The organism is Chitinophagales bacterium (genome assembly GCA_040877935.1).
Lineage (GTDB): Bacteria > Bacteroidota > Bacteroidia > Chitinophagales > CAIOSU01 > JBBDNB01.
The window spans coordinates 1-42,075 of record JBBDNB010000007.1 but is presented as its reverse complement, the minus strand read 5'-3'; the positions used below and the strand labels follow the sequence as shown (position 1 = coordinate 42,075).

General features: G+C 38.6%; 42 protein-coding genes. 18 read left to right on the top strand and 24 right to left on the bottom strand.

From position 1 onward, the window contains the following. Window positions 1–151: 151 nt before the first annotated feature. Entirely contained in the window at window positions 152–1,768 is a 1,617-nt protein-coding gene (locus WD048_01655) for a hypothetical protein (GenBank protein ID MEX0810890.1), read from the bottom strand. Window positions 1,769–1,960: 192 nt separating this feature from the next. Between WD048_01655 and WD048_01650 the strand changes: the two genes are divergently transcribed. Then, complete coding sequence (locus WD048_01650; GenBank protein MEX0810889.1) at window positions 1,961–2,086, top strand: hypothetical protein; 126 nt, start codon at window positions 1,961–1,963, stop codon at window positions 2,084–2,086. Window positions 2,087–2,218: 132 nt separating this feature from the next. Here WD048_01650 and WD048_01645 read toward each other — a convergent pair whose 3' ends face one another. Further along, window positions 2,219–3,397 carry a Rieske 2Fe-2S domain-containing protein gene (locus WD048_01645; protein MEX0810888.1) on the bottom strand — a complete coding sequence of 393 codons (1,179 nt, stop codon included), beginning with the start codon at window positions 3,395–3,397 and terminating at the stop codon, window positions 2,219–2,221. A 4-nt stretch (window positions 3,398–3,401) separates the two neighbouring features. Further along, window positions 3,402–4,382, bottom strand: a complete 981-nt coding sequence (locus WD048_01640; protein MEX0810887.1) for a class I SAM-dependent methyltransferase — start codon at window positions 4,380–4,382, stop codon at window positions 3,402–3,404. Window positions 4,383–4,635: 253 nt separating this feature from the next. On the opposite strand from WD048_01640, the gene WD048_01635 reads away from it, so the two are divergent. From WD048_01635 to WD048_01570, 14 genes are all read left to right on the top strand, one after another. Beyond that, window positions 4,636–5,502 (top strand): SDR family NAD(P)-dependent oxidoreductase, encoded by an 867-nt coding sequence (locus WD048_01635; protein MEX0810886.1) that lies wholly within the window; start codon window positions 4,636–4,638, stop codon window positions 5,500–5,502. 60 nt (window positions 5,503–5,562) lie between these two features. Next, on the top strand, window positions 5,563–6,075 hold the full coding sequence (locus WD048_01630) for a T9SS type A sorting domain-containing protein (protein ID MEX0810885.1): 513 nt from the start codon (window positions 5,563–5,565) through the stop codon (window positions 6,073–6,075). A 12-nt stretch (window positions 6,076–6,087) separates the two neighbouring features. Then, a complete protein-coding gene (locus tag WD048_01625) occupies window positions 6,088–6,738 on the top strand; it encodes a DUF1566 domain-containing protein (protein MEX0810884.1) in 651 nt (216 codons plus the stop codon). Between the two features lie 102 nt (window positions 6,739–6,840). Next, window positions 6,841–7,086, top strand: a complete 246-nt coding sequence (locus WD048_01620) for a DUF2188 domain-containing protein (GenBank protein ID MEX0810883.1) — start codon at window positions 6,841–6,843, stop codon at window positions 7,084–7,086. Between the two features lie 236 nt (window positions 7,087–7,322). Then, entirely contained in the window at window positions 7,323–7,556 is a 234-nt protein-coding gene (locus tag WD048_01615; protein ID MEX0810882.1) for a hypothetical protein, read from the top strand. Continuing rightward, the gene (locus WD048_01610) at window positions 7,541–7,855 is read left to right on the top strand and encodes a type II toxin-antitoxin system RelE/ParE family toxin (GenBank protein MEX0810881.1); all 315 of its coding nucleotides are present in this window, start codon (window positions 7,541–7,543) and stop codon (window positions 7,853–7,855) included. Before WD048_01615 ends, WD048_01610 begins: the two co-directional genes overlap by 16 nt. A 182-nt stretch (window positions 7,856–8,037) precedes the next feature. Further along, window positions 8,038–9,489 carry a Fe-S cluster assembly protein SufB gene (gene sufB / locus WD048_01605; GenBank protein MEX0810880.1) on the top strand — a complete coding sequence of 484 codons (1,452 nt, stop codon included), beginning with the start codon at window positions 8,038–8,040 and terminating at the stop codon, window positions 9,487–9,489. A 102-nt stretch (window positions 9,490–9,591) separates the two neighbouring features. Beyond that, window positions 9,592–10,344 carry a Fe-S cluster assembly ATPase SufC gene (gene sufC / locus WD048_01600; GenBank protein MEX0810879.1) on the top strand — a complete coding sequence of 251 codons (753 nt, stop codon included), beginning with the start codon at window positions 9,592–9,594 and terminating at the stop codon, window positions 10,342–10,344. Window positions 10,345–10,352: 8 nt separating this feature from the next. Then, window positions 10,353–11,660, top strand: a complete 1,308-nt coding sequence (gene sufD / locus WD048_01595; GenBank protein MEX0810878.1) for a Fe-S cluster assembly protein SufD — start codon at window positions 10,353–10,355, stop codon at window positions 11,658–11,660. 9 nt (window positions 11,661–11,669) lie between these two features. Beyond that, a complete protein-coding gene (locus WD048_01590) occupies window positions 11,670–12,917 on the top strand; it encodes a cysteine desulfurase (protein MEX0810877.1) in 1,248 nt (415 codons plus the stop codon). Next, entirely contained in the window at window positions 12,917–13,357 is a 441-nt protein-coding gene (locus WD048_01585; GenBank protein MEX0810876.1) for a SufE family protein, read from the top strand. The genes WD048_01590 and WD048_01585 overlap by 1 nt, the downstream gene beginning before the upstream one ends. Continuing rightward, window positions 13,350–13,673, top strand: coding sequence for an SUF system Fe-S cluster assembly protein (locus tag WD048_01580; protein MEX0810875.1), 324 nt, complete (start codon window positions 13,350–13,352; stop codon window positions 13,671–13,673). Before WD048_01585 ends, WD048_01580 begins: the two co-directional genes overlap by 8 nt. Window positions 13,674–13,774: 101 nt before the next feature. Next, complete coding sequence (locus WD048_01575) at window positions 13,775–14,185, top strand: BrxA/BrxB family bacilliredoxin (protein ID MEX0810874.1); 411 nt, start codon at window positions 13,775–13,777, stop codon at window positions 14,183–14,185. Window positions 14,186–14,432: 247 nt separating this feature from the next. Continuing rightward, entirely contained in the window at window positions 14,433–16,253 is a 1,821-nt protein-coding gene (locus tag WD048_01570) for a T9SS type A sorting domain-containing protein (protein ID MEX0810873.1), read from the top strand. Between the two features lie 382 nt (window positions 16,254–16,635). On the opposite strand, the gene WD048_01565 is transcribed toward WD048_01570, so the two are convergent. The 4 genes from WD048_01565 to WD048_01550 form a co-directional block, all read right to left on the bottom strand. Then, the gene (locus tag WD048_01565) at window positions 16,636–17,472 is read right to left on the bottom strand and encodes an inositol oxygenase family protein (protein ID MEX0810872.1); all 837 of its coding nucleotides are present in this window, start codon (window positions 17,470–17,472) and stop codon (window positions 16,636–16,638) included. A gap of 6 nt (window positions 17,473–17,478) precedes the next feature. Next, window positions 17,479–19,026: a solute:sodium symporter family transporter gene (locus tag WD048_01560; protein ID MEX0810871.1), complete on the bottom strand. Its 1,548-nt coding sequence runs from the start codon at window positions 19,024–19,026 to the stop codon at window positions 17,479–17,481. Window positions 19,027–19,109: 83 nt separating this feature from the next. Then, window positions 19,110–19,745: a carboxypeptidase-like regulatory domain-containing protein gene (locus WD048_01555; protein ID MEX0810870.1), complete on the bottom strand. Its 636-nt coding sequence runs from the start codon at window positions 19,743–19,745 to the stop codon at window positions 19,110–19,112. A gap of 7 nt (window positions 19,746–19,752) precedes the next feature. After that, window positions 19,753–20,517, bottom strand: a complete 765-nt coding sequence (locus tag WD048_01550) for a CAP domain-containing protein (protein ID MEX0810869.1) — start codon at window positions 20,515–20,517, stop codon at window positions 19,753–19,755. A 257-nt stretch (window positions 20,518–20,774) separates the two neighbouring features. On the opposite strand from WD048_01550, the gene gcvP reads away from it, so the two are divergent. Further along, window positions 20,775–23,672 carry an aminomethyl-transferring glycine dehydrogenase gene (gcvP, locus tag WD048_01545; GenBank protein MEX0810868.1) on the top strand — a complete coding sequence of 966 codons (2,898 nt, stop codon included), beginning with the start codon at window positions 20,775–20,777 and terminating at the stop codon, window positions 23,670–23,672. A 62-nt stretch (window positions 23,673–23,734) separates the two neighbouring features. Further along, on the top strand, window positions 23,735–25,432 hold the full coding sequence (locus WD048_01540; protein ID MEX0810867.1) for a metallophosphoesterase: 1,698 nt from the start codon (window positions 23,735–23,737) through the stop codon (window positions 25,430–25,432). Window positions 25,433–25,464: 32 nt separating this feature from the next. Here WD048_01540 and WD048_01535 read toward each other — a convergent pair whose 3' ends face one another. From WD048_01535 to WD048_01475, 13 genes are all read right to left on the bottom strand, one after another. Then, window positions 25,465–25,623: a hypothetical protein gene (locus tag WD048_01535; protein ID MEX0810866.1), complete on the bottom strand. Its 159-nt coding sequence runs from the start codon at window positions 25,621–25,623 to the stop codon at window positions 25,465–25,467. A 79-nt stretch (window positions 25,624–25,702) separates the two neighbouring features. Beyond that, window positions 25,703–26,416: a pyridoxine 5'-phosphate synthase gene (locus WD048_01530; GenBank protein MEX0810865.1), complete on the bottom strand. Its 714-nt coding sequence runs from the start codon at window positions 26,414–26,416 to the stop codon at window positions 25,703–25,705. Between the two features lie 22 nt (window positions 26,417–26,438). Beyond that, complete coding sequence (bshC, locus tag WD048_01525) at window positions 26,439–28,040, bottom strand: bacillithiol biosynthesis cysteine-adding enzyme BshC (GenBank protein ID MEX0810864.1); 1,602 nt, start codon at window positions 28,038–28,040, stop codon at window positions 26,439–26,441. Continuing rightward, a complete protein-coding gene (gene rimO / locus WD048_01520; GenBank protein ID MEX0810863.1) occupies window positions 28,040–29,359 on the bottom strand; it encodes a 30S ribosomal protein S12 methylthiotransferase RimO in 1,320 nt (439 codons plus the stop codon). The genes bshC and rimO overlap by 1 nt, the downstream gene beginning before the upstream one ends. Window positions 29,360–29,371: 12 nt before the next feature. Further along, window positions 29,372–30,337: a signal recognition particle-docking protein FtsY gene (ftsY, locus tag WD048_01515; GenBank protein MEX0810862.1), complete on the bottom strand. Its 966-nt coding sequence runs from the start codon at window positions 30,335–30,337 to the stop codon at window positions 29,372–29,374. Between the two features lie 89 nt (window positions 30,338–30,426). Continuing rightward, window positions 30,427–30,591: a DUF4295 family protein gene (locus WD048_01510; GenBank protein MEX0810861.1), complete on the bottom strand. Its 165-nt coding sequence runs from the start codon at window positions 30,589–30,591 to the stop codon at window positions 30,427–30,429. Between the two features lie 2 nt (window positions 30,592–30,593). Then, complete coding sequence (gene rpmG, locus WD048_01505; GenBank protein MEX0810860.1) at window positions 30,594–30,782, bottom strand: 50S ribosomal protein L33; 189 nt, start codon at window positions 30,780–30,782, stop codon at window positions 30,594–30,596. Window positions 30,783–30,796: 14 nt separating this feature from the next. After that, the gene (rpmB, locus tag WD048_01500; protein ID MEX0810859.1) at window positions 30,797–31,039 is read right to left on the bottom strand and encodes a 50S ribosomal protein L28; all 243 of its coding nucleotides are present in this window, start codon (window positions 31,037–31,039) and stop codon (window positions 30,797–30,799) included. A 151-nt stretch (window positions 31,040–31,190) separates the two neighbouring features. After that, window positions 31,191–31,532, bottom strand: coding sequence for a hypothetical protein (locus WD048_01495; protein ID MEX0810858.1), 342 nt, complete (start codon window positions 31,530–31,532; stop codon window positions 31,191–31,193). Window positions 31,533–31,566: 34 nt separating this feature from the next. Then, on the bottom strand, window positions 31,567–32,772 hold the full coding sequence (locus tag WD048_01490; protein ID MEX0810857.1) for a hypothetical protein: 1,206 nt from the start codon (window positions 32,770–32,772) through the stop codon (window positions 31,567–31,569). After that, a complete protein-coding gene (locus tag WD048_01485; GenBank protein ID MEX0810856.1) occupies window positions 32,769–33,449 on the bottom strand; it encodes a transglutaminase family protein in 681 nt (226 codons plus the stop codon). Before WD048_01485 ends, WD048_01490 begins: the two co-directional genes overlap by 4 nt. A 10-nt stretch (window positions 33,450–33,459) precedes the next feature. Further along, window positions 33,460–33,960 (bottom strand): asparaginase domain-containing protein, encoded by a 501-nt coding sequence (locus tag WD048_01480; GenBank protein ID MEX0810855.1) that lies wholly within the window; start codon window positions 33,958–33,960, stop codon window positions 33,460–33,462. 17 nt (window positions 33,961–33,977) lie between these two features. Then, entirely contained in the window at window positions 33,978–34,913 is a 936-nt protein-coding gene (locus tag WD048_01475; GenBank protein MEX0810854.1) for a hypothetical protein, read from the bottom strand. Window positions 34,914–35,579: 666 nt separating this feature from the next. Between WD048_01475 and WD048_01470 the strand changes: the two genes are divergently transcribed. After that, window positions 35,580–36,914 carry an HTTM domain-containing protein gene (locus WD048_01470; GenBank protein MEX0810853.1) on the top strand — a complete coding sequence of 445 codons (1,335 nt, stop codon included), beginning with the start codon at window positions 35,580–35,582 and terminating at the stop codon, window positions 36,912–36,914. Here the strand turns inward: WD048_01470 and WD048_01465 are convergent. The 4 genes from WD048_01465 to aceB all read right to left on the bottom strand — a co-directional run bounded on the left by WD048_01465 (window position 36,911) and on the right by aceB (window position 41,848). Then, on the bottom strand, window positions 36,911–37,882 hold the full coding sequence (locus tag WD048_01465; GenBank protein MEX0810852.1) for a calcium/sodium antiporter: 972 nt from the start codon (window positions 37,880–37,882) through the stop codon (window positions 36,911–36,913). The two genes, WD048_01470 and WD048_01465, sit on opposite strands and share 4 nt — an antisense overlap. Window positions 37,883–37,886: 4 nt before the next feature. Further along, window positions 37,887–38,330, bottom strand: a complete 444-nt coding sequence (locus WD048_01460; protein ID MEX0810851.1) for a DUF1499 domain-containing protein — start codon at window positions 38,328–38,330, stop codon at window positions 37,887–37,889. Between the two features lie 151 nt (window positions 38,331–38,481). Then, the gene (locus tag WD048_01455) at window positions 38,482–40,071 is read right to left on the bottom strand and encodes an isocitrate lyase (GenBank protein MEX0810850.1); all 1,590 of its coding nucleotides are present in this window, start codon (window positions 40,069–40,071) and stop codon (window positions 38,482–38,484) included. Between the two features lie 166 nt (window positions 40,072–40,237). Beyond that, complete coding sequence (gene aceB / locus WD048_01450) at window positions 40,238–41,848, bottom strand: malate synthase A (GenBank protein MEX0810849.1); 1,611 nt, start codon at window positions 41,846–41,848, stop codon at window positions 40,238–40,240. Window positions 41,849–42,075: the final 227 nt, after the last annotated feature.

The window sequence follows — 42,075 nt, the reverse complement described above, 5'->3', positions numbered from 1 at the left end:
AACAACTTTTGATGAAAATTATTCAAAAAATATTTGCTTTTAAGCACAGTTCATTGCGAAGGAGGTAAGGCTGTGGCAATCTCCTTGGATTTAAGGTGCCCTTTTTCTTGGTCACAAAGCCACAAAGTTTCAAAGAAATTTTAGATAATTCTTACAGCTTTTTGCCAAATTTCCTAAATGCAGCAACAAATTGATAGATTAACCAAGCATTGATAATTCTGACTAGAAATGAAATGACATACGAAACACTACTCAAAGTATAACTATCATTGAGTATAGTCTCAATAGTACTAACTCTATGCACAGGATTAAGCATAATAGTTAAAACCTTGATATTCTCTTCAGAGAAGAAATAGTTGAATACGCTTAATGAAGTATTTTTAATAGCAATTAAAAATGAAGTGAAATCTACCCAACCAAAATGATAAGGAGCATTTGAAAAAGTAATAGGTAGAAGAAGGGGAATGATTATAATATTTAGGATTAAAATTAATCTTAGAGCTCTCCAAATAGAAATGCCATGATTGTTCGAAACTTTATTAGCATAAGTAACTAGCCTATCTTCCCAGTTTAGGTCTTCTCTACTATCATAAGCTGCAAACATTTTTTGATGCATTTCCAAAGCTCCAACTTGGTCAGCTTGGTTGGCTAAAGCGTACTTTAGTTGACGATAATTTTCATACTCATCTTTTGGTAGTTTTTTTGGTTTATTAATGTTTGGACAAGCATAAATTTCCTTTGGAAAAGTAACATTTGTAAACATAGATTTTGACAAAGTACTTCTGTAAAAATTAACTTTTTCAAAGGATGAAAAATCGACTCTATCAAACCAGACATTATTTAGAATTGATTTTGAAGAATTAAAATAGCTTCCCGGAAGTTTTCTTGATTTTAAATTATAGATTTTAAAATCAGAAATTTCAATATGATAAAGACTTAATTTATTTATTCTAGAGTCTTCAATATCAATTTTGGAAGTTGATTTACCTATTATTTTTAGGCTAGAAAGAATAGAATTCTTAATTCTAATGAATTCAGTCTTGTTTTTATTTTCGTGTATGAGGATATTTACATTTAAATCTATTTTATTTAAGTCTTTATTGTTTGAGAAATATTTATAGGTGTTCCCTTTTTTAACCCAGCCTTTCTCCTCCTCCTTGTCAAATTGAAAATATAAAGATTTCAAATAGTTAAAATTCAGTTCAGTTTTGCGACTAATCAGGCCTAGCAGCTTGGATTTTACAAATTTTGATTTGGTATTTGATTTTGTTTTTAAGTGTTTACTTGAATAACGGACATTGACTTTAGTATTTTCTCCACCATCTATAGTTAATTTGCCTATAGTATTATATAAAAATATATTTTCTATGTTTTTCGTGTTGCTAAGCTCAACATTCTCTTGAATGACTACATTTGAAAATGTTAAAGATTTGATATTGCTTTCGTCAAACCATAAACTTCTAATTCTGCAGTTGGAATATTCAATTGAGATATTCATTTTTTCATCATCCAACCAATTATTCCCTAAACAACTTTCAAATTCAGAATAAAAAATACAGTTGTAGAAATTAATAAATATAATTTCAGGAAGTGAATTAAATTTGTAGAAATTTACCTTTCCATAAAAAACACAGTTAGCAAATGAAATCCTGCCAGTTTTTATTGGTTCCCCTTCTTTTGGTTGAGCTATATTGATAGTAACGTCATCAAATAACCTATCCTTTATTTTCTCCAGTTTATGTATTTCAAAAGTTGCCGTTTCTTTCATTTAAATAGTTAAGTATTAATAAAATCGTATAATTTTATTAGTATAAATAGTGCTTGCTTCAAAAAACTCCTTTCCTCATCCTTCAATTCACTTTCAAAGGCATTGAAACATCGACCATGATTTCATGAACCATATTCAGAGAAGAAAGCTGCATTACAAATATAACGCTTTCTTAATTCAATCGAAAACATTATGCTCATTTCCATAGATGGAGATTCCCCTCTACCTGCCCAGCCACCCACCAGAACTTATACTTCGGTACAGGCTGGGTCAGGCGGGCAGGGGAATGACGGGAGTATTTTTGCTGTGTTCCTTTGAATTAATTCTTTGAGCCCTTAGAATCAGACCATTTTTTGATAGTTGACTTTGTGCTCTTTGTGGCTTTGTGGCTTTGTGGCGAAATTATAGCCTTAGCGGCAAAAATACACTTGGCACTTTAGTAGCAATCCCTCAATTCGATTGCACTTCCTGATACAGGGGTTCTTTTTCGTCATCAGCTTCAGAAAAAGCATTTTCTTCTGAGTAAAACTGACTGTACCATTTCCTCATTTTCATGATTGGCCCATCGCCTTTTACCAGCATTGGCTTGCGGGCAAATGTTTTGCGCTCCCAGATATTGATGTCATCGTGAAACTGCACTGCTGCTTCTCCCACAATGTATTTTACGGCCAAGCTGAAATTATTGCGCGGTGCATAAATATGGTCTTCCATACGGACCTTGAGTGTTCCAATTGGGGTGAAAGTTTTCACGATCATCGGGCAGCCAAAACGGGTATCAAAAGCAAATACCAAAAAACCAGGCCCAAAATAGGTCACCTTGGCTTTGCCACCGGCATTCTCTATAAGGGAATTGTCTTTGTTGCGGGCTATTTGCGCATGATCGTAAAAATAGGCCATGTGCTTTTCTTCGCCTTCGCCAAACTCGATGTGCGTCTTGTGGGTTACATGCACAAATTTATTGGCAAAAGGGATGGTCAGTAAATCGTGCACTACATTAAAGTGCGCATAATCGGCTCCATTTTCAGAAAAATCCTGCAAATGGATGCGCAAGGTTTCCTTCGTGCTGCCGTAGTATTTATAAGATTTCAATTCTTCCAGATACCCTTCCGTATCCCAAGTGGGGGCTTTGCCTTCGCTGTGGTACCAAACCAAGATCAGTCCCCAGTTTTCCTTCACTGTCCAGCAATTGGCATTGGTATGTTCTTGATTGTGCCCATTATCCGAATAGGGAATGTGCACGCATTTTCCTTTGGTATTAAAATTCCAGGCATGAAATGGGCAGACCAATGTGTTGTCCTCTACTTTTCCATCGGATAAATTGGCACCCAAATGCGGGCAATATGCATCTACCACGCCCACTTCACCATTTTCAGCGCGAAATACCGCTAATTTTTGCCCAAATGCAGTGATCTCCTTTACTTCTCCTTTTTTTATACTATCGGAGCTGCAAAGGTTGAACCATCCATTGGGAAATGGCGGGGGAAAGGTTTCTGCGCGTTTTGCTTCAAAATCAGGATCGAATTCGTGCTTTTGGCGTTTTTTGGATTTGTCCTTGAAAAGCACCAGGTAAATGAGTGCTGCCAAAGCAAGAAGAATTGCCAGTACTACAATCAAAACTTTTAAAATCATAATATCAATTCGCTTTTTTACGCACAACAAACATATGCATGGGAGTGAAAATATCGAGTTTGCCACCGGCCACCAATCCATCGGCCGCTACCAGCAGTATTTTTTGGGCACGACTTACGCCTTTTTTGGCAATGCCAAATGCTTCCAGTGTTCGGAGCAGATAGTGGGTGAATGTGCGGCTCACTTTGGTATGCTTTATTTGCGACAAAGACCAACCACTCTGAAGGGTTGCGTACCAGGGCATATTGTTTTCAGCATCGTGTTTTGCCAGGTCGATACTCAATTCTTTTTCAAATCCGGCATCATCTATGGCCTGATTGATTTCCTGAATAGTGCTTAGCCTTGTGATGCCATTGCCGTATTCTATCATTTCCTTGGCTTTTACATGTTCGGCATTACTGGGATCGTACTTATCGGTGAGTGCCCATTGATAGAAACAAGCGGTTCCGGCCGGCTTTAGTTTTTGTGAAATCTGCTGGTAAACGCCCAAAATACTGGGGGCATGGCACAAAGCTTCTATCGCATACATTTTATCAAAGCTGTTGTCAGGAAATGGAATATCCATAAAATCTCCTTGCTGTACCTGTAGCAAATCCTTAGCTTCTGATGCCGCATTCAATTCCTTGCAGCGATTTACCTGGTGTTGATTGATGGTAAGTCCGGTGATGTTTGCGCCCGAATATTTGGCAATGTTCCGAGCGGGGCCCATAATACCGCAGCCCACATCCAATACTTTGTCCTTTGGGCCGAGCTTGAGCTGATCGGAAAGGTGATGCTCGTGGCGCAGGATGCTGGCCTGAAAATCCTCTCCTTTTTGGCGGGGTGCAAAATGAAAGGATTGGCCCCAACCGCGCTCGTAAAATTTGGTAATGAGTGTGTAGAAATTATCGGTGACTTTCTGTGCTGCTTTGCTGCGCTTATCGTAGTCCTTTTCCTTAAAAACCTTGTTGTAATCCGAGACTTTCTCGTGCTGGGCAGTTGACATTTTTTGTTGTTGAATTATTTATTGAGCATAATTATAAAAATATTTTAGGGAGTAATCAAATTGACATATTGAAAACCATAAAAATCATGGGGATGTATAGAAAACAAAAAATAGTAAAATTAGCCCTATTTCCTGCCCACTTGCTATTGAAATTCCATTGAAAAGCGATTTTCAAATAGGGTATTAATCTTTCAATTGTTATTACAGGTTAAAAAATTCACTACTTTCATATTTCCAAAACCCATTCTAAATCATGGAATACTTTAAAAAATCAGCGCCCAATAAAACCGCTTTTATTACCGGAGCTGCTTCTGGCCTGGGCAGGGCATTGACCTTGGAATTAGCTGCCCAGAATTGGACCATCGGAATTTGCGATCTCAACACAAATGGACTAAAAGAAACACAGGAACTTGCCGAGCAATCGGGAGGGAAAATACAGTCCTATTCCTTAAACATTACCGACTCTACCAGATTTCAAGAAATTTGCTCCGATTTTCTTGCAAAAACAAACAGTATAGATGTATTGATAAACAATGCGGGCATTGGTGCCTCTGGAAAGACAGATGAACTGAGTATTGAGTATTGGAACAAAGTCATAGGCATCAACCAAATGGCTGTGGTTTTTGGCTGTAAATTTTTTATTCCGCAAATGAAAAAACAAGGTTCGGGCACCATTATCAATATTGCAAGTGCGGCCGCATTTTCAAGTGCTGCAGGAATGGGTCCCTACAATGTGAGCAAAGCAGCGGTGCTTTCACTTTCAGAAACCTTACATGCTGAACTAAAAGATGAAAACATCAGTGTATCAGTGGTAATGCCTACGTTTTTCAAAACCAATATCATGCAAGATGTAAGTACCGATAGCGAAGGAAGAAGATTAGGGGAGCTGATGATTGCTACTTCGGGGCTGGAACCAGATGCAGTGGCGCGTACTATCCTGAAAGCAGCCAGCAAAAAACAGTTTTATATTATCCTGCCCTGGAAATCCAAAATGCTATACATAGCCAAAAGATGGATGCCCGGCTTAATGCTGAAAATCAATGCGATGCTCTACCGAAAAAGGGAAAAGCTGGAAAAAATGCTGGAAAAGAAATATCAAAAGCAGCAAGCTGAAAAATAGTGAATATTTTAGAACCTTCTAATAAAAAACTTTAATTTAGAGTAATTAAATTCAAATATCATGCTTAGAAAACTCGTTGTAATTTTTTTATTTTCTTTCTTGAGTATTGTTTCTCAATCTCAAAATATCTACTTGAATTTCACGGATGGAACCACTGCTCAATTTGCTTTGAGCAATGTTAAGAATATCACTTTCTCAGGTAACGATATGAACCTGAACTTAAATGATGGAAGTACCGAGAGTTGGAATGTTTTGCAAATAGAAAGATACAGTTATAAGCAATTTACTTCTGTGAATGAATTCAATTCTGCTTTTAAGGATTTTGAGGTGTTTCCAAACCCAGTCCAAAGTCAGTTGAACCTCAGTTATTCCACTGATGAAGTGGGTAAGATGAACATTGAATTACTGGATGTTACAGGTAAAATCATTTACCAAAAAGAGCATTTTAACCATAGTTCTGGAAACCACCAATTATCAATAGATGTATCAGGTGAGGTATTCAGCTCTGGTATTTATTTCTGCAAAATCTCTACACAAAATTCTTCATTAACGAAAAAGATCATTAAGCAATAAATCATTAATATTATGAAAAAATTATTCTTTTTAACAGCCCTTTTATTTTCTATTTCCGCAATTGCCCAAACCAATATGACCATTCATTTGAGCAACGGTACTACTGAAACTTTTTCGCTTAGCAATATTGACAGTATTACCTACAGCAATACTGCACCACCCTCCTATACAGTTGGAGATACAGGACAAGCGGGCATTATTTTTTACGACAAAGGATCTTACAGCAATGGCTGGCGCTATTTAGAGGTTTATCCCGACTATATGAATCAGTCTTTATGGGGATGTTCTGGTCAGTCGATTAGCGGTACATCTGATGCAATCGGTACTGGACAGGCAAACACAACTGCTATATTAAATGGCTGTGCAACACCTGGAATTGCAGCTAGAGTTGTTGATAATTTTTTCACAAATATAAATGGCGTGAATTACGATGATTGGTTTTTGCCTTCTGTAGAAGAGTTAAACATGTTATATTTATCATACAATTCTAGTCAGTTAAACTATTCATTTTTAATGAATGGCAACCAGAGTATATGGAGCTCAACTCAAAGTTCCACTTCACCTTCTAATAGTGCTTGGTTGATCTCAATGACCGGTGGTAATTACTTTGAAGATTTTAAATCTACTAACGCTTATGCAACACTCGCAGTAAGAAAATTTTGATTTTTGGAATATTTTTAGAAAAAACAACTTCTACCATCAAAGTAAAATGTCTGAATTTAAAAAGTCTATGGAGAGTTATATGATTGTAAAAAATTCTGTAAAATGACTGTAAAAACAAAAAGGGTAAACAAAAGACTGATAAAATCAGCGAGAACTGATTCTAAAAGAATTCATATTACACCCCGAACAAATGGTTGGGCAGTAAGAAAAGAAGGTAATTTTCATGCAACAAGAGTATTGGAAACACAACAAAAAGCTATAGATTTTGCTGAAAAATGGGTGAAATCAGGAAATGCAAGTTCTATTATTGTTCACACTAAGGATGGTAATTTTAGAACCTCAAAATAAAATGGATGATCATTTAGTTATCCAGTAAAACACACTTTCATTTTGCATTCCCCACTTGCCCTACTTGCGCGCATTTGCAGCATAGCAAGGCGTATAGCGAATGCGTGCAATTTAAGACGAATTCTCATCCAACTATCATTTGATCCCAAACAAACTGCCGCAAGGTATCTTGTGGCAACTAAAAACAAGTTAGTAACTTGGTTTATTGGTTGCTTGATTTTTGTATATTTGAAAGTATGGGCAAGGTAAATCACAGAAAAAAACTAATCGATAAAATAAAAAACATTGATGATGAAGAGGTTATCGATGAAATTTATCGTTTTTTGGAAATCAGCTTTGACGATACTGTTTATCAATTGAATGATGAGCAAAGAAAAGAAATAGAACAGGCCAGAGCAGAAATCAAGGCTGGTAAAGGCATATCATCTGAAGAAGTAAATAAAGAAATAGATGAATGGCTAAAGAAGTAATTTGGTCACCTCTTGCAAAAAGAAAACGGAATGAAATTCTCGAATATTGGGTCGAGAAAAATAAGTCAAACCATTATAGCATTAGCTTGAATAATCTCTTCAAATCAGCCGAGCAATTAATTTCGATATACCCAAGTATTGGAAAGCTTTCAGATGATGGAAATGCAAGGTTTAAAATCGTTCGGGATTACTTAATGTTTTACGAGCAAGCAGGGAATAAAATATACATATTGACAATATGGGATAGCCGACAAGACCCTGAAAATCTCACATTGAGTAAGAAAGCGAAACAGAAATGACATCTTTCCAACAAAATTGGAATTAACACTAAAATCTCCCCAAGCTTCATTTTGCATTCCACCTTATTTTTCTTTGCTTTTGCACGAAACTTTTTGCTTGGCTTTGTGTTAGACAATCGATGTTATTTAGATTTATTCTAAGTAATTGTTTAACTTTGCCATAGCGCATTAAAACAAAGGAAATGTCAGAATCAGAAGACCTGAAAATTATAGATGAAGTAACCGGAGGAAAGTATAAATATGGCTTCAGTAGCGACTTTGATGCCGATAGTGCTCCAAAGGGATTGACAGAGGAAACCATTCACTTTATTTCTGCCAAAAAGAATGAACCCGAATGGATGTTGGAATATCGCCTGAAAGCTTATAAAGCCTGGCTAAAAATGAAGGAACCCAGTTGGGCCCATTTGCACCACCCTCCCATCGACTACCAGAATATGATTTATTATTCTGCGCCCAAACCCAAGAAAAAATTGGACAGCCTTGACGAGGTAGATCCTGAATTGAGAGCTACTTTCGACAAATTGGGAATTTCCCTGCAAGAGCAAAAAAGATTAACGGGCGTAGCCGTAGATGCTGTGATGGATTCCGTTTCGGTAGCGACTACCTACAAAAAAGAATTGTCTAAAAAAGGGATAATTTTCTGCTCATTTAGCGAGGCCGTGCACAATCACCCCGAATTGGTCAAAAAATATTTGGGTTCAGTTGTGCCAGTAAGGGATAATTATTTCGCAGCACTGAATGCAGCCGTTTTTTCCGATGGCTCATTTGTGTATATTCCCAAAGGCGTGCGCTGCCCTATGGAATTGTCCACCTATTTTAGGATCAATGCGGAAAATACCGGGCAGTTTGAGCGCACATTGATTGTGGCCGAAGAAGGCAGTTATGTAAGTTATCTGGAAGGCTGCACCGCTCCCATGCGCGATGAAAACCAATTGCACGCTGCAGTAGTAGAATTGGTAGCTCAGGAAAATGCGGAAATTAAATACTCCACCGTTCAGAACTGGTACCCCGGTGATGAAAATGGAAAAGGCGGTATTTACAATTTTGTAACCAAAAGAGGCATTTGCAATGGCGCAAATTCAAAAATCTCTTGGACACAAGTTGAAACCGGTTCTGCCATTACCTGGAAATATCCCAGCGTAATCCTCAAAGGCGACAATTCCATTGGAGAATTTTACTCGGTGGCCGTAACCAATAATTACCAACAAGCCGATACCGGAACCAAAATGTTGCATATTGGCAAAAACACCAAAAGCAGAATTGTATCAAAAGGTATATCTGCCGGAAAAAGCCAAAACAGTTATCGCGGATTGGTACGGATGAACAAAACAGCCGATAAAGCCTATAATTTCTCCCAATGCGATTCGCTCCTGATTGGAGAAACATGCGGTGCGCATACTTTTCCTTATTTGGAAATTGAAAATAAAACCGCTCAAGTAGAACACGAAGCCACAACTTCCAAAATTGGCGAGGACATCATGTTCTATTGCAATCAAAGAGGCTTGGATCCAGAAGTGGCCATGAATTTGATCATCAATGGCTATTGCAAGGAAGTATTTAAAAAACTACCGATGGAATTTGCCGCTGAGGCCCAAAAATTATTGGAAGTGAGCTTGGAAGGTTCGGTTGGATAATCAGTAAAAATGAAAAGCTAAATTGAAGTTCAATAGCAGTTTGATAAATTTTAGAATTATTTAGATTTTAGTAATTAAAATTTAGAGTTTAAAATAAAATAAATGTTAAAAGTTAAAAACCTAAGTGTAGAAATAGAGGGCAAGGAAATCCTAAAAGATTTCAACCTAGAAATAAACCCAGGTGAAGTACATGCCATAATGGGTCCAAATGGAGCCGGGAAAAGTACCTTGGCTTCCGTATTGGCAGGAAGGGAAGGCTATGAAGTTACCAAAGGAGAAATCATTTACAATGGCAAAAACCTATTGGAGTGGGATCCTGAAATCCGTGCCAAGGAAGGCGTATTCCTGGCATTTCAATATCCGGTAGAAATCCCGGGCGTATCCATGGCCAATTTTATGAAAGCTTCTGTAAACGAAACCAGGAAATACAGAGGGCAAGAGCCGTTGAATGCAGCGCAGTTTTTGAAAACCATGCGCGAAAAAATGAAATCTGTTGAAATTGACGACAAGTTGATTTCCCGTGCCGTAAATGAAGGATTTTCCGGAGGAGAGAAAAAGAAAAACGAAATTTTCCAAATGGCCATGCTTGATCCTACATTAGCCGTTTTAGATGAAACCGATTCGGGCTTGGATATCGATGCATTGCGCATTGTATCAGATGGAGTGAACAAGTTGAGAAATGAAAATCGCTCGTTTATCGTAATTACGCACTACCAGCGATTGCTCGATTATATAGTGCCGGATTTTGTGCATGTATTGGCAGAAGGAAAAATTGTAAAAACCGGAGACAAATCACTCGCCCTGGAATTGGAAGAGAAAGGATACGATTGGATCAGAACTGAAACAGCCGTTTAAAATTATTTATGAAAACTGATATCAGCATATACAAAACAGCTTTCGAAAATCAAGTGAATGCCCTAAATGGCAGCCTCAATGAGGCCTTTAAGGAAAAGAAAAAAAACGCACTTGAAGATTTTGAGAAAACAGGATTGCCCAGCTCTAAAGTAGAAAGCTGGAAATACAGCAATCTTGCAGCTTGGACCAAAGGCAATTTCACACCTGTTGAAGATATTCCGGTTTCCAATCCAAAAATACAATCGCCTGTTTTGGGCATGAAAAAGGTGAACTTGATTGTATTGAGCAATGGAAACATCAATCAAGAAGCTTCTAAAATCATTGACCAAAACCTGATTTTAAGTTCGGTTCAAGAAGAATTGAAAAGCAGTGAGGGAAAAGCTTTTATTGAAAAATACATTGATTCCATCGAGAATCACGAAACAGAGCCACTGCATTTATTGAATACAGCTTTTCTAAAAGATGCCCTCTTTTTGAAAATAAAAGCAGGGAAAATCATAGAGCATCCCGTTGTCATAGTCCATCATTTTGATGCCATCCCCGAAAATGGAATTGTCCAAAATAGGAGCATTATAGATGTTGGGGAAAATGCGCAAGTGAAATTTGCAGAATATTTTGAAAGTAAAAATGCGGCTACTTTTCTTTACAACGATTTGCAGGAAATTTTCGTAAATGCCAGTGCCAGGGTAGAATGGTACAGATTGGAAAATGAAAATTGCCCGGGCATTCATGTGCAATCGCAAAAAGTAAAACAGGAAAAAAACAGTTATTTCAAATCCTGGTCATTTATCAAGGATGTGCAAAAATTGCGAAACAATACCTATGTGCAGTTGACAGGGCCTTTTGCAGAAACAAATATTTATGGTTTGTCTTTCCAAAATGGGAAAAGCCATGCCGACAATCACATATTGGTAGATCATGCGGTGGAAGATTGCCAAAGCAACCAATTGTTCAAGGGTACTTACAATGACAATTCCACAGCGGTTTTCAATGGAAAAGTATTGGTAAGGAAAGATGCGCAGCGCACCAATGCCTTTCAATCCAACAAAAACCTATTGCTTTCAGAAAAGGCGACTATCAACAGCAAACCTGAATTGGAAATATATGCCGATGATGTAAAATGCAGTCACGGTGCCACAACAGGTCAGATGAATGAAGACCAACTCTTTTACCTGCAAGCCAGGGGCATTGAAAAGGAAAAAGCAAAAGCCATTTTAAATCAAGCATTTTTGAGTGAAGTTCTGGATTATATCAGTATCCCGGAATTGAAAAATCACTTGAAGGATTACTTTAATCAGTGCTTTGAAACTGCTTAAAAACACAAAATGAGTACAGATACATTGACAAAAACTACAGCTTTCAATATTGAGGAAGTAAGAGCGGAATTTCCAATTCTAAAAGAAAAGATAAATGGAAAGCCACTGGTGTATTTTGACAATGGAGCGACTTCCCAAAAACCCATTCAGGTAATTGAGGCCATCAATGAATATTACAGCACCTACAATAGCAATATTCACAGGGGCGTACATTATTTAAGCCAAAAAGCCACCGATGCATATGAGGCTGCCAGACAAAAATTGGCTGATTTCATCAATGCGCCCGATTCAAAACTGATCAATTTCACCAAGGGAACTACGGAGGGAATCAATTTGGTGGCGCACAGCTATGCCCAGGAATTTTTAAAACCGGGCGATGAAATTGTCATCAGTACAATGGAGCACCATTCCAATATTGTGCCCTGGCAAATTGCCGCTGAAAAAACAGGCGCTACATTGCGCATTTTGCCCATTCACGACAGTGGGGAAATCATATTGGAAGAAGCCTCCAAAATCATCAATGACAAGACGGCAATCCTTGCTGTATCTTATGTCTCCAATGCAATGGGAATTATCAATCCCGTAGAGGAGCTGATACAAATGGCCAAAAAACACGGAGCAATTACTTTACTTGATGGCGCACAAGCTGTACCTCATTTAAAGGTAGATGTGCAAAAACTGGATTGTGATTTCTTTGCTTTTTCAGGACATAAAATGTTTGGACCAACTGGCACAGGCGTTTTGTACGGAAAAGAAGATTTGCTCAATAAAATGACACCCTACCAAGGCGGTGGCGAAATGATAAAAGAAGTGCGCTTTGAAAAAACTACTTTTAATGAGCTGCCCTATAAATTTGAAGCTGGTACTCCCAATATTGCTGGGGGAATAGGACTGGCAGCAGCCGTAGATTTCATGAATAAATGGGGCATTGAAAATATTGAAGCGCATGAACAAAACCTGTTGCAATATGCGCTGAATCAACTCAATGAAATTGAAGGTTTTAAAAGATATGGCAATTCCATGCATTCTGCCGGATTGGTTTCGTTTTTAATAGACGGAATTCACAGCTACGATATTGGTGTATTGCTCGACAAACAGGGAATTGCCCTCAGAACGGGCCATCATTGTTGTCAGCCGCTGATGAACCGCTTTGGAATTGAAGGTACTTGTAGGGCTTCATTTGCCCTATACAACAGCGAAGAAGAAATAGATTTGTTTGTAGAAGCCTTAAATAGGGCGATAAAAATGTTGAAATAATGCCGCAAGCAATCAAAGACATAGAAGCTGAAATAGTAGAAGAGTTTGGGATGTTTGAAGATCCTATGGATCGCTATGACTATATTATTGATCTGGGAAAGGAAATGCCCGAGTTGGAAGATAAATACAAAACCGATGATCGATTGGTAAAAGGTTGTCAATCAAAAGTTTGGTTGCACGCCTTTGAGGAAAACGGCTTGTTGGAATTAAGGGCGGATAGCAATACTGTGATTACGAAGGGAATTATAGCTTTGCTCCTGCGCGTATTTTCTGGCCAAAAGCCTGAAGATGTAGTCAATGCCGAATTGGAATTCATTGATAAAATTGGTTTAAAGGCGCATTTAAGTCCGCAACGCTCCAATGGGTTGAATGCCATGATCAAGCAAATCAAGCTCTATGCCCTGGCACTGAACGAAAAAGCAAAATTAGAGAATGAGTAAAACAATATCATTTATGGAATTGAAAGACACAATCATTCAAGAATTAAAAACTTGCTACGATCCCGAAATTCCGGTAGATGTATATGAGCTGGGATTGATTTATGAGGTAAATGTAGATCCGGGAAACAATGTAGAGTTAATCATGACATTAACCTCTCCCTCCTGCCCTGTTGCGGAATCACTTCCGGCAGAAATTGAAGAAAAAGTAAAAGGCGTGGAAGGTGTAAATGAAGTAAAACTAGAACTCGTGTTCGATCCACCTTGGGATATGGAAATGATGTCGGAGGAAGCCAAACTTGAACTTGGAATGCTTTAATAAGTGAATAGTTAAAAGTGAATAGTGATAAGTAGTAAGTCATAAGCGACAATCGCTTTTAAAATAAACAAATAATTAAATAACTCAATAAACAGATAAATATGTATCCAGCAGAATTAGTAGAACCCATGAAACAAGAGCTCTCAGGCAATGGCTTTAAGGAATTGCTGAGTGCTGATGATGTAGATAATGCAGTAAAAGCAAAAGGTACAACCTTGATGGTCGTAAATTCCGTTTGCGGATGTGCTGCCAGAAATGCAAGGCCAGGTGTATTGCAATCTTTGGAAGGGGATAAAAAGCCCGGAAATCTTACCACCGTTTTTGCGGGTGTGGATCAAGAGGCTGTGGCAAAAGCCAGGGAACATATGATTCCATATCCGCCCTCTTCTCCTTCTATTGCATTGTTTAAGGATGGTAAATTGGTGCATTTCCTCGAAAGGCATCATATTGAAGGCAGACCGGCAGAAATGATCGCTGAAAACCTTAAAACAGCTTATCAAGAGTATTGCTGATCACATCGGCAACAGTTATATTCAGCTCTGTCCGAAAAGACAGAGCTGTTTTATTTCAACATATATTCTATGCGAATATTCAAGCTATTAGAGAACAAAATCAGGAAGTTGATGTTTACCTAATAAAAAATGTCAGGTAAAAGCATATTGATCAGGAACTTATCTGTATGATTTATGTTTTAGAAACCGATTCATATTCCGTATATTTGGAGTAGTATTTTTAAAACAAACCCTTATAAAACAAGTGATGAAACATTTTTCTACAGTACTAACGCTTTTATTATTAACTGTTTTTTCTTCAAATTATGAAGCCTCAGCACAAGGTACCTGGGACAATATTTACACTATTCTACAGACTAATTGTAGCACTTCATCTTGTCACGGTACAGGCTCCCCTCATGGTGATTTTTTTGTAGATAATAGCAAATCTGTTCTTTACGATTCACTTATAAATGCAAAAATATTCAATAATCACGCAAGGGATAGTGTTAACAATAAACTGATCTACCCCGGTGACCCAGCAAGAAGTTTCCTTTTAAGAAAAATAGCACACTGCATGGATGGTGATTTGTTATTGCATCCTGACGAAAATGCCCCCATGCCGGAAAACCGTCCAGCACTTCCAGACTCTACTGTTGAAATGATTCGTCAATGGATACTTTATGGAGCTGAAGAAAGTGGAAAGATTCATAATGAAGAATTAATATCGGAATACTATGCCAATCCTAAAGATCATGTTAAACGCTTGTACCCACTGGCACCACCTAGGGAATGTGAAGGTTTCCAAATTCACTTGGGACCTATATTCTTAAAACCAAATGAGGAAGTGGAATATTTTGTTCCCTATGATCTTGGGGTAGATGATGACCTGGAGGTTACAAAGCTGGAAGTGAAAATGAATACGGAATCCCATCATTTTATCCTCTATAGCCTGGATTCTGCAAATGCACAAAACAAACCGAAAGGATTAAGAGAACTCGGTGCTGATGCTTTTGGTGGCAGCTTTGTAAACGCCTGGCAAAATGATGCTGAATACGAATTACCAAATGGAACGGCTTTCTTTTGGAAAAAAGACAAGGTGCTTGACCTGAATTATCACATATACAACTACAACAGCGATAAAATTCTTCCCGCTGAAGTATACCTAAATGTATATACACAGCCAAAGGGAACCGCTGAGAAAGAGATGAAATCTACACTGATCACAATAGACCCAATCACTAGTCTCTATATCCCTCCTTCCGATCCCAATGATCCCCCTGAGAAAGTCACAGCAACTTTTACAGAAGAAGTGATTCGAAACAGCTTGGATACCGTCAGCTTATTCATGCTTTCCACACATACACATTCCTGGGGAGCTGGTTATGATATTTTTAGAAGAGATCCTGCGGCTCCTCAGAAAAAAGGGCAAATGCTTTACGATGGAAATTTTGATTACATAAAACAGGAGTCTGTACAAAAATACAACTGGGAACACCCACCCATAAGGTTTTTTGAACCTTTGATGCCGATAGACATGAACCTCGGACTAGTGCATGAAGCAAGATATACAAGCTTAAACGCACATAACAAAGAACCACAGGGTTATATCCCAACGTTGGGAAATGTTCCCTGGACTTCCTGGAGTTTTGAAACTACAGGTGAAATGATGTTGATCTATATGCAATACGTTGACGGTACATATGAAGTCCCACATAATCCTTTAGCTACGGCTCAGTGTGATGCAAGTGAGCCTTTCCCTGATGCTGACCCTTGTGATAATTTTATACCTGAAGATACCACAGGTATTTATGATATTGCATTAGATGAAGAATCAGTAAAAGTATATCCTAATCCTTTCCAGGGAAGCACCAATATTGTTGTAGATATGCCTCAGCAAGCAGACTTGAATATCGAAGTGTATGATATGCTTGGAAAAAGAGTGGAAATACTTGCAAGCGGAACACACCAAAGCGGAGAGCACCGCTTTAGCTTCAATTCCAAAAATGCTTCTTCTAACGGCATTTACTTTGTGAGAGTTACCATGAACGATAAATCTTTGACTAAGAAATTGATTGAAATGCAATAAAATATTGTGTAATCAACTATAAAAAATGCGGAACTTAAAAATTCCGCATTTTTTTTTGCTTTAACAAACAATTGAGCAAACTGTCTGACGGTTTTTAACTTAATAGCATTATGTTTTACACAAAGGTTTAGAGCTTGTTAAGCGACATAAGTCCTGTAAATACACTAACCGTCTGACAGTTTCTGAAATAGAACACTTATCTATCTGACAATTTTTAGCTATAAACACTTTATTATGGTAATCAAATTCCTATAAAACGGCTTGTACTTGCTAAAGAGACAACATTGTTTCTATATTAAAACCCTTTAGGGTATATGCTTAGCATATATAGCAAAACAAGGTCAGCAATAGTGTAAGTTTCAGATTTTTTTAGGAATTTAAGCTAAAAATAAACTGGCTCAGTTCCCAAATACTTTTCTATAATCGGCTGATAATAGGATTTGAGTTGCGCTATATCAAAAGTATCCTGCGATTTGGTATAGAGGTCATATTTATTAAAATCCCTGACCCACTCCAGGTATTGCTCATCTTTTTCATTCATTAAATGTCGGTAACTGCCTTCTGTATGCCAGGGATAAAAAGAATGATAGCGAATCATAATCATTCCCGGCTCGGGAATTTCACAGGCTTTGTGCTGCTTTAATACCCAGTAAAAATATTCGTCATGCCCCCAGGCTTTCCAGCAATTGTCTATTCCGCAGTTTTCCAGGTAAATACCAAGCTCAGAATTGTATGCTGGGTTTTGCATGTCCGGATTTTCCTTATTGTATTCCGGGTAAACACAGGAATCGGGCAAAGCGCAACCCACAAGAAATATATCACCCACAAGTCCCCATTGTTCCTTAATTGAGGTGCCGTCTTGATCACAACCCTTTACAAATAAGATCTTTCCCAGGTCATGGATTAAACCAACCAATTGCATCCAATCAGGACGCCCGTCTTTGCGAATGGCTTCAGCAGTTTGGAACAAATGCAGGGCATTGGGCAAATTGATATCAGGATCACTCAGATCAACAAATTCATTCAGCTTCTCAATGGCATCCCAAATATGCATGGGGCGGTCAAAAGTGAGGTATTTCTTATGCATACACTGCACATAACCCAGGGTTTGGCGGCTACGCATTTTTCTGTAATTGTCCCTGATAGCCGCCATAATTTCCTGCTCGCCAGTGCTGTAATTCCTAAAAACTTTACCTGTGTTTTGTTTTGAAATTTCCATAAAAGATCAATAAAAAATAACATAAAGCGTAAGTGTAGCTAAAAAAACCAAGACACTCCACACTTTTACAAAAAGTGATGTTTTAAAATTCAAATGTTCTTTTCTTTCTGGCATCACTATAGTTTTAGTATTGGGCCAAATACTGCTTACAATTATAATATACAGCGAAATAATTACAAAGGTAATGGCCATGTAGTGCAAAAAAGCAATTTTTTCACCAGCAGGTAAAAATTCATCCATAATCAGACAGCCTGCATAAACAGGAATATTGAGCAGCATACCGCCAATTGCAGCTGGAGGACTTACTTTCTTCCATAAAATACCAAATACAAAAGCCGCTACAATTCCGGGCTGAATCAATCCCCAGAACTTTTGAATATAATCGTAAAGACTGCCAAAACCACCAATTACGGGCGCCCATAAACAGGCTGCCAATACCAAAACTAGTGTAACAATACGACCTGTTCGCACAATATTGCGGTTCTTGGCTTCCGGGTTTATATAAGTCTTGTAAATATCCAGGGTGAAAATTGCAGCAGCAGAGTTTAACAGCGAATCCATAGTGCTCAATACCGCTCCAAAAAGTGCGGCAAACATAACTCCAAAAAGACCGGAAGGCAATAGATTTTTCAGCAATACAGGATAAGCTGCATCAGCTATCTCTATCTGATCGGCATAAAGCTGATAAGCCATAATACCCGGAAAAACCACAATGAATGGAATCAGGAGTTTTAAGGTCGCTCCAAAAAGAATGCCTTTCTGCCCCTCATCAATGCTTTTTGCACCCAGTGTCCGCTGTGTAATAAACTGGTTCAAACCCCAATAAAAAATATTGGGCAACCACAAGCCTCCAATAAACACAGCTACCCAGGGCATTTCTGGATGATCCCAGGGCAGGACAGTATGGAGTTTGTCCTCAGAATTTGCCACAAAACTTTCCCAACCTCCTACTGCTTCAAATCCGAGAAACAACACCACCAAACCACCAATCATAAGTGTAGTTCCCTGGATTAAATCCGACCAGACAACTGCCTTTAAGCCTCCATAAGCCGTATAAAGACCGGAAATCACACCGATTAGCCAAACACCTTTTACAATAGGAAAATCAAAAATAGAATATAAGGCCAGGGCACCTGAATACAATACCGTTGCCAAAGTCACCATCACATAAAACACCATCATAAAAACGGCCATAATGGTTCGGGCAGTTCTATTGTAGCGATATTCCAGGTATTCGGGAATGGTATAAATACCAATTTTGAGAAAGCGTGGCAAAAAAAACAAAGCCACCAAAATAAGCGTGATAGCGGCCATCCATTCATAGCTTGCTATGGCTAAACCAAGGCTATAGCCTTTGCCAGACATGCCGACAAAATGTTCAGAGGAAATATTCGAGGCTATAAGAGAAAGTCCAATCAGCCACCAACTCAACTTCCGACCTGCCAGAAAATAGTCTTGTGAATTGTCTTCCTTGCGCCCGGCATAGAGCGATACAACAATAACCAGTACAATAAATCCAACAAAACAAACTAGGTCTAAAGTATTCAGCTCCATGCAGTCACAACTCTTAAAAAGCTGCAATTTATTATTTAATCTGCAAAGAATTGAAATTATAGAGGAAAGTAATCTTCAGAACTCTATTTATCCCGCTTAAAGGCACCGCTTCTCCATGCATCTATAAATTGTGACCAGGCAAGCGGGTTGAAAATATTCATTGGCGGAACCTGACCGGCATAGCTGTATTTGTATGCTTCATTGCGCAAATAAAAATCCTGGTTTTCATCGGCATCATAGGCCATAATATCACCCAGCTCTTTCATGCGCTCCTGATCGAGGTTTTTACGTGCTCTTTCCCAGTCATCATCTGAGATATTAAGCGAAAGAAATGCCTGGCGAAATTGCTCCGGTGTAGGCCAGGGATTGATTACTGTTTCTGGCAAATAAATAGTATCCCTGCTCAAAAGCTCGATAACAGAATATTTTGTATCGCTCAATGTATCTGGAATCACATAAACATTTGGCAAAAATCCCAGCGCACTAAAGCGAATGGAATCACCAGCATTGGCCACAAGCGAAAAGAAACCCTGATGATTGGCTATCGTTCCGTTTCCCGTTCCTTTGATCAAAACACTTGCATAAGGAATACCCTGCAAACTGTCACTTGTCAAAACCACTCCTGAGAACTGTATGACTTGTTTTTTTTTCTTTTGTGCAAAAAGCTCAAATGTTGAAAATCCGATCAATATTATTAAAGCAAGTGTTGTAATTTTCATAGTGTTGTTATCCTCCCAGTACCTGTGTTACAAAAACCTTGGGCAATTTGTTCGTTTCAACATTCACAAAATCAATCAATGCTGCAACACCTACCCATGTATAATCTTTGTTTAAAATATTCTGCCGATGTTGTGGCGATCGCACCCATTTGGCAACAATAGTTTTAGCCAGTTCACGATAAGTCTTTGGCACGATTAAGCCCTTAACTTCCTGATTATCGCCATAGTAGAAATCATTTTTACCATCCGGTTTTTGATCATACCAATACGGGCTTTTTTCATTGTAGTGATGAATAAAATCACGTGCCAGGTTTTCAGCCATATTGCGTCCTTCAAAACCCAGAAAACCAAGCCTGTCCACCACTGTTTTAAATTTGCGCTGATGTGGATTTTCATGTCCATAAAATCTTTTATTCACCATTTGCAGCGTATGGTACACAGCAGCATCTCTCAAAATCTGTCTGAATTCAAGGGCGGGTAAACCCTTGGAGTTTCTGTATTTATTGGTGTACATTACTATACAAACATTCAAAACAGTGTAATCCATTTCAGTATAGTCAATCTCCCTGTTGAACACCGGTAAGGACTCAAAATTTTCAATATTCAAATCTTTATAAACCTCATCAGAATAAGCTCCCGGTAAGGCATTGTATGCTTTAATTTGCTCCGCAGGAGGAGCATCAGGGTCAGATACCCTTACATCTACTACTTCATTATCTTGAATAAGAAATACAGGGAATAATAAAAAAAGAAATGTCAGGGCTTGAAGCATACAGAAATACTATTTTTTTGAGCAACTAATTTTGAACAGCCACCAATTTACAAAATTATAAAATTATGGGAGATGTGTACCTAATAACCAGAATTGAGATAATTAACGCTAAAAAACATAAAATCAACATAAAAAACTACATTCCCAACCAACTTAATTAAATGTTCAAATGTTAGCAGATTAAAGCTTGTAAATCCTAAAAAATCTGACTGCTGAATCGTAATTTTGCATGAATTTTTAAACAAAAAAATTCCCAGGTGAAAATCAATCTTAACGCTAGCGAAAAGTTTGTCAATAGACATATTGGCCCTAATAAAGAAGAGACTCAAAAAATACTGAATGTTATTGGAGTTGATTCTATTGATCAATTAATTGAAGAAACAATTCCTGCCTCTATTCGCTTAGAAGGTGAATGGGATTTACCAGAAAGTATAAGCGAGTATGAATTTCTAAGAGAGACCAAAGAAAAAGCTGCTAAAAACCAGGTTTTCAAATCATACATTGGTATGGGGTATTATAACACCTTCACCCCTACTGTTATTCAGCGCAATATTTTTGAAAACCCGGGTTGGTACACCCAATATACCCCTTACCAGGCAGAAATTGCCCAGGGTAGATTAGAAGCACTGATCAATTACCAGACAATGGTGAGTGAGCTCACAGCATTGCCTATTGCCAATGCTTCCTTACTGGACGAAGGTACTGCTGCTGCCGAGGCCATGAGTATGTTTTTCGGACAGCGCAATAAAAGAAAAACTGAAGCCCCTAAATTTTTTGTTGCTGAAAATTGCCTGCCACAAACCATTGAAGTGCTAAAAAGCAGAGCCCGCTTTCTGGAAATTGAGCTGGTGATAGATGCCGTGGAAAATGTTAATCCTGACGAAACATTTTTTGGAGCGCTCTTGCAATACCCCGATCAGGAAGGGGCTATTTTCAACTACAATGACTGGATTGCAGCTGCAAAAGAAAAAGGCGTATATATTGTAATGGCAACAGATTTAATGAGCCTCACACTACTCACAGCTCCGGGTGAATTAGGTGCAGATGTGGCAGTTGGAAACACACAACGATTTGGGGTTCCTATGGGATTTGGCGGCCCTCATGCTGCTTTTTTTGCCACTACAGAAGATTTTAAACGGCTCGTCCCCGGTAGAATTATAGGCGTTTCTATAGATGCAAATGACAATCCTGCGTACAGAATGGCATTGCAAACAAGAGAGCAGCATATTCGCAGGGAAAAAGCCACTTCCAATATTTGTACTGCACAAGCATTGCTCGCAATTATGGCCGGTATGTATGCAGTTTTTCACGGGCCTGAAGGGTTGAAAAAAACAGCATTAAAAATTCATGGCCTTGCGCGTGAACTCGAAAGACAATTAAAAGCACTCGGTCTTAGTCAGAAAAACGAAGCCTATTTCGACACCCTAAAGATCAAAACCAGTAAAGGCGAACAAGAAAAAATACAAAAGACAGCAGTAAACAATAAAGTAAACTTCAGGTATTTTCAGGATGGAAGTATTGCTATAGCTATTGATGAAACTACTCTTCCAGTAGATATCGATCAAATTGTTTCTGTTTTTTCAAATGCATTGGGCAATGATTCCTCTGATGCAAAAACTGCCAATGAATTAGAGATCACCCTGGATTGGCAAAATTCCCTGATACGCAACAGCAATTATCTCACTCAGCCTATTTTTAACAATTATCATTCGGAAAGTCAGCTTTTGCGCTATATTAAATCTCTGGAAAATAAAGACCTCTCACTTACACATTCTATGATAGCACTTGGCAGCTGCACTATGAAACTCAATGCCACAACTCAGCTTATACCTGTTAGCTGGCCTGAATTTGCTGCCCTGCACCCTTTTGTGCCAAAAGATCAGGCATTGGGCTATTACGAGATAATAGAAGAACTGGAAAAATACCTCAATACCATTACCGGATTTGATGCCACTTCCCTGCAGCCCAACTCCGGTGCCCAGGGGGAATATGCAGGCCTCCTGATCATAAGGGCTTTTCAGGAATCAAAAGGTGAAGGACAGCGCAATATCGTTTTAATTCCCTCTTCTGCACATGGTACCAATCCTGCAAGTGCAGTAATGGCAGGTATGAAAGTGGTAGTGGTAAAATGCGATGAAAACGGCAATATTGACCTTGATGACCTTAAAGTTAAAGCTGAAAAATACACAGAAAACCTCAGCGCGCTGATGATCACTTATCCAAGCACACATGGGGTTTTTGAAGAGCATGTAAAGGAAGTATGTGCAAGTATTCACGAAAATGGCGGACAGGTGTACATGGATGGGGCCAATATGAATGCACAGGTTGGATTGACCAATCCATCAATTATCGGTGCGGATGTATGCCACCTCAATTTGCACAAAACATTTGCCATACCTCATGGCGGTGGCGGTCCGGGCATGGGGCCAATATGCGTGAAGGCGCATCTCGCTCCTTTTTTACCCGGGCATCACCTAGTTAAAACAGGAGGAGAACAGGCTATTAATGCCATTTCTTCTGCGCCTTTCAGCAGTGCAAGTATTTTACTGATATCTTATGCCTATATAAAACTATTGGGCAAAGGCGGTTTAAAATCTGCTACTGAATATGCCATTCTAAATGCCAACTATATCAAAAGTCGGCTTCAGGACAGCTATGATATACTTTATACCGGTAAAAATAACCGGGTAGCACATGAGTTGATCGTGGATTTCAGAAAATTGAAAAAATCAGCACAAATAGAAGTGGAAGATGTAGCTAAAAGGTTAGTTGATTATGGTTTTCATGCACCTACAATGTCATTTCCAGTACCCGGAACAATGATGATTGAACCTACAGAAAGTGAAGATCTTGCAGAGTTAGACCGTTTTTGTGAAGCATTTCTTTCCATTAAAGGAGAAATTGAAGCAATAATAACCGGTGAGGCAGACCTGGAAGACAATGTGCTGAAACATGCACCACATACCTGTGAAGTAATTACCGCCAATGCCTGGAAACACAAATATGCCCGTGAAAAAGCAGCCTATCCACTGCCCTTTGTGCGCGATAAAAAATTCTGGACTCCTGTTGGTAGAATCAACAATTCACATGGTGATAGAAACCTGATTTGTACTTGCCCGGATATGGAAGCATATATGGAAGAGCATACATCATGAAAATAGTTTTTGCCTATTTTTTGAAGCAATTCCTGTATATTTATAAAACAAACACAACACTCATGAAAAAGCTTATTATCATATTAATGCTCTCTATTTTTTTTAATAGCGACAGCAATGCCCAGACACTTGTAAGAGGCCCCTATTTACAAGTCAATACATCTAACAGTATAGTAGTGCGCTGGGATACAGATTCAACCACTGACAGCAGGGTGTATTATGGCAAAAACCTCAATAATTTAGACATGAATGAGGTACTAAGTGATAAAGTGATCAAACACAAGGTTAAATTGACCAACCTTGAACCCAATACAAAATACTATTACAGTGTTGGTGATTCTTCCGGGATTTTATCTGCTTCGGAAGAAGCACAACATTTTTACACTGCACCAATACCAGGACCGGAATCAACCGACCCTATAAGAATTTGGGCTATAGGTGATTTTGGAAAAGGCAACCAGGGACAAAAGGATGTACGAGATGCCTACCTCAACTATCTTGGAGATTCACTGAGAACAAATGTGTGGCTTTGGTTGGGCGATAATGCCTATGATGATGGCAATGAACAAGAATACAGCGACAAAGTTTTTGATGAAACTATCTACAGCAGTATATTAAAAAACATGCCCTTCTGGCCCTGCCCCGGTAATCACGATTATAATAGTGTTTGTCCTATTATATGTACAGAAAACCCAACTCATCACGAAGGCGTTTATTATAATATTGTAAGCGTACCTGAAGATGGAGAAGCAGGTGGAACACCTTCAGGACTCCCGCTATATTATTCATTCGATTATGGCAATATACATTTTATCTCTTTGAATTCGGAAATAGGCTCTTCAGTAGAAGACTATGACTGGACCGGGATTATGAGTACTGCGGGATGGAATAATTCCCCTATGAAAGCCTGGTTAGAAGAAGATTTGGATCAAAATGAGCAACCCTGGGTGATTGCATTCTGGCATCAAGTTCCATTTTCCAAAGGTTCTCATGATTCTGATGATCAATGGGAATTGTATATGAAAGGCATGCGTGAAAATGTAGTGCCATTGTTGGAAAGCTATGACGTGGATATGATCCTTTGTGGACATAGCCATGTTTATGAGCGCTCCTATATGATAAAAGGATTTTATGGAAGTTCAGGAGATTTTGATTCCTCAGTACATGTGATTAATGGATTAAGTGGCAATCCTGACCTTGGAGAAGAATACATAAAAAATGTTGATCTCGTTGGCGGCAATAATGGAACCATGTATGTGGTTTCCGGAAATGGAGGTAGCAGTACATCCAACCCAGAGTTAAATCATCCAATAATGGCCGCTGCTGATGGCGGATCAAGTGCTTATGGTTCTGTTGTAATTGAAGTTTCAGGCAATCAATTGGATCTGATTTACCTTAAATCTGACAGTACAATTGGAGATAAATTCAGTATAGTAAAAAAAGGCATTCCAACATCTGACGGGGGGGCGATTAGCAATCCTAAAGAACAAAGCAATCTCAATCAATTGAAAGTATTTCCACATCCTTTTACGGATTATGCCAATGTATATTACAGTCTGAATAAAGAAACGGATGTGCAGGTTGAATTGCTTGACATTACCGGCAAAAAAATCAGTACAGTATTTGAAGGAACGCTGCCTGCCGGACCTCAAAACCACTATATCAACTCTAATAGCTTGGGGATATCAAAAGGCATGTACTTGGTTACCGTTAATGATGGCAATGAAACGAAGATTGAAAAAATTGTAAAAGTGGAGTAGTTTTTAACCTATAGTTTTATAGCTATTAGGCCTCAATTAGATTTTGATACATCTACATTAAACTTATGTTTTTCCCGTATTGCTTTCATTTCTTTTTTCAAAATATCGGGATGCTTCCAATATTTTTCACTTAACTTCTCGCGAATTTTTCTCATCATTTTAACAGCATCGAATTTTTTAGTCGCTTTCATTACTATTTGATTTTTAAGATTTCTCTTGGCGTTCTAATTTCAATTAAATTGTGACCAAGCTTCAAATTCATCATTAAAATTAACTCAACCTGTTCAAATACATCTGAACTACATTTTCCAGTCCAAAGTAAAGCGCATCACAAATCAATGCATGGCCAATGGAAACTTCTAACAAGCCGGGAATTTGACTTTTAAAGTATTGCAGATTCTTCAAATTCAGATCATGGCCAGCATTTATGCCCAGATTTAGTTCATCACAAAGTAATGCGGCTTCCCTAAAAGCTTTCACAGCCAATTCCCGATCTTTATCGTATGTTGTAGCATAAGGGCCGGTATATAATTCAATTCTGTCAGTTCCTGTATCAACTGCGGCTTCCAGCATTTCAGGAACCGGATCAATAAAAATAGAAACACGGATATTTTGCTCATGCAATTGTGCGATAGTATCCTTCAAAAAACTTTGATGCTGCACCGTATCCCATCCGTGATCGGAAGTCAATTGGTCGCTGGCATCAGGCACAAGTGTGCATTGTTCGGGCTTAACTTCAAGCACCATATTCATAAAGCGCTTTTGGGGGTTGCCCTCAATGTTCAATTCAGTAGTTACAACCTCTTTTAAATCATAAGCATCCCGGTACTTGATATGTCTTTCATCTGGCCGGGGATGAATGGTGATTCCTTCTGCACCAAACCTTTCACAATCTTTGGCAACCTGTACCAAATCTGGCAAATTGCTTCCTCTCGCATTTCTAACCAACGCTACTTTATTGATGTTTACACTTAATCTTGTCATAACGGTTTGTGCTTAATTGAGCTCAATCATCTTTCAACAAATAAAAGCTTTTTTCAAAAGGCTCCAGGTTTTCCAACAATGCTTTTATAAAATCCTTTCCATATACACTGTAAAAATGCATAAAGTTCTCACTGCGTTCCTGCAAATTCCCATTTGGAAATAATGCGTTTTTTACACTGCTGATCTGGTTTTGGGCAATATCAAAATGCTTTTTCTCCGCTCTTAGAATTTTGCTTTCAATATTGCTCAATGCTTTGAGCTGCCCCTGCATAATACTTTCCACACTGGCCCCGAGCGATGGGTCAACTGAAATGGCTTTCTCCTTAATTTTCCCGTAAAGTTTTTCGAACTCGGCTTTTTCACGGTCTAATTCCAGGGGATTATCAGAATGATTTTTAACAAATCGTTTGAGTATTGTGGCCTCATCCAAAAACAACTCTTTGTGTGTAAGCTCTAATTTCTTGATTTTCTTACAGCTACTGCTATTGACTATGGCCAGCATATTGCGCAAAACCAGTATAGGAAAAGGGGTTTCGCAAGCATCAAAAAGCTTTTTCAATTCCATCCAATAGGACAATTCACCCTGCCCTCCAACATAGGCCAGATTGGGCAAAATTTGCTCCTGGTAAAGGGGGCGTAAAAACACATTTGGACTGAAGCGCTGTGGATACTCTTCCATTTCTTGAAACAGATCTACTTCAGAATTCCATTTCGATTTAGTATTCAAAACAGAAAAACCGCTTTCGCTTTTCACAATCCTGTTTCTAACATTGTCCTGATCTATATAGAAAATGTTCAGCTCACGGGGACTCGCCTGGACTTTATAGCCTTTTTCCTCTAATTGCCCAATCTGCGGCAATACATTTTTGGTCACAATTTCATCGTTGATCTCTGTTTTCAATACATGCAGGTATGCTTTCTTCAATACTTCAGCATCCTGGTTAAGTATCAATAAACCTTCTGCGCCAAGCAGCTGATTCATAATGTATTTATAAGCATCAGCAATACTTCGCTTGCCATCATAAGCAGATTTCAAAAGTGTGTTGAGTTCCTCAGCATAAGGCCGATCTCCCAGAATTTCTCCAATTTGCTCCAGAAGGGGTACGAAGCCCTCTGTTTTCATCCGGCCTACAGCTTCACCTTTGTGTTCAAAATCCCATTCAATTTTATTCCCAAACAACTGAATATGGTTGATCTCAGGAAAATCGTGATCTTCAGAGCCCTGCCAGAATACAGGCACAAAATCTTTGTCGGGAAAAGCTTTCTTTAAAGAACGTGAGAGCTTAATTGTAGAAACAGCTTTGTAAATACTGTACAAAGGGCCAGTGAATATATTGGGCTGATGGGCTGTAGTAATTGTAAAAGCATTTTCATTTTTCAGCAAATCAATATTCTGCTTTACAGCATCGCTGCAATCAAAATCATTGTATTGCCGCAGCAGTTCAGTATGTAGGATTTCCCTGTTTTTATAGGCCTTTTCTTTTTCTGCTATAATTTTTTCAAAAGCAGAAAACTCAAAAGGATGGCTGATAAATTCGTTGATATTTTTACTGCCTTTCACATAGTCCCCAATCAAATTATTGAGTATCCCGGCAACTTCATAGGAGATTTCGGTTTTCTGCATTATTCATTTTTTAACACCTTTCCATAAAGGTCGTATTCTTCTGCATCGGTAATTTCAATTTCTGCAAAATCACCAATTCTTACATAGTCATCTTTAGCAGAAACCAGCACTTCATTATCAACTTCGGGAGAATCAAATTCTGTTCTGCCCACAAAATAGCCCCCTTCTTTTCGGTCAAAAAGCACTTTGTATGTTTTTCCAATCTTATTTTGATTGAGCTCAAAGGAAATTTCAGATTGGATTTCCATTAACCGGCTAACGCGATCTTGTTTAACTTCATCAGGCACATCATCTTCCAGATCAAAGGCCCCTGTACTTTCCTCATGTGAATAGGCAAATACACCCAATCGCTCAAATCTTGTCTCCCGCACAAAATCACAGAGGGCCTCAAAGTCAGCCTCAGTTTCACCGGGAAAGCCAACAAGCATTGTAGTTCGAAGTGCAATACGCGGTAATTTATTTCTGATTGCCGTTATCAGCTCTGTCGTATCATCCGCTGTGATCTGTCTTTTCATTTGCGCCAGTACATTGTTGCTGATGTGCTGCAAAGGCATATCCAGGTAATTACAAATCTTGGGATTGCGCGCCATTTCATCAATAATTTCCAGCGGAAATTTATGCGGATAGGCATAATGCAGGCGTATCCATTCTATGCCTTCAACTCCTGAAAGGGCTTGCAGCAATTCTGTAAGTGCGCGTTTTTTGTAAATATCCAGGCCATAATAGGTCAGTTCCTGGGCAATCAACATAATTTCTTTCACGCCTTTTGCAGCCAGTTTTTTGCATTCCGCCACCAGTTCGTCAATAGGTTTGGAAACGTGTTTGCCGCGCATCAGCGGGATGGCACAAAAAGTACAGGTACGATTACAACCTTCCGAAATTTTCAAATACGCATAGTGCATTTCAGTAGTAATCACCCTTTCGCCCAGCAATTCGTGTTTGTAGTCGATATTGAATTTATTGAGCAAAAGCGGCAGCTCCATGGTGCCGAAAAATGCATCTACTTCGGGAATTTCCTTTTCCAGGTCATCTTTGTAGCGCTGCGACAGACAACCTGTAACAAAGAGTTTCTCTATATTTCCTTTTCGCTTTTCTTCCGAATACTGTAAAATGGTATTGACCGATTCTTCTTTGGCCAGATCGATAAAACCGCAGGTATTGATGACAATGATATTGCTGTCCTCTTGATCGCTTTGGTGTACTACATCTACATTATTGGCGCGCAGCTGTCCCATGAAGACTTCGGAATCCACTAGGTTTTTGGAACATCCCAAAGTTATTACATTGACTTTATCCTGCGCAATTTTTCCTGTTTTCAAAATAATTGAGGCTTATGCTTTATTAAAAAGCGAATCAACAAATGCTGACTTATTGAAAAGCTGAAAGTCCTCTTTTTGTTCACCAATACCGATATATTTTACCGGCACTTTAAACTGATCTACAATTCCGAGTACTACGCCACCTTTTGCCGTACCGTCTAATTTTGTAATGGCCAGTGCATTGACCTTTGTAGCAGCAGTAAATTGTTTGGCTTGTTCTATGGCATTTTGACCTGTGGAAGCATCGAGTACCAGCAATATTTCATGCGGAGCATCAGGAATCACTTTCTTCATTACATTGGAAATTTTAGAAAGTTCGTTCATCAAACCGATTTTATTGTGCAATCGACCAGCCGTATCGATCAGTACCACATCTGCATCCTGTGCCTGTGCGGATTTTATACTGTCAAAAGCCACTGAAGCCGGATCTGCTCCCATTCCTTTACTCACAATGGGGACTCCTACCCTTTCCGACCAAATGGTCAACTGATCTACAGCAGCAGCCCGAAAAGTATCAGCAGCACCCATCACCACTTTCTTACCTGCTGATTTAAACTGGTAAGCCAGCTTACCAATCGTAGTGGTTTTGCCAACACCATTTACGCCCACTACCATTATAACATAAGGTTTTTTGGTAAGCACAGTATCAATGTCACTGTGATCTTTGTATCCGTCAATATCCAGAATTTTCTCTACTTCTGCTTTCAGAATATTATTGAGCTCATCCGTACCGAAATATTTATTTTCAGCAACATGCTTTTCAATATTCTCTATAATCTTTACAGTGGTTTGCAAACCAACATCTGATGAGATCAGCACATCTTCCAGTTCATCGAGCACTTCTTCGTCAATGGTGGTCTTGCCGGCCACAGCCTTGGCCATTTTTGAGAAAAAGCTGCTTTTTGTTTTCTCAAGCCCCTTGTCTAATTTTTCTTTTTCTTCCTCTTTATCTTTCGAAAAAAAACCGAATAATGCCATCTTTAGTTAGTTGTGAGTGATGAATAAAATTAAAAAAAGCCCTCCTTGCCTGAAAGAGAGCTTTTTAAAATTGGTCTGAAATATTCAGATTATTTCTGATTCAGAAAATCTTTTACCGTGTCTTTATGCATTACTTTTTGTTTAAAGCTGTATGCTCCGTTTTTGTTTTTCACGGCTTTTACTACTTTGACCATGTTTTTCTCTCCGGAAAATTTACCACGGTCGGTTCTTGCGTTCTTACTTACTTTTCCCATAATTATTTGATTTCTTTATGAAGTGTTTTTTTCTTCAGGTAGGGATTGTATTTCTTCAATTCCATCCTGTCAGGGGTGTTTCTCCTGTTCTTAGTGGTAATATATCTTGAAATACCTGGAACACCACTCTCTTTTTGTTCCATGCATTCTAAAATTACCTGTATTCTGTTACCTTTTGATTTCTTAGCCATTGCTGCTTATTATTTTATATTACTACGATATCACCTTTTTTCTCCAATTCGCGAAGATATTGGTACATGCCTTTTTTATTGATTGCTCTGATCGCCTTAGTAGAAACTTTCAGGGTCATCCACTCATCTGTTTCAGGGATATAAAAGCGTTTTTTCTGCAAATTGGGATAAAATTTACGCTTGATCTTGCGGTTTGATTTCGACACGCGATTGCCGCTAACCGTAGCTTTTCCTGTTAAATCACATATTCTTGCCATTGTTTTCTATTTAATCTTCGCAAAATTTGAACTGCAAAAATCCGCTTTTTTCGGATAAAATCAAAACTTTAATGCAAATTGCTTTGAGAGTTCTTTTTGAAAGTCTGAGATGCTTAACATCTATAAAAGAGAATCAGTTCGAAAATTTAACTCACTCCCCATAAATCAACTCTATAGCTTCCTCAGCCGTTAATCTTTCTTTGCCGTCTTTAATGGCAAGAATAAACGCATCTTCATAACCCATTGCATGTACTTTCTTCAAATAATCCTGGGCAAAATGATGCGCCATAAAATTGCCGCTGAAATAGCGGTAAAAACCATCTTCGAACTTTACTTCCTCTAAGTTGGGCATATCGCTGAAAAGCTTATTGGTTTTGGGTATGGGGTTTTTTACTGCCGCCAACTGCACCGTAAAATAAATATCGAGTTCTCCCTGGGCTTTTACTTGTAGAAAAAGGAATAATACAAAAAGACAAACTATCGAATACTTCATGGTTTTAGAAATTATTACTATAAAGATAATATTTCTACTTGAAAGGATGTCGCTGGGTCCATTCGGCTTGTTTGGAAAGCCTTTTCACCATTGGTTTAAGAAATGTGTTGAAAATACTTTTTCTGTGTTTGGCAAATAAAAAGAGTTGTTCTGGTACAGCACCGGCTGAGCTTTTGATCTCAAGTGCTGTTCGTCCAAAATAAATTTGTGAAAAATCCAGTTCAATCCCGGCTTTTATCAATTCCAAAAGTGTGCGCAGGTATTGATCGTATTTAAACTGATGCTCTCGTTCTATGCCCATAAACCCGGCATACATTTCATTATTCTTTCTGTAAAAAGAGATAAAACCTATTAAACCCTCTGGCGCATAAAACCCAAGGACTTTAAAACTGTCACCATTTCCTTCCATCAATTTCCAAAGATGCTCTACAGGAAGTGTGGTCATTTTAAAGTTGGAGGGCGCCACTACCTGATTGTAAAGTTCCTCCATTTTCCCGATCTGTGCTTGTATCTCCTGGCTGTCCATCCGTTTGGTTTTAACAGCTTTGCCTTTTTTGAAAACTTTCCGCATACGGGTGCGGTACTTGCTTTGCATGGCACCCAGATAATCGTTGAAGCTTTTCCAGGAATCGGGAATAGAGAGTGTCATTGTGGGCTGTACTTCAAATTTCAAATAATCCTTTTGCTGCAAATGCGCGAAATTTGCCAACTCTTTTTTATTGAAATCCTTCCACAGCACCACATCTATATCGAGGCGTTTTTTCAGAAATGTATTCCATTGCCATTGCTCCACTTTTTGCACCCAGTCTGCCATTTTGATTTTTTCTGTATCGCAGACCAGTGAAATATTACCTGTGGTAAAGGCATTGCCCTGCAACAATATTTTCACAGAGAAAGGACGGATAAGGTATTTTAAGATCAATTTTGAAAATTCAGGGATTATTGATTTCAGTCCATCGTAATTAAAATCAAAGCGGTAATTTTTTCCCGAAAAATTAAAAACCTGGAATGTGGCAGCAGCTATCAATCTGCCGACACTGTTATAATACAAAAGCCAGTGTTGCTCAAAATCCTTATCGCAGGTCTCGCCTATCATCTGAAAATAGGCGCGCGACCAAAAAGTATTGCCCCTGGTGAAAGCAGCCTGATACAGTGCTTCTGGAATTGCTTTAAAGTCATCAATATGCTGTATTCCAGCATTGACTTCTGTTTTGATATTTGCTGTCTGTGGAGCTTTCAAGTTTTAAAGAAATATTGATCCCCTGTTTCCGAAAAACTGATATTTCCGGAAGTGAACAAATGCGGATAATGCTTTTGCAATACTTCAATCATATAGGCACGGGGGATATCGTGAAAAATACCGTGATCTTTTAAATAAACCATAAATGCTTTTCCATCGCTGTCGAATTCCTGGAATATAGAATCTTCCTCTCCATCGAATTCCAGAGGTTTTACATTCAAAATCACACAAAGTTCGCGATTGAAAGCAGGTGTGGCTTTTACCCATTTTCCATTGATAAACAATTCGGTATAGCCATGAAAAGCAAAAACCTCGGATCGCAGTGCTTTGATAAGCCTGGGAGAACTCAGGTGATTTTTAACATCCGCAAATCCAAAGCGGGCGGGAATGCCCTGTGAGCGCGCAAAAGCGGCCAGCAGATTGGCCTTTTCCACACAAAACCCATAGCCCCTTTTAAATACAGTGCTGGCTTTCAATGCTTCTTCGCTCAGATCAATCTCATAGGGATTGTAGCGAATGGAATCTCTAACAAAATAATAGAGTGCTACGGCCTTGTCTTTATCATTATTGAGCCCGGCAACAATTTCTTCTGCTTTTTTTATAATTGCAGGATGATCGGAATCTACATATTTTGTAGGCTCCAGGTATTTTTTGTCAATCGGGCTTGTCTCATTCATTTTTCGCAGATTAAACTTCTGTGTTTAATTCTTCAAAATAACCGGTCTTGCGGTTTTTCATCACATTATTGGCTTTGAAATATTTGCCATTCATTGCAATATACACGCCATCGGGTAAGGTTTGCACAAATGCCAAAGCAGAGCCCAAATTGAAAAACCCATCGGAACTGCCAAAGGTGTAGGGAATCATTGCGCCTGTCAATACAATGGTTTTATTCATTTTATGTTTGGCGATTTCCAGTGCGGTTTTCACCATAGTATCTGTGCCGTGTGTGATAACAATTTTATCTGCCAAACATCTTTTGCAATTGGTTACAATCATTTCCCTGTCCTCATCCCGCATTTCGAGGCTATCGATCATCATCAAAGTACGAATACTAAGATTCTCCAAATCACTCCTGCCCAGCTTCAACATTTCCTGCAAATGGGTATCTTTAAAAAACAGGCGGCCATTGATCATATCATATTCTTTGTCGAATGTACCTCCTGTTACAAAAATCCTGATCTTCATATTCTCTTTTTAATCCCTCAATCCTTTTTTTCTGCTTCAGGTTTATAAATTTCTACTCTGCTGAGCGTATTGCCCGAAAAGAAAAGTCGCATTTCGGTATTTTGTTCAAAATAAGTCATAGAATTTCCATCTTGCAGTGGTGCCTGCCCACATTTTTCCTGTATAAGATTTCTATTGTCTGAAAATTTAATTCCAAAAGGCAAAGCCAATGGGAATTGCTTAAAAGTTTTACCAGTAAGCGGTTCTCTACTGCCCGAAGGGTGCATCACCAATTTTTCTATTGTTTTGTATTTGGACAATTGCATTTCAAGCCCACCGTCTAAATAAATTCTCCTGTTCTTTTTGGAATAATCGGGATTTCCAAAATGGGATAAAAGCGTTTTTACCTGGAAATTGTAAAGGTTTTTTCTGATCATCAAAAAATAATCCTCTCCCGAAAGGCCGGTTTTGGAAATCATCTCTGCATCTTCAGCAGCAGCCCTGCCTTTTTCCACAAAAATCATAGAAACCAAATTGACACGCCCCCGATTGTACATAATATTGATCTGCCAGGCATCGAGCTCATTCAAGGGAAATTCTTTTGTTAAGGTATAAGAACCGCCTTTGTCCCCTTCCTCCTCGTAGCCTTCTCCAAGCAATTTTTTGGCTTCAAAAATAGTACTGCTCAATTTAAGCCCTAATGGCAAATCGCCCTTGAAAGCAGACATATTCTGCATCAAAACATTTTTGTCATTGTAAATATCAATTCGTGTCAGTTTTGAGCCGGAAATAATAATCTGCGCCCCTTTGCTTTCGTGATCTTCCCCTATATAATTGTTCAACCGGCTGACCAAATCAGTATTTTGCCTTTGTCCCAGGGCTTTAATTAGATCTTCTCCCTGCACCGGAGATTGCGCAAATAGGTATGCGCCAGGTAACAGTAATAAAATTGAAAGCAAAACAATTCTGTACATATCAATCAATTAAATAGCATGAGTTTAATCTGCGAAGCTAAGGGTTTGTAGCAAAATAACTGCCTCAATTTTGTTGACCTTATTTTGCAACAAACCCTAAACAAGAATTTAAAGATGCGCTTTATAAACCTGAGTTCTATAATTATTTAAGAGCTCACCTGCCCGAATGTTTCATGCAGGCGGGGAAATTCATTAAAACGCAATAGGCAAGGCGCATTTGAGAAGGCCTATCGGGATAAACCAAACAAATGCAACGCAGCAAATTGTGTTTTATGGATTTCAAATGCCAGAAAACAGCAATCTTATTCCTGGAAATATCTTAAAATAGCCCGCTATTCCATCAATATTTCCAGTCGAATCTCACAATTTTCTGGCATTCTGAGCATTAAAGAATTTACGAACTAAGGTTATAACGTGTTTGGGGCAATATTAATTTTCTGTGAGAAAAAATTCATAAACCTGATAATTTCAGCATTCCTGATTAATTTAGAGTTTAATTTAATTGTAACATGAGTTTGATGATTACTATAATCCATTAAAATGGAATAGGCTTTAAATGTAGGGGCGCACGGCCGTGCGCCCCTACATTTAAAGCAAACATCACAATTTGCCCGGTTTCAAAAAAATGCTACATCTCGCAATGACAAGTTCAATCAATCTTCATTTATGCTGAAAATATTCTATCAAAAGCTTTTTGAAGAAAGAGACAGCAGCGGCATTATCCTCTGGCGAATATTGTTGGGTTTTTTGCTGGTAGCTGAAGCATGGGGGGCGATACTCACCAGCTGGATGACCGAAAAATTTGTAGAACCCAGCTTTCGATTTACATTTATTGGCTTTGAATTTTTGAGTATGCTATCAGGCCCAAAGATGTATGCCTACAATATTGTAATGGGCTTTTTCGGACTTTTCTTTATGCTGGGCTGGAAGTATCGTTTTTCAGCAATTGCCTATTTCATTATGTGGGCGGGAATCTATTTCGGCCAAAAATCAAGCTACAACAATCATTATTATTTGCTGCTGCTACTTGTTGGCATTATGATCTTTATTCCAGCAAATACTTATGCTTCTCTTGATGTGCGAAAAAATCCAGCATTGAAAAAGCTAAGCATTCCCTACTGGACTTATTTTGTGTTGCAGATGCAATTTGCCATTGTTTATTTTTCTGCCGTATTGGCCAAACTCCATCCCGACTGGCTTCAGGCTATGCCTCTAAAACTGTGGCTGTCCTACAAAAGCGACTACTGGTTGATAGGCCCCATTCTTCAACAGGAATGGATGCTCTGGTTGATGGCTTACGGGGGTATCTTTTACGATGCTACCATTATTCCGCTACTGCTTTTCAGAAAAACCCGTTATCTCGCCCTGGGACTTACGCTTGTTTTTCACCTGAGTAATTCTGCTATTTTCCAGATCGGGATTTTTCCTTTCATGGCTATTTCTGCTATTGTTTTATACTGGGATCCGACAGAAATCAAACGCATGTTCTTCAGGAAAAAAGAAAAATTCACTCCTTTACAAATGCCCCGGGAAATCACTTTTTCAAGAAAAGTTCTGTTGCTATGTATAGGGTTCTATTTGTGCGGGCAAATTTATTTGCCGCTGCGCCACCACTTCTACGAAGGGAATGTAAACTGGACAGAGGAAGGACACAGGCTCTCCTGGCATATGATGACACGCTCAAAATCAGGTAGCGGCTACTTTATTGTAGAAAATTTCAGAAACGGTAAAAAACAAAGGGTCAATACCCGTGAGCACTTAAAACCACACCAGGAAAGAGCTATGTTTAAAAGACCAGATATGATCTGGCAATTTTCACAATATCTGAAAGACTATTACAATGAAAAAGGTATGGACTCCATTGGTATTTATGCGCATACACGTATCAGCCTGAATGGCCGACCTGCACAGGCTATTGTTGACCCGAACTTTAATCTTTCAGAAGTTGAAAAATGGGAACGCTTCAAACACAAAGAATGGATTACTGAGTTGAAGGATTAGAAATATTGCCCGAAATATTTGTCCGAAAAAGTAAAAATAATATCGAGGTTGAAAAGCAAATAGAGCAATAGGAACAATATGCCGAAAAATTTGTGCGGCTTATTAAAATGGATAATCAGAAATGACAACACTGTAATTCCAATTAGAAAAGGCACTGCAGGATATAAAATATTTTCAGAAACCACTACCGGTCCCAGTAAAGTAGAAATGCCCGTAACACCAAGTATATTGAAAATACTTGACCCCAGCACATTACCAATGGCCAGTTCCATACTTCCTTTTTTAGCAGCTACAATACTTACAACCAATTCGGGCAATGAAGTACCCAGGGCTACCGCTGTAATTGCAATTATATCTTTACCTACACCCAATATATCTGATATTTTCACAACAGATTGTATGGTATAATCTGCACCAAAATAAATTCCTGCTCCAGAAGCGAAAAGAATAAGCAATGAATTGATCGGAAATGCCTCAGGTACAGTTTCTACATCATCTACAAGTTCCTGAGCTCTTGATTGCCATACTGAATAAAGCACATAAAGCACAAATCCAGCGAGCAAGACAAATGACTCATAAGCCGGGAGCAATGCATCTGAAATCAAATAAACAAGCAAAAAAGTAACTGCAAGCACTACCCAGTTGTCTGCTTTAAAAGACAAAAATTTAAGGCTGCCCTTCTCCTTTTTCATCAAGAGGATGACGCCAAAAATCAGGCAGGTATTGGCAATATTCGAACCGAGCACATTTCCCAGCACTATTTCCGATTCATTTTTCAATACAGATAGAGAGGAAGTAATCAATTCGGGCAAGGAAGTGCCGAATGCCAAAATCAAAGTGCCGATAACAACCGGTGATAGCTTTAGGTACAACCCAAATTTTTCGGCTGAATCGATAAAATAATCCGATGATTTGATAAGTAAGGCAAGTGCTGCAATAAAAATCACACTCCACAATAGTAGGTCCATAGTTTTATTCTAAATATGCTTTCTTAAATTTCTCCATCCGCCTTCTATTGGCTCCAAAATCTGAATAACCTACTCTTGAGGCCGAACGAAAATGCAACAGCTTATTTTCTGTATCAAAATAGAACTCAACATCATCTACAAAGCGAAGGATTGGTGTGGTGTATTCCGCATGAATGTACTCGCGATTTTGCAGTAAAATTTCCGTTCTTGGAGTTTCCATAATTATAGAAATCACTTTCAAACGTGCTTCCTGAAGATCATCAAATTGCAATGGTTCCATGTAGTGTTTTTCATCATCTTCGGACTCCATAGTAGAAACACAATTGGGAGAAGCAGGGCAATCTGACAATTTATCTTCAAACACGCCCAAACCTTCGGGAGCTGTAGCAGAACAAGAAAAAAGCAAGGGCAGGACACTAATCAGTATTAATATATATCTATTGCTCATTTTTAATTTTTCTCAAAATTAAAAAAACCCGCCTCAAAAAGAGACAGGTTTTTGTAATCATTATCGATTAATCTATTTATTGAACTGTGCAGTTTCAATAATCGTAGGTCTGTAACCTGATGACCACTGTAACATCACATCTCTAAACTATCTATTTTGCAGTTTCAAACTGATTAGAAGTGTTTTTAGTACCACCTGCCTTTAAAGCCTTATCTCCAGCAAAAAATTCTTTATGGTCATCACCTAAATCAGAACCAGCCATACGCTGATGTTTCACACAAGAAACGCCTTTGCGAATTTCTTGACGTTGAACACCACCTACGTAAGCCAACATACCATCTTCTCCAAAGTAACCTTGAGATAAATCGTTCATATGTAAAGCCGTAGTATGGTATGTTGGTAAAGTGATCAAGTGATGGAAAATACCTGATACTTTAGATGAATCTTCCTGGAATGTTTTGATCTTCTGGTCAGCTTCAATTGCCAATTCAGAATTATCGTATTTCGCATTCATCAGATCATTTGCATCATATTCAGACAAATCTTTTCCTGCGGCTTTCCAACGTCTGTAAGCCTGCTGACGGAAATTCAAGGTCCAGTTAAACGATGGAGAGTTGTTGTAAACTAATTTTGCATGAGGTGCTTGCTCTTTGATTCTGTTAACCATTGCTGCAATAGCTTCTACATCTGGAGTTGGGGTTTCAATCCATAGTAAATCTGCACCATGTTGTAAACTAGTTATACAGTCCAGTACCACTCTGTCAATGTTTGTTCCAGCTTTGAAACGGTATAAACCATTTGATAAACGAACAGGACGAACTAACTTTCCATTGCGTTTTAACAATACATCATTATCATTTACTTCATCAATGCTTACTTCTTCTGCATCAACGAAATCTAAATATTGAGAAGCTAAATCTCCTGGTTCCATTGACACAGGTAATTTTTGTGTTAAACTTGCTCCTTCAGAATCTGTGCGAGCCACAATGATTCCATCTTCTACACCTAATTCCAAAAATGCGTGACGGATTGCATTTAACTTGGCGATAAAGTCTTCGTGGGGAACGGTTACTTTACCATCTTGGTGACCACATTGCTTAGCATCAGACACCTGATTTTCAACTTGGATTGCACAAGCACCCGCTTCAATCATTTTCTTAGCAAGTAGGTATGTTGCTTCCTCGTTACCAAAACCAGCATCTATGTCAGCGATAATTGGCACTACATGTGTTTCAAAATTATCGATCAGATCTTGTACATCTTCACCTGCTGCTTTTCTACGGAACAGATCATTTAATTCTGTTGCGTCTGCTTGCTTTAAGAAATCATAGATTTCTGCAATCAAGTTAACCACAGTAGTTTTTTCGTGCATCGACTGATCGGGTAAAGGACCAAATTCAGAACGCAATGCTGCTACCATCCAACCAGACAGATAGATGTACCTTCCTTTAGTTGTTTTGTGGTGTTTTTTTACGGCAATCATTGTTTGTTGCGCCACAAACCCGTGCCAAGCACCCAATGATTGTGTGTATTTTGAATGGTCTGCATCATACGCGGCCATATCTTCACGCATAATTGCTGCAGTATATTTTGCAATTTCCAATCCCGTTTTAAAACGGTTTTGTGTGTACATGCGTGCTACGTATTCAGGGTTGATCTCTCTCCAAGCTTCCCCGTATTTTTCTTTTAGTTTTTGAACTGTTTCTAGAGCAGAAACATAACTAGATTGTGGATTTTTCATGTGTTAAATTTTATAGTTTATAGTCGATTAAGTCCTAAGCTGGAAGGGTTAATAATTCTTCATTTTTAATCAGCATGTCAAACAATTTTTTAGGGCATCAATGCGCTCTTGTTTTGTTGACATTCTTTTGATTTTATGAATTAATAATGATTGTTTATAATTCTTTTTATTGGATAAATTCGTAAGCCGACAAAGTCAAAAATTCCTCGAATTCATCTTGCATTACCAGTGCATCAAACAATTGTGTTGCTTTTTCAAACTTACCATTGTGAAAAGCGTCATCTCCCACATAGGCTTTGATTTTGGCCAATTCCTGTGGCAACAATTCTTTGTACAGCTCTTCGGTAACAGTTCTTCCATCGTCCAATTTAGCACCGTAATGCAGCCATTGCCAGACTTGAGTTCTTGATATTTCAGCAGTAGCAGCATCTTCCATCAAATGATAGATAGCAGCAGCACCATTGCCTCTCAACCAAGATTCAATGTACAATACTCCTACATTAATATTTTTTCTCAGGCCGGTTTCAGAGATTGTTCCTTCTGGAATTTCAATCAAATCCTTGGCTGAAACATTGACGTCTGCTCTTTTTTTATCTAATTGATTAGGATTAGGCATGTACTTGTCAAAAACATCCATTGCCACTTTTACCAGCCCAGGATGTGCTACCCAGGTACCATCATGTCCGTCTTTGGCTTCACGCTCTTTATCGGCCACTACTTTTTGAATGGCCTTGGCATTGGCTTCCTCATCGTTTTTAATAGGAATTTGGGCTGCCATTCCACCCATTGCGTGCACACCGCGCTTGTGGCAGGTTTGAATCACCAAAAGTGAATAGGCATGCATAAAAGGAACTGTCATGGTAATTTGATCGCGGTCAGGAGTCATGAATTCTTTGTGATTTCTGAATCGTTTGATATAGCTAAAAATATAATCCCATCTTCCGCAATTCAGTCCTGCTGAGTGTTCGCGCAGTTCGTAAAGTATTTCGTTAAGCTCATAAGAGGCCAAAATTGTTTCAATCAGCACTGTTGCTTTGATTGTTCCCTGTGGAATACCCAATTCATCTTGAGCCAGCACAAAAGCATCATTCCAAAGCCTGGCTTCCAAATGACTTTCCATTTTTGGCAAATAGAAGTAAGGGCCGCTTCCGTTTTTGATCAGTGTTTTTGCATTGTGGAAAAAATAAAGTCCAAAATCCAGAAGACCACCACTTACAGGTTCTCCGTCTATTAAAATATTTTTCTCGACCAAATGCCAACCCCTGGGACGTACCAGTAAAGTAGCTACTTTATCGTTCAGCTTATAGCTTTTGCCTTTGGTAGGATTTTCAAAAGTGATGGTTTTATTGATGGCGTCTCTCAGATTGATCTGCCCATTGATATTGTTGTTCCATGAAGGAGAGTTGGAATCTTCAAAATCTGCCATGAAAGTCTTGGCTCCGGAGTTTAAGGCATTGATCACCATTTTGCGATCAACAGGACCGGTAATCTCAACTCTCCGGTCTAAAAGGTCTTTAGGTTGTGGTGCGCAAGTCCATTCACTTTCTCTTATTTCTTTTGTTTCTGGCAGAAAATCAGGAAATTTACCATTGTCAATTTCTTTTTGCCGCTCTTGCCGCTTAGCAAGCAGTTCTTTCCTTCTCTTATTAAATTTTCGGTGCATTTTCGCCACCAGGCTCAATGCTTCAGGAGTTAAAATTTCAGCAAAGACATCGCTTACTGCGGCTTTAATTTCTACACCTTCTATTAATTGACTTGTTCCTGAACTAGTTGACATATCATGAGGATTTTGAGTGCTTAAAAGTTGTGCAAAGTTAGTGATTTAAGAGATTAAATTCAAAGCGAGAGAGCTATTGTAGCAAAACATCATTTATCTAAAGTCAACAAATGCTTTTCAAATTCTATTTGAAAATGCATTTTTATCATACTATCTTTAATTAATTCATATAAATGCGAATCAAGGGTTAAAAAATGAGAGAAACAAAAGCTGCTGCTAATTTTCCG

Bases quoted from the DNA above. Each gene is read 5' to 3' on its own strand.
- WD048_01480 (MEX0810855.1), bottom strand. From the start codon at position 33,960: ATGAAGATCAGGATTTTTGTAACAGGAGGTACATTCGACAAAGAATAT.
- WD048_01460 (MEX0810851.1), bottom strand. From the start codon at position 38,330: ATGAGCAATAGATATATATTAATACTGATTAGTGTCCTGCCCTTGCTT.
- WD048_01620 (MEX0810883.1), top strand. From the start codon at position 6,841: ATGACTGTAAAAACAAAAAGGGTAAACAAAAGACTGATAAAATCAGCG.
- WD048_01645 (MEX0810888.1), bottom strand. From the start codon at position 3,397: ATGATTTTAAAAGTTTTGATTGTAGTACTGGCAATTCTTCTTGCTTTG.
- rpmG (MEX0810860.1), bottom strand. From the start codon at position 30,782: ATGGCTAAGAAATCAAAAGGTAACAGAATACAGGTAATTTTAGAATGC.
- WD048_01575 (MEX0810874.1), top strand. From the start codon at position 13,775: ATGTATCCAGCAGAATTAGTAGAACCCATGAAACAAGAGCTCTCAGGC.
- bshC (MEX0810864.1), bottom strand. From the start codon at position 28,040: ATGCAGAAAACCGAAATCTCCTATGAAGTTGCCGGGATACTCAATAAT.
- WD048_01550 (MEX0810869.1), bottom strand. From the start codon at position 20,517: ATGCTTCAAGCCCTGACATTTCTTTTTTTATTATTCCCTGTATTTCTT.
- ftsY (MEX0810862.1), bottom strand. From the start codon at position 30,337: ATGGCATTATTCGGTTTTTTTTCGAAAGATAAAGAGGAAGAAAAAGAA.
- WD048_01635 (MEX0810886.1), top strand. From the start codon at position 4,636: ATGGAATACTTTAAAAAATCAGCGCCCAATAAAACCGCTTTTATTACC.
- WD048_01585 (MEX0810876.1), top strand. From the start codon at position 12,917: ATGCCGCAAGCAATCAAAGACATAGAAGCTGAAATAGTAGAAGAGTTT.
- WD048_01495 (MEX0810858.1), bottom strand. From the start codon at position 31,532: ATGAAGTATTCGATAGTTTGTCTTTTTGTATTATTCCTTTTTCTACAA.
- WD048_01455 (MEX0810850.1), bottom strand. From the start codon at position 40,071: ATGAAAAATCCACAATCTAGTTATGTTTCTGCTCTAGAAACAGTTCAA.
- WD048_01590 (MEX0810877.1), top strand. From the start codon at position 11,670: ATGAGTACAGATACATTGACAAAAACTACAGCTTTCAATATTGAGGAA.
- WD048_01540 (MEX0810867.1), top strand. From the start codon at position 23,735: ATGAAAAAGCTTATTATCATATTAATGCTCTCTATTTTTTTTAATAGC.
- WD048_01535 (MEX0810866.1), bottom strand. From the start codon at position 25,623: ATGAAAGCGACTAAAAAATTCGATGCTGTTAAAATGATGAGAAAAATT.
- WD048_01580 (MEX0810875.1), top strand. From the start codon at position 13,350: ATGAGTAAAACAATATCATTTATGGAATTGAAAGACACAATCATTCAA.
- WD048_01510 (MEX0810861.1), bottom strand. From the start codon at position 30,591: ATGGGAAAAGTAAGTAAGAACGCAAGAACCGACCGTGGTAAATTTTCC.
- sufD (MEX0810878.1), top strand. From the start codon at position 10,353: ATGAAAACTGATATCAGCATATACAAAACAGCTTTCGAAAATCAAGTG.
- WD048_01485 (MEX0810856.1), bottom strand. From the start codon at position 33,449: ATGAATGAGACAAGCCCGATTGACAAAAAATACCTGGAGCCTACAAAA.
- WD048_01610 (MEX0810881.1), top strand. From the start codon at position 7,541: ATGGCTAAAGAAGTAATTTGGTCACCTCTTGCAAAAAGAAAACGGAAT.
- WD048_01650 (MEX0810889.1), top strand. From the start codon at position 1,961: ATGCTCATTTCCATAGATGGAGATTCCCCTCTACCTGCCCAGCCACCC.
- WD048_01655 (MEX0810890.1), bottom strand. From the start codon at position 1,768: ATGAAAGAAACGGCAACTTTTGAAATACATAAACTGGAGAAAATAAAG.
- WD048_01560 (MEX0810871.1), bottom strand. From the start codon at position 19,026: ATGGAGCTGAATACTTTAGACCTAGTTTGTTTTGTTGGATTTATTGTA.
- WD048_01555 (MEX0810870.1), bottom strand. From the start codon at position 19,745: ATGAAAATTACAACACTTGCTTTAATAATATTGATCGGATTTTCAACA.
- WD048_01470 (MEX0810853.1), top strand. From the start codon at position 35,580: ATGCTGAAAATATTCTATCAAAAGCTTTTTGAAGAAAGAGACAGCAGC.
- sufC (MEX0810879.1), top strand. From the start codon at position 9,592: ATGTTAAAAGTTAAAAACCTAAGTGTAGAAATAGAGGGCAAGGAAATC.
- WD048_01465 (MEX0810852.1), bottom strand. From the start codon at position 37,882: ATGGACCTACTATTGTGGAGTGTGATTTTTATTGCAGCACTTGCCTTA.
- WD048_01640 (MEX0810887.1), bottom strand. From the start codon at position 4,382: ATGTCAACTGCCCAGCACGAGAAAGTCTCGGATTACAACAAGGTTTTT.
- WD048_01565 (MEX0810872.1), bottom strand. From the start codon at position 17,472: ATGGAAATTTCAAAACAAAACACAGGTAAAGTTTTTAGGAATTACAGC.
- WD048_01625 (MEX0810884.1), top strand. From the start codon at position 6,088: ATGAAAAAATTATTCTTTTTAACAGCCCTTTTATTTTCTATTTCCGCA.
- aceB (MEX0810849.1), bottom strand. From the start codon at position 41,848: ATGTCAACTAGTTCAGGAACAAGTCAATTAATAGAAGGTGTAGAAATT.
- WD048_01530 (MEX0810865.1), bottom strand. From the start codon at position 26,416: ATGACAAGATTAAGTGTAAACATCAATAAAGTAGCGTTGGTTAGAAAT.
- WD048_01630 (MEX0810885.1), top strand. From the start codon at position 5,563: ATGCTTAGAAAACTCGTTGTAATTTTTTTATTTTCTTTCTTGAGTATT.
- rpmB (MEX0810859.1), bottom strand. From the start codon at position 31,039: ATGGCAAGAATATGTGATTTAACAGGAAAAGCTACGGTTAGCGGCAAT.
- WD048_01615 (MEX0810882.1), top strand. From the start codon at position 7,323: ATGGGCAAGGTAAATCACAGAAAAAAACTAATCGATAAAATAAAAAAC.
- WD048_01570 (MEX0810873.1), top strand. From the start codon at position 14,433: ATGAAACATTTTTCTACAGTACTAACGCTTTTATTATTAACTGTTTTT.
- WD048_01475 (MEX0810854.1), bottom strand. From the start codon at position 34,913: ATGTACAGAATTGTTTTGCTTTCAATTTTATTACTGTTACCTGGCGCA.
- sufB (MEX0810880.1), top strand. From the start codon at position 8,038: ATGTCAGAATCAGAAGACCTGAAAATTATAGATGAAGTAACCGGAGGA.